This is a genomic window from Kitasatospora sp. NPDC028961 (assembly GCF_055564815.1).
Genome location: NZ_JBVHVO010000018.1, coordinates 39337 through 95711 on the forward strand (window position 1 = coordinate 39337; position 56375 = coordinate 95711).

The following is a 56375-nucleotide window of genomic DNA, read 5'->3' on the forward strand; positions in this document are numbered from 1 at the left end:
CCGGCCACTCCACCACGCCGCCTCACACTACCCCCCCCCCCCCCCCCCCACCCCCCCCCACCCCCCCTCCCCCCCCCCCCCCCCCCCCCCCCCCCCCCCCCCGGGCCGGCCTTTTTCGTGCCCTTCTGACCGGCCATGAGCCCCCCCGCGCTCAGGGTTTCCCTCCGGCGTTTCCGAGGGGTCGGTTCCGTCGTGCGGAAGGCCTTTCCGGGAGGCCTTCCTGAGGGGCCTTCCGGGATATGCCGACGGCCCGTCCGCGGTCGGACGGGCCGTCAATCCTCGGTCGGCGGTCGCGGTGAAAAGAATGGGCTGCCCCGGCGGGGGTTCAGGGCCGGTGGGCGGGCAGGTCGCTGTCGGCGGAGGTCAGCAACTGGTGCACGCGGTGGCCGAACTCGTCCGCGTCGCGGGCCGGCTCGGGGAAGACCAGGCGGACGTCGCGGTGGCCCCAGGGGTGGTCCAGGCGGAGCACCAGGCCGTGCCGGTCGAGGGCCAGCGGGCGGACGTCGGGGTGTCCGACGAGCAACTCGCGGTCCAGCAGCCGGGTGAGCAGGGCGAGGGCGTCCGGGTGGTCGTCGGCGAGGTGGGTGAGCATCGCCGCCTCGAAGCGCGCGAGCGGGTCGGGCGCGGCCAGGGCGAGGTCGGCGCCGGTGAGGGCGGTGGTGCCGTACGGGGTGGAGAGGACGGCGTGTGTGACGTCCAGCCGCAGGTGGACGCTGAGGCCGTCGTCGGCGAGGTGGGCGAGGTGCAGCCGGCCGGCCAGGGTGAGACGGCCGCGGACGCGGTCGCGGACGGCGACCGGGGCGATGTCGGTGAGGTCCAGGACGACGGCCAGGCCGTCCTGCTCGCGGGTCACGGCGAGGGTGAGCGGCGAGTCGAGCGGTGCGTCCAGGCGCAGCCGGGAGCCGCGCACCGAGACCGGGGTGTCCAGGTCGTGGTACTCGCCGCAGGCCCGGATCACCACGGAGGAGGTGGCGCTGAGCAGGCTGCGGACCCGTTCGGCGGCGGTGGGTTCGGGCGCCTCGACGTCGACGGGGCTGGGGCTCATGACGACCTCCGTTAGTTAGGTGAGGCTAACCTAATCACTTCGCCAGGGGAGGGCAAGGTGGCGGGGGTGGTTCGCGGGTCGCGATGGAGGGTGCGCGGATCCAAGGGATTGCAGATGGAGATAGCGAGCGCTTGCAAGTATCCGCCGATCGGTCGTATTGTCGACGCTGGTAGTTGCACACGCAATCTTCTGTACGCTTCTGTACGCTCTGGAAAGCGGTCCCCTCATGCCCCTCGCGCTCCTGGCGCTGGCGATCAGCGCCTTCGGCATCGGCACCACCGAGTTCGTGATCATGGGCCTGCTGCCCGAGGTCGCCGGCGACTTCTCGGTGTCCATCCCCACCGCCGGCCTGCTCATCTCCGGCTACGCACTCGGTGTCGTGATCGGCGGCCCGCTGCTCACCGTCCTCGGCACCCGGATCCCCCGCAAGGGGATGCTGCTGATGCTGATGGGCCTGTTCATCGCCGGCAACCTGGTCTCCGCCGTCGCGCCCGCCTTCGGTCTGCTGCTGGTCGGCCGGGTGCTGGCGGCCTTCGCGCACGGCGCCTTCTTCGGCATCGGCTCGGTGGTCGCCGCCGACCTCGTCGCCCCGCACAAGCGGGCCGGTGCCATCGCCCTGATGTTCACCGGGCTCACCGCCGCCAACGTGCTCGGCGTGCCGATGGGCACCCTGCTCGGCCAGCACTTCGGCTGGCGCTCCACCTTCTACGTGGTCGCGGCGCTCGGCGCGATCGGCTTCGCCGGCATCGCGGCCCTGGTGCCCGTCCAGCCGCGCGCCGAGGACACCCGGCTCGGCCCGGAGCTGGCCGTCTTCCGCAAGCCGCAGATCTGGCTCGCGCTGAGCATGACGGTGCTCGGCTGGGGCGGCATCTTCGCGATGTTCACCTACATCACGCCGATGATGACCGAGATGGCGGGCTTCGCCCCCTCCAGCGTGACCTGGCTGCTCTTCCTGTTCGGCGTCGGCCTGTTCGTCGGCAACCTGCTCGGCGGCTGGTTCGCCGACCGCGCGCTGATGCGGAGCCTGTACGTGATCCTGGCGGTGCTGGCGGTGCTGCTCTTCGCCTTCACCCTCGCCTCGCACAGCAGGGTCGGTGCGATCGTCGCCATCCCGCTGATCGGCGTGTTCGGCTTCGCGACCGTCGCACCGCTGCAGAAGCGGGTGATGGACCAGGCGGCCGGCGCGCCCACGCTGGCCTCGGCCGCCAACATCGCGGCCTTCAACCTGGGCAACGCGCTCGCCGCCTGGCTCGGCGGGCTGGTCATCTCGTCCGGGCTCGGCTACGACGCGCCGAACTGGGTGGGCGGGCTGATGGCCGCCGCCGCCCTGGGGGTCGCGCTGCTCTCCGGCGCGCTGGAGCGGCGGGGGGCCGGCGCGGGTGGCAGGGTCGTGGCGCGCGGTGGCGCGGCCGCCGAGGAGGCGGTCACCGCCGGGCGGTGAGCGCGGAACGCGCGGGGCCCGGACACTCGTCCGGGCCCCGCGCGTCCTGTCGCGGCGGGTCAGCCGACGGCTTGCGCGTCTCGGTGGCCGGTCAGCCGATCACGGCCTGTGCGTCGATCTCGACCAGCATCGGCTCCTGCGGCAGCTCGACGAAGATCGTGGTGCGGCAGGGCTTCACGCCGCCCGGCGCGATGTTCTCCTCGATGAACGCGGCGTAGACCTCGTTCATCAGCGGGAAGTCGGCCCGCTTGGTCAGGTAGACGCGGAACATCACCACGTCCTCGATGGTGGCGCCGCCGGCCTCCACGATCGCCTTGACGTTCTCCAGCGTGCGGCGGGTCTGCGCCTTCACGTCGCCGTGGTGCAGGTACTCGCCGGTGGCCGGGTCCTGCGGGCCCTGGCCGGAGACCTGGAGGATGGGGCCCTTGCGGACGCCCTGGGAGAACATCCAGGCCGGGGCGGGGGCGCCGTCGGTGCGGATCTCGGTCTTGTCGCTCTGGTCGCTCATGGGCTTCCTCGGTTGGTGGTGGCGGGTCGGCTGGTCCGGGGCCGGCGGGGCCGGCTGATCAGCCGGTGTGGGGAGCCTGGGGGTTCTGCCCGCAGTCGGCGGAGACGGCGCGGGCGGTGGCGAGCAGCTGGGGCAGTAGCTCCAGCACCTGTTCGTAGGGGAGGACGACGTCGGGGACGGAGATCGAGGCGGCGGCGACGACGCGTCCGCTGGCGTCCCGGATCGGCGCCGCCACGCAGTTGATGAAGGCCTCGTGCTCGGCGTGGTCCTGCGCCCAGCCCTGGGCCGCGACCTTCTCCAGCTCGGCGAGCAGCGCCTCGGGAGTGGTCAGGGTGCGGGCGGTGTGCGGGGTGAAGTCGATGCCGGCCACCACCCGGCGCCGCTCGGGCACCGGCAGGTCGGCGAGCAGCACCTTGGAGACGGCGGCACTGTGCAGGGCCGCCCGCAGGCCGATCCGCGAGTACATCCTGACCGGGTGGCGCGAGTCGTACTTGTCGATGTAGACGACCTCCCCGCCCTCGTACGCGGCCAGGTGCACGGTCTGGCCGGTGGCAGCGTTCAGCTCGGCCAGGTGCGGCGCGGCGATCCGGCGGACGCCGCGCTGCTCCAGGGCGAGGCCGGAGAGGGCGAAGAGGCCGGCGCCGAGGTGGTAGCGGTAGGCCGGGTCGCGGTAGACGAATCGTTCCTCTTCGAGGCTCTGGAGCAGCCGCAGCACCGTGGTCTTGTGCACGCCGAGCACCTCGGCGAGCTGGTCCAGCGAGCGCTCGCCCTCGCCGAGCTCGGCGAGGATGCGCAGGGCGCGGGTGACGGTCTGGCTCATCGTGCTCCAAGGGCCGGGGAGGCGGCCGGTCGAGGGTCGGTGACACCGCCCCCGGTCACCGGCGCCGCCGTCGCGGACGGGACCGGCCGGGGCGGCGCCGCCGCGGGCAGTACGGGGGACACGATGCCATCCGCGGAGACCCGGGTGGCGGCCCACTCCCGGGGGGAGGCGTTCAGCAGTGCGGCGACCACCGGCTCGGGCGGCAGTTCGGCCTGGTCCCCGTGGGCGGTCAGCGCGCAGGCGGCGCTGAGGTGGCCGAGCCGCAGCCGGCGGCGCTGGTCCAGGCCGCGGACGGTGGCCGCGAGGTAGCCGGCCGCGAAGGCGTCGCCCGCGCCGGTGGCCTCGACCACCTCGACGGCGAGGGCCGGTTCGGTGACGGCCGCGCCGTCCCGCTCCAGCGCGGTGACCGTCCGGGCGGCGTCCTTGACCACCACGGTGGCGGGGGAGGGGAACCGGCGGCGCAGCGCCAGCGGGTCGCCGGTGCCGAAGGCGGCCTCGCCCTCGTCGGCGCCGAGCAGCAGCAGATCGGCCGCGTCCAGCAACGGGGGCAGGACGGCCGGGTCACGGTCCAGCCAGAGCGCGGGGCGCCAGTTCAGGTCGAAGCTGGTCAGCCGGCCGGGGCGGCGGTCGGCGAGCAGGGCGCGCAGCAGGGCCAGGCAGTCGTCGGACAGGGCCGCGGTGATGCCGGACAGGTGCAGCAACCGGGCACCGGCGAGCAGGCGGACGGCGGCCGGGTCGTCCAACAGGGCGGCCGAGAGCGCGGCGGCGGCCGAGCCGCGCCGGTGGTAGTGCAGCCGGCTGCGCCCGGGACCGAGGTCGTGCCGGGCACCGGTGGAGCCGCCGACCTCCTTGAGGTAGAGGCCGGTCGGGCGGTGCGGGTCGACGGCGACCGCCGAGACGTCCACCCCGCGGGCGGCGACCTCGCCGACCAGGCGGCGGCCGAAGCCGTCGTCGCCCACCCGGCTGATCCAGGCGCTCGACACGCCGAGCGCCGCCAGGGCGCCCGCCACGTTGGACTCGGCGCCGCCGACCGAGAGGTGGAAGTTCTCCACCGCCTCCAGCGGGCCCGGCCGGTCCGGCAGCAGGACAGCCATCGACTCGCCCACGCAGACCGCCGTCGGGGTCCCGGGCGTCGGGCGCGTCGCCGCTCCGCCGTGGGCCACCGGGCCGTCGTGCGCCGAAGGTCCGCCCGGTACCGCCGTCGGGCCCGGCTCCGCCCGGCCGGCCGCCGTCGGGCTGTCGAGCGGCGGGGTGCCCGAGCTCACGGCGGCGTCCTGTCGGGGCATCTGGTGGGCTCCTCGTGTGCTGCGGCTGACCGTTTCCGTTGACCTTCGTCCGGCGCCGATGCTAGAACCGTGATGCCAGCATGTGCAACCCTCGTTGCACATGTTGCAACACGTAAGGAGAACACGGTGGACCAGACCTTCGTAAGCAGCGGCACCGGACCGGGCATCGACACCGGCGCGGTCGCGGCCCTCGCCGACGAGGTGCTCGACTGGCGCTTCAAGGCGCTGCCGTCCGCCGCGTGGGGGTCGACCGTGCGGGACTACCTCGCCACCGGGCCCACCCTCGCCGGCTTCGGAACCCCGCTGCTCACCCTGGACGCCGCCGCGCTCGACCACAATGTGCGGACGATGGCCGACTGGTGCGCCAAGGCGGGCGTCGCCCTCGCCCCGCACGGCAAGACCACGATGGCGCCCGCGCTCTGGCAGGCCCAGCTGGACGCCGGAAGCCACGGCATCACCCTGGCCAACCTCCCGCAGGTCCGGGTGGCGCGGGCGTTCGGCGTCCGGCGGATCCTGCTCGCCAACACCCTGCTCGACCCGGCCGGGCTCGGCTGGCTCGCCGGTGAGCTGGCCGCCGACCCGTCGTTCGCCTTCGTCTCCTGGGTGGACTCCACCGAGAGCGTCCGGCTGATGGACGAGGCGCTGCGCGCGGCCGGTGCCGAACGACCGGTCGAGGTCCTGGTCGAGCTCGGCGGCCCCGGCGGGCGGACCGGCGCCCGCGGGGTCGACGCGGCCGTCGAGGTCGCCGCCGCGGTGCTGCGCGCGCCGACGTTGCGACTGGCGGGGATCGGCGGCTACGAGGGCGCACTGGCCCACGACGCCGGCGCCGACGGCCTGGCCACCGTCCGCGGCTACCTGCGCGCCCTCGCCGACCTGCACGGACGGCTGGCCGGCGGCTACGCCGACGGTGCCCCGCCGATCGTCACGGCCGGTGGCAGCGCCTACTTCGACCTGGTGGTCGAGGAGCTGGCCGCACTGCCGGAGGCCTCTGTGGTGCTGCGCTCGGGCGCCTACATCGCCCACGACGACGGCTTCTACCGGGGGATCTCCCCGCTGGCCCGGGGGGCCGGTCCGACGCCCTTCCGGGGCGCTCTGCACGGCTGGGCCCGGGTGGTCTCCCGGCCGGAGCCGCAGCTGGCCCTGCTCGACGCGGGCAAGCGCGACCTGCCCTTCGACGAGGGCCTGCCGGAGCCCCAACTCGTCCGGGGCGGCCCGGTGCTGACCGGCACGGCGGCCCGGATCACCGCGCTCAACGACCAGCACGCCTTCCTGCGGGACGCCGGCGACCTCGCGCCGGTCGGCGCGGTACTGCGGCTCGGGGTGTCCCACCCGTGCACCGCCTTCGACAAGTGGACGATGATCCCGGTGCTGGACGACGCCTCCGCAGTCGATCCGAAGGTCACCGGACTGATCAGGACGTACTTCTGATGGAGCCTCAGTCTCCGGTCGATGACCTCGTCTTCAAGGGGGCCACCGTCGTCGACGGCACCGGCGCCGACCGGTACCGGGCCGACGTCCGGATCGGGCAGGGACGGATCGCCGAGCTCGGGCACGGGCTCGGCGGCGCCCGCGAAGTGGACGCCGACGGCCTGGTACTGGCCCCCGGCTTCATCGACATGCACGCCCACTCCGACCTGGCCCTGCTGCTCGAACCCGACCACCCGGCCAAGGTCACCCAGGGCGTCACCTGCGAAGTCCTCGGCCAGGACGGCCTCTCCTACGCCCCGGTCGACGACGGCACGCTGCCCGCGCTGCGCCGCCAGATCGCCGGGTGGAACGGCGATCCGGAGGGCTTCGACTGGGACTGGCGCACCGTCGGCGAGTACCTGGACCGGCTGGACCGGACCGGGCCGGCCGTCAACGCCTGCTACCTCGTCCCGCACGGCTCGCTGCGGATGCTGGCCATGGGGTGGGAGAACCGGGCCCCGAGCGCCGGGGAACTCGACCGGATGCGCGAACTGCTGGCCCAGGGCCTGGCCCAAGGCGCCGTCGGCCTCTCCAGCGGCCTGACCTACACGCCCGGGATGTACGCCGACACCGCCGAACTGGTCGCCCTCTGCCGGGTCGTCGCCGAGTACGGCGGATTCCACGCACCGCACCAACGGTCCTACGGAGCAGGGGCGTTGGAGGGCTACGCCGAGATGGTGGAGATCGCCCGCCGGTCCGGCTGCCCGCTGCACCTGACCCACGCCACGATGAACTTCGGCGTCAACCAGGGGCGGGCGGGCGAACTGCTCGACCTCGTCGACCGGGCGCTCGCCGACGGCATCGACCTCACCCTGGACAGCTACCCCTACCTGCCCGGCTCCACCACACTGGCCGCCCTGCTGCCCGGCTGGGCCGCCGAGGGCGGCCCGCAGGCCACCCTGGCCCGGCTCGGTGAGGCGGACGCGTGCGAGCGGATCCGGTACGAGGTGGAGGTGAAGGGCAGCGACGGCTGCCACGGGGTGGTCACCGACTGGGCGACCATCCAGCTCTCCGGTGTCCGGAACCAGGAGCTGGCGGGGGCCGTCGGCCGGACCGTCGCCGAGCTGGCCGCCGAGCAGGGCCGCAGCGGGACGGAGGTCTTCCTCGACCTGCTGCGCCGGGACGAGCTGGCCACCACCATCCTCCAGCACGTCGGCCACGAGGAGAACGTCCGGGCGATCATGCGGCATCGCGCGCACACCGTCGGCAGCGACGGCCTGTTGGTAGGGGCCCGGCCGCACCCGCGGGCCTGGGGCACCTTCCCCCGCTATCTCGCGCACTACAGCAGGGAGTTGGGCGTGCTGACCCTGGAGCAGGCGATCGCCCGGATGACCGGCCGGCCCGCCGCCCGGCTGCGGCTGGACCGGCGCGGCCGGATCGCCCCCGGATTCCACGCCGACCTGGTGCTCCTCGACCCCGAACGCGTCCAGGACACCGCCACCTTCGACCAGCCCCGGCGGCCCGCCGCCGGTATCGAGCACGTCTACGTCAACGGCACCGCCGTCGTCCAGCAGGGCCGCACCACGGGCGCCCGGCCCGGGCGCGCCCTGCGCCGAACCGATCGAGGAACCCGAGCCGCATGAGCCCTTCGCCCTTCGTCTCCGATGCCGTTTCCGTGACGGCGGCCGCGGCCGCGGCCGCTTCCGTTCCCGCGGCCGCCTCCGTCCTCGCGGACGCGCGTGCCGCGCTGGCCGCCGATCCGGTGATCGCCGTCGTCCGTGCCCCCCGGATACCCGACGCCGCCGCGCTCTGCGCCGCGCTCGCCGAGGGCGGCATCACCTGGGCCGAATTCACCTACACCACACCCGGTGTGACGGATCATCTGCTCAGGGCGGCGCAGGCCGGCCACCGGGTGGGGGTCGGTACGGTGCTGACCGCCGAGCAGGCCGAGCGCGGCATCGCCGCCGGCGCGTCCTTCCTGGTCACGCCCGGCTGCCGGCCCGAGGTGGCCCGGGTCGCGCACGCCGCCGGGGTACCGGTCGTGCTGGGCGCGCTCACCCCCACCGAGGTCGCGCAGGCCGTCGACCTCGGCGCCGCGGCCGTCAAGATCTTCCCGGCCCGGACCTTCGGGCCCGGCTACTTCAAGGACCTCCGCGGTCCCTACCCGGACGTCCCGCTGGTCGCCTCCGGCGGCGTCAACGCGGGCAACGCGGCGGAGTTCCTGGCACAGGGCGCGCTCGCGGTCTGCGCGGGGACGGACGTGGTGGCGCCGGAGGCCGTCGCGGCCGGGGACTGGGCCGAGATCGCCCGGCGGGCGCTGGTGTTCACCCGGGCCTGCGCCGTGGGCGGCCGGTAGGCGCGGCGGGGCCGGGTCGCCGGGGAAGGCCCGGGCCCCGGGGGAGCGGTGCCGGAGGGGGGCTGTCGGGACGGCCGGGATTGGACGAGAATCGGTGGTTCCGGACCCCGGCACCCGGTAGGAGGATCCACCCCATGACCTCGACCCGCCCCGGCCCCGACTGGCTGGCCGACGCCGTCCTGTACCAGATCTACCCGCAGACCTTCGCCGACTCCGACGGCGACGGCATCGGGGACTTCGCGGGCATCGCCGCCCGCCTGGACCACCTGGCCTGGCTCGGGGTCGACACGGTCTGGCTGAACCCGTGCTTCGCCTCGCCGTTCCGGGACGCCGGGTACGACGTGAGCGACTACCTCACGCCCGCGCCCCGGTACGGCTCCACCGAGGACCTGGCCGCGCTGGTCGAGGCGGCGCGCGGCCGGGGCATCCGGATCCTGCTCGACCTGGTCGCCGGTCACACCTCCGACCGGCACCCCTGGTTCCTGGCCGCCGCCGAGGACCGGGACGACGACCGCTACATCTGGTCGGACCGGCCGGTCGACGGTTTCGTCGCCTCGCCCGGTAGCCGCCCCGGCTGGTACCGGCCGAACTTCTTCGACTGCCAGCCGGCGCTCAACTTCGGCTACGCGCAGAGCCGTTCCGACCAGCCCTGGCGACAGCCGGTGGACGCCGACGGTCCGCGCGCGAACCGCGCCGCGCTGCGCGGGATCATGGCGCACTGGCTGGACCTCGGCCTGGCCGGGTTCCGCGTCGACATGGCCTCCTCGCTGGTCAAGGACGACCCCGGGTTCGTCGAGACCTCCAAGCTCTGGACCGAGCTGCGCGACTGGCTCGACCGCGCCCACCCGCAGGCCGCGCTGCTCGCCGAGTGGGGCGACCCGGCCGCCGCCGTCGCGGCCGGTTTCCACGCCGACTTCTTCCTCCAGTTCGGCGGCGCCGACCACGGCCTGCCGCTCCGCTCGCTGTGGAACAACGGCACCGGCACGGTCGAGGAGTACTGGAAGCAGGGCCCCTGCTACTTCGAGGCCGAGGGCCGCGGCACCCCGCGGGTCTTCCTCGACGCCTGGCGCAGCGCCGCCCAACTCACCGAGGGTGCCGGGTACATCGCGCTGCCCACCGCGAACCACGACTTCTCCCGGCTCGCCACCGGCCCGCGGACCGCCGAACAGCTCGCCCCCGCCTTCGCCTTCCAGCTCACCTGGCCCACCCTGCCGGCGGTGTACTACGGCGACGAGATCGGCATGCGCTATCTTCCCGGCCTGCCCGACGTGGAGGGCAGCACGCTCGGTCCGCGGTACAACCGGGCCGGCTCGCGCACGCCGATGCAGTGGGAGCCCGGGGCGAACGCCGGCTTCTCCACCGCTCCCGCCGAGCGGCTCTACCTGCCGGTCGACCCCGACCCGCACCGCGCGGACGTGGCCACGCAGCGGGCCGACCCGACCTCGCTGTTGCACACCGTCCGGCGCCTGATCGCGCTTCGGCGGGCTCATCCGGGCCTGGGGGCGGGTGGTGCGGTCGAGGTCCGCAGCGACGGCTACCCGCTGGTGTACACCCGGGCGGGGCGGTACCTGGTGGCGGTCAATCCGCGGCGGGAGCCGGCCGTGGTGCCGCTCGGGTCGGCGTTGCCGGGCGGTCCGGGCGGTGCGGTCCGGTCGGGTGGCGCGGCTGGTCCGGTCGCGGTGCGGCCGCTGGACGTGCAGGGGGTGCGGGTGGTCGACGGAGAGCTCCGGGCGGACGGGTTCTCGTACGGGGTGTTCGAGCTGGTCTGAGCCCGGCGGGCCGCGCGGGGGTGGGTCCGGGCTTTCGCTCGTCCTCGAAATGGTTGTACACTGCATCCAGATGGTTGCATTTACCATCTTCTATGCCCGGCAACGGAGGATGAGACGAACGCCATGAGTGCACCCCAGACCACCGCCGCGGCGCCCACCCCGGGGCACGCGCTCAAGCACCTCGCCGTCCACCTGCTCACCCCGCTGCTGATGTGCCTGGGCATGGCGCTCGCCTACCAGGGGGCTTTCCACCAGCCCGAGCCGCACCACCTGAAGGTCGCCGTCGTCGGCACCTCCCCGCAGGCGCAGGGCCTGGCGGACGCCGTCCGGGCCAAGGCCGGCCCGGCGCTCGACGTCAGCACCCTGGCGACCAGGGACGCCGCCGAGCAGCAGCTGCGCGACCGCGACCTGGTCGGCGCGTTCCTCCCGGACGCCCGGAGCCCCGAACTGATCGTCGCCAAGGGCGGGTCCGACACCTCCGCGATGGCGGCGGAGGCGGTGTTCCGGAACGTCACCGACCAGCAGGGCGTGCCGCTGGCCGTCACCGACCTCGCCACGCCCGGCAAGGGCGACCCGACCGGCCAGGGCCTGTTCTTCCTGCTGGTCGCGCTCAGCATCGGCTCCTACGCGAGCGTCGCGGTGATCGGTGCGGCCGGCGCCGCCCTCGGCATGCGGACCCGGGCCCTGGTCGGCCTCGCCGTCTCGCTGGCGGTGAGCGTGATCGGCATCGGCACCGCCGGGCCGGTCTTCCACGTCGTGGACCACGACCTGGCGGCCGTCTGGGCGCTCGGCTGGCTGTACTCGGCGGGTGTCCTCGCGATCGGCATCGGCCTGCACAGCTTCCTGAAGCGGTGGACCACGCTGACGATGATGGTGCTGTTCGTGATGCTGAACTTCACCACCTCGGGCGGTATCTACCGGCCCGAGCTGCAGAACGGCTTCTTCGGTGCCCTGCACGCCTTCTGGACCGGCGCCGGATTCCTGGAGGGCGCCCGCAGCGTCCTGTACTTCGACGGCGGCGCCGGGCTCGGCGGGCACGTGCTGACCCTGGCGCTCTGGCTGGCGCTGGGCGGTGCGGTGATGGTCGGCGCGGCGGCGTACGAGAAGCGCGGCCGGTCGGCGGTCGAGGCGGAGGCGGAGGCCGAGGAGGAGATGGCGGAGGCGGTCGCGGTCTGACCGTGACACCGGAAGGCTTCACCCGCCGCCACGGGCATCGGCGCCGGGTGGGGATAGGCGGCCCGCGCCCGGCCCCGGACAGGCCGCACGCGGGCCGCAGCGCTGCGCCTCGGGCGGGGGGTGCGTGGTTCGGGGCGGCGTGGCTCGGGGCGGCGTGGGGTCAGGGGCGGCGTGGTTCGGGGTGGCGTGGTCAGGAGCGGCGTGGTTCGCGGCGGCGTGGTTCGGGCGGGCTGGTGAAGCAGCAGTCGCCGCAGACGCCGGTGCCCGGGCCGACCCGGTAGTAGAGGCAGCAACTGGTGCGCCGGAAGCCGGTGCCGCGCAGCTCCCCGGTGTCGGCCAGCGGTGGCCGGCGGAGTACCGCCGCGACGAGGGCGCGGGCCCGGCCGGGGGCCGCGTGGGCGTCGAGCATGCGCAGGGCCCCCGCCAGGGCGGAGGCGGCATTGCCGTCGAGCAGTCTGCCGGAGAGCGGTACGGCGGCCCGGACGGCGGCCGCGAGCAGCGTCAACTGGCCCTGGACGAGCACGTGGTGGAGCCGGTCGGCCAGCTGCTCGTCGCTGGCGCGGGGGCCGGTCGGAGCCGGGGTGGGCGGCTGCAGGGGGTGGGGGGCGTCGTGGTACGCCGCTCGGTGGTCCGGTGTCCCGCCGTGGGGCGTTCCGTCGTGGGGTGTCGCTTCATGCGGTGTCGCTTCGTGGGGTGTGGCCTCGTGCGGTGTCCAGAGGTCGATCGGGCCCTGCTCCGGGATGCGCACGTAGGCGCGGTCGGGGTCCAGCGCGGGGACGGTGCCCAGCAGGACGGCGGCGCCGAGGCCCACCGAGCAGAACCGGGCGGCGAGCCCGAGGTGCAGGATCGAGGCCGCCACCCGGGGTTCGGCGGTGCCGAGCCGGTGGGCCACCACCCGGACCCGATCGGCCAGCGGCGAGCGGGGCCCGTGCGCGTACAGCTCGCGCAGCGGGCGGAATCCCGGAGGGGCGGCCTCGGCGGGCGAGGCGCCGGAGTCCAGGGCGAAGTACGGGCCGACGGTGGAGAGTCGGCGGTAGTCGGGCGTGCTGGTGGTCATCGGCCGACCGCCCGGGCGACCGGCGGGCACGGGGTCGGCCGGCGGAGCCCCGGGCTGCCTGCGGGCGGGCGGTCGTCGGTCATCGGGTGGTCCTCCGGGGCGGGCCGTGGGGGCGTCGGCCCCGGGACGGTCGAGTGGCCGGTGTCGGCGGTGATGAACGCTACCGCGCCACGGGCGCCCGAGTCCTGGCCCCCGAACCGTGGCCCCCGCCGCCGGGCGTGCGGAACCTGCGAGGAGGGGGATGGCCTCCGGACGTCGCGTCCTCCGGCCTCATAGTTCGATCGTCGACCGAGGTACCAGCGGCAGACCCTGATCCGTCTCGATCTGTCGCCACTGCCTCCTGCGGTCGAACTCCCACAGCTCCTCGCAGGTCCACCTCCATGATGCGCCTCCCACGCCCCGGGCACCAGGGCTTTTCCCCATGAATCGGGGCAATTTACCTGGCTCCGGGACGGGTCGGGCGCACCCGCGCCGACGTGGCGGGCACCTGGGGGTGGCTGCCGTGCGCTACCGCAGCGCGTCCTTGCGCAGGAACCGCTTCAGGCGTTGCCACGGCCAGGTGTTGATCACGTCCTCGGCGGTCAGCCAGGCCCGCTGCGCGGTGCCGACGCCGTACCTCGGGTACGCCAGCTGCGGGGTGGAGTGGGCGTCGCTGTCGATCGAGAAGCGGACCCCGTGGCGCTTCGCCCGCAGCACGTCCTCGTCGCGCAGGTCGAGGCGGTTCGGTGAGCTGTTGATCTCGATCGCGGTGCCGGTCCGGGCGGCGGCCCGGAACACGGCGTCGAGGTCGACGTCGATCGGCCCGCGCCGGCCGATCCGCCGGGTGGTGAGGTGGCCGATGACGTGCACGTGCGGGTTCTCGCAGGCGCGGATCAGCCGGCGGGTCTGGGCGGCGCGGTCGGCCCCGAAGTGCGAGTGGACGGAGGCGACGCAGACGTCGAAACCGGCCAGGAACTCGGCGGGCCAGTCCACGCCGCCGTCCGGGCCGATGTTCAGCTCGGTGCCGTGCAGCAGACGCATCCGCCGGTGCCGGCCCGCCAGTTCGCGCAGTCGCTCGCGCTGGGCGAGCATCTTCTCGTCCGTCATCCGCTGCATCACCAGGTCCGGGGCGTGGTCGGTGACGGCGTAGTACGCGTAACCGCGGGCGGCCGCCGTGTCGATCATCTCCTCCAGGCTCGCCAGCCCGTCGGTGAGATCGGTGTGGGTGTGCAGGTCGCCGCGCAGGTCCGCCTCGGTGACCAGCACCGGGAGTTCGCCCTCCAGGGCTGCCTCGATCTCGCCGCGGTCCTCGCGCATCGGCGGCGCGATCCAGGGCAGCCCGAGCGCCGCGTAGACCTCCTCCTCGGTCGCCGAGACCACCTTGTCGCCGCTCTCCGCGTCGAACAGGCCGTACTCGGAGAGCTTGAGCCCGGCCCGGACGGCCATCGTGCGGAGCCTGATGTTGTGCGCCTTGGAGCCGGTGAAGTACACCAGCGCCGCTCCCCAGTCCTCCTCCGGCACCACCCGCAGGTCGACCTGGAGCCCCTTGGCGGTGCGGACCGAGGTCTTGGTCGGCCCGCGGGCGATCACCTCGGCCACCGAGGGGAGGCCGGCGAGCGCGGCCATCAGCGGCGCGGAGTCCTCGGCGGTGGCGAGCACGTCGATGTCGCCGACCGTCTCGCGCATCCGGCGCAGCGAACCCGCGTACGCGCAGCGGGTGCAGCCCGGGACGGCCGCGATCGCGGCGACGATCTGCTCGGCCTGTTCGGTGGCCGCGTCGAGCAGCGTCCGCCCGCCGGCCTGCCGCATCAGCTCGATGCCGCGCAGGATCTGCTCGCCGCTGCGCTCGCCGAACCCGGCCACGGCGCTCAGCCGGTCCGCGCGGATGGCCTCGGCGAGCTGGTCGACGGAGGCGATGTCGAGGTCGCGGTAGAGGGCGAGCGCGCGTTTGGGCCCGACACCGGGAACGGCCGTCATGGCGCGGACCCCGGCCGGGATGGCCGCGCGCAGCGTCTCCAGCGCGTCCATCCGGCCGGTGGCGAGGTACTGGGCGATCTTGTCGGCGGTGGACTTCCCGACGCCGGGGATCTTCTGGAGGCCCTTGGCGTCCAGCCCGGCGATGTCCTCCGGGTGGCCGCCCACCGCACGGGCGGCCTTCTCGTAGGCGCGGGCCCGGAAGGCGTCCCCGCCGGTGATCGAGATCAGGTCGGCGTACTCCTGGAGCAGCTCCTGGACCTGGTCGTTGAGCCGGGTCATGGGGTCAGTCTAGGTTCGGCGGCCCGATCGGGCAGGGGGTGCGGCTCGGTGGCCTCGGGGCGTGCGGGCGCACGTCGGGGCGTGCGGGCCGGGCCGGTGCGCTCGGGCGGCGCTGTGCGGGCGGTGGCGACCGGACCCCCGTCGGTCGACGGGTTCGTTCCCGGTCGGTCGGCGGGGTACTGTGCCCGGTTCGTGCCCGGGAGCCGGATTGTCACCCGTGCGGCCCGGGCGCAGGCTTGGCGGAGGACCCGGAGCGCGGCCGACTCCGGTCCGCCGTGCGGCCGGCGGCGACGATCGGTGAGGTACGAGGGGCAGGGCGATGGCACGCGGAAAGCTCTGGGGCTATGTCGCGTCGGGCGCCCGGGCGCTCGGCGGGTTCGGTGCGTTCGGCGCCGCCGCCGGGGGTGGCCGGGGCGGTGGTCCGGGCGCGGGCGAGGATGGTACCGGGGAGAAGGCGGGGTTCGGACCCGCGGACGGCTTCGGGCGGCCGCCGGCCGGGGTGATGGCCGGGCCCCGCGAACTCAGCCGCCCGGAGCTGGAGCGGGTGCGGTGGACGGACCGGGCGGAGGGGTGCGGTCCGCGGGCGCCGCACGTCCAGGTGGCCGAGGTGGTCCAGCGGGTCCTGCGCGGGGGCGGCCGCGCGGGGCAGGTGGCGGTCCGAATACCGGCCGGCCTGCCGGTGGTGGTCGCGGACGCCAGGCGGCTGGAGTCGGCGCTGGCGGGGCTGGTCGATCACGCGATCAGGCGCAGCCCGTGGGGGGCCAGGGTGCTGGTGCGCGCCGATGTGGTGGACGCCGGTGCGGTGGACCCCGGTGTGCGGGACTCCGATGTGCGGGACGCCCTGCGGGCGCGGGCGGCGGCGGGGGGTGCGGCGGGGCTCGCGGGCGCGGCGGGTGCCGGCGCCGGCCGGGCCCGGGTGGAGCTCAGGGTGGTGGACCGCGGGCAGAGCGAGCTGCCGGAGGCCCGGCAGTGGCTGCTCGCCGGCCTGCGCTCCGCCGGTGCGGCCGGTCCGGCGGTGGACGGCCTGGTCCGTGCGGCGGGCGGGCGGCTGGCGGTGGAGCAGACTCCGGGCGGCGGCCTCACCGTGGTGCTGGTCCTGTCGGTCGCCCGGGAGTGAGCCGGGGCGCCGCGGACGTGCCGTGACGGTCGGGCGGGGGCGCGGAAAGCCGTCCGGGAGGACCGCAAAGACTTCTTCGCAAAAACCCTTTGCGAAGAAGTCTTTGCGGTCCTAGGCTGCTGCCATGACCGAAGAGAAGCGGTGGCCGCACAGTCCCGACCCGCAGCGGGACGTCGTGCTCGATGCCAAGGGCCTGCGGGCGCTGGCCCACCCTGTCCGCGTGCAGCTGATCGGGCTGCTGCGCCGCGGCGGGCCGTCCACCGCGACCCGGCTGGCCGAGCAGATGGGGTTGACGTCGGGCGCGACGAGCTACCACCTGCGGCAGCTGGCGGCCGCGGGGTTCGTCGAGGAGGACTCCGAGCGCGGCAACGCCCGCGAGCGGTGGTGGCGGGCGGTCCACCAGCTCACCGTGTGGTCGGACATGGAGCTGGCGGACGAGGAGCCGGAGGCGGCCCTCGGCTACCTGCGGTCCATCGTCGCCGCGCACACGCTGCTCGCCCAGCGCGCGCTGAACGGGTACGAGACCATGCCGCGGGCCTGGCGCCACATCCTCAACCTCAGCGACATGGCGGTCCTGCTCACTCCCGAGGAGGCCCGTGCCATGACGGAGGAGCTGGCCGCCGTCGTCGGCCGCTACCGGCAGTTCGACGCGGCGGACGCTCCGGCCGGCGCCGAGCGGATCGGGGTGGTCCTCCAGGTGCTGCCCGAGCCCCGAGGGGGCGCCGACCAGGACGACGCCGGACAGGACGGCGCCGATCAGGGCGGGCCCGGGCGCGGCGGCGGGGAGACGGCGCCTGCGGCGGGCGGGCCCGGGGGTTCGGTCGAGGACTCCGGGGGGCGGCCATGACCGGGTCCACCGCCGTCGAGGCGGTCGCCGCCCCGCGCAGCCTCCGGCCCCTGGTCGGCGTGCTGTCGGCGATGGCCGTCTCGCTCACCGGTACCCGGGTCTCGGCCATCGCCCTGCCCTGGTTCGTCCTCGCCACCACCGGCAGCGCCACCATGACCGGCGTGGTGGCCTTCGTCGAGATGACGCCGTACGTGCTGGTCAAGGCGTTCACGGGCCCGGTGATCGACCGGCTCGGCCCGCGCGTCGTCTCCTGGACGACGGACACGGTGAGTGCCGTCGCGGCGGCCCTGGTGCCGCTGCTGCACGGGCTGGGCCTGCTGCCGTTCTGGCTGCTGCTGGTCCTGGTCGCGACGGTCGGTGCGGTGCGCGGCCCGGGGGACTTGGCCAAGGAGGTGATGGTCCCCGAGGCGGCCGACCACGCCCGGGTGCCGCTGGAGCGCGCCACCGGGCTGTCCGGGGTCACCGAGCGGCTGGCCTCGACGATCGGCCCGGCGGTGGGCGGCGGGCTGGTGGCGCTGCTCGGTCCGATGGCCGGTCTGACGCTGAACGCGGTCGCCTTCGGGCTGGGTGCGCTGGTCGTGCTGGTGGTGCTGCCCCGGGGGATGGGCCGGGGTGCCATCGCACCGGCCACCGCGAAGTCCGCGCGGGCCGCCGAGTCCGCGCAGCCGACGCGGGCCGACGAGCCGGCCGGCTACTGGCAGATGTTCCGGGAGGGCTTCACCTTCCTGCGCGGCGAGCCGCTGCTGCTCACCGTCATCGTCATGATCGCGGTGACCAACCTGCTGGACGCGGGCTTCATGACCGTCCTGGTGCCGCTCTGGGCGCAGCAGTCCGGGGGTGGCCCCGCGGCCATCGGGCTGACCGGCAGCGCCTGGGGGATCGCGGCGGTGACGGGGAGCCTGATAGCGGCGGCCGTCGCCCATCGGCTTCCGCGCCGGGTGGTGTTCTTCGCGGGCTTCCTGCTCTGCGGAGCACCGAGGTTCCTGGTCCTCGCCCTGGACGCGCCGATCGGTGTGGTGCTGGCGGTCTTCGCGGTGGGCGGCTTCGGTTCCGGCTTCCTCAACCCGATCCTCGGTGCGGTGACGTTCGAGCGGGTGCCGCGCCACCTGCTGGGCCGCGTCGGAGCCCTCGGCGACTCGCTGGCCTGGGCCGGCATCCCCCTCGGCGGTCTCCTCGCCGGCGCGGCCGTCGCCCTGTCCGGGCTGATACCGGTGCTGCTGGTGGGCGGCGGGCTGTACTTCGCCACCACCTCGCTGGCGGCCCTGCGGCCCGAGTGGCGGGAGATGGACCGCCTGCGGGGTCGCGGGCCGGCGGCCGACCCCCGTGAGCCCGAACGGTCGGCGCCGCCGGTGCCGTCGCCGTCCGGTACGGCGGAGTCGGGCGCCGGGGCGGACCGGCACCTCCTCTCGGTGGCCGGGGCCAAGGCCGACGGCTGAGTCGGTCGTGCCCGACGGCAGGCCGGCCGAGCGGTTCCGGCGGCCGCCGCCGGTCGTGCCGTGCGGTCGTGCCCTTGGTTTGCGTCACCGGCTCGTGCCACGGGCTCGTGCTACCGGTTCGTGATGCCCGCTCGTGCCACCGGCTCGTGCCTCCAGCCGGTGACGGCAGGTGCCAGTCGGTCGGGGCGACGGCCCGCGGTGTGCGCCCTCCACGCTCGAAGCGCGCCCTTCGTGCTCCGTTCCGGCAGTGAACTGTCTGGGCGTCAACTGGACTGCTGACCTACCATGTTGGTGGGCGAAGGACGGGGGTGCGGGGTGGCGAACGGGGGCTCGGGGTCCGGACGGCGGCTGGAGGGCGCCATCGCCTGGGCGCTCAGGAACTCGGACGGTGTCGTCGCCTTCTGCGGCGCGCTGACCGTCGGGTTGCTCGACATGTTCGGGGGAGTGCTCGGTGACAACGTCGTGTCGGGTGCCACGCTCCTGGTGCTCGCCGCGGTGGTCTACGGGTCGCTGGCCGAGCGCAAGCGCCGGATCGCCGACATCCGGGAGGCCACGGCCGGCGCGCGGCAGGCGCTGGACAGTCTGACCTCGGTGCGCGAGCTGGCCGGTATGGATCTCGAACGGGCCCTGGAGGGAGCCCGGCAGGACACCGACCGGTGGGTCTTCAAGGGCGGCACCGGTACCTATCTGCGGGCCGTGACCCTGCCCGAGTGCGTGCGGGAGGCGCAGCGCAGGCGCCGTTCGCTCACCGTCAAGATCGATATCGTGCACCCGGGGGACGAGCGGGCCTGTGCCGCCTATTCGCGGTTCCGCGAGACGTTCAGCAGCCGGCGGGACTCCGTCGCGCAGGACGGCTGGAGCGTCGAGCGCACCCGCAAGGAGTCGTACGCCACCGTGCTCGCCGCCTCGTGGTACCGGCAGCGGCTCGACACCCTGGAGATCGACGTCCACCTGTCGTCCGTCGTCCCGACGCTGCGCTTCGACCTCTCCGCGTCCTGCCTGATCATCACTCAGGACGATCCGCGGCGGGTCAGCCTCTACGTCGAGCGCGGGCGTCCGCTCTACGACTACTACGTCACCGAGCTGCACCACTACCGGGAGCAGGCGCTCAAGCTCGACCTGCGGGACACCGAGCCGCTCAGCGAGGACCCCACCGTCGACGAGGCACGGCGGCTCTTCGAGCAGCTCGGCATCCCCTTGCCGGCGGCCCTCTCGGACCGCGACGTCGGCGACATCATCGACAGGGCGCTGCACGCGGAGAACCCCTACCGCAGGTAGCCGCCGGAGGCGGGAGACGATGGACCTCTTCACGAGACTCGACCGGGCCGCCGGGCGGACCGGGGCGGCGGCCGAACCGGGTGAGGCGGACAGACCGGCAGGCCAGGACGGCTGGGCAGGCCGGGGCAGCCGGGCAGATCAGCACAGCCGGGGTGGCCCGGGCGCGCCGTCCGGACCAGGCCTGCCCGACGAACCGGGCGGGCTCGACGGGCTGGTCGGCGGGATCCTGGCGGAGATCGCCTCGGGCAGCAGACCCCTGCGCGCGGTGGCCCACCCGCTCGGCTTCTACTGCCTGCCGGTGCTGCGGGAGGGCGCGTGCGGGGTCTGCGTGCACGTCTTCGGGCCGGTCGCGCCCGGTCTGCGCCGGGCGGCGCACCCGCCCCCGCAACCGGCGGCGCACCCGCCCGCGCCTTCGCCGGAGATCCACTGCCACAGCTGGGAGTTGAAGAGCAGCGTGCTCTACGGGCGGGTCGGCAACCTGAGGGTCCGGGTGCTGGACGAGCCGCGGCGGCCGACGCACCGCGCCTTCGAGGTGTACAGCCGCGCCGGTGCGGACGAGATCCGGCCGACCCCGCGACTGGTGCGCTGGGAGCCGGTGGTGGAGCAGCGCAGCGCGCGCGGAGAGACGTACACCCTGGCGGCCGGCGAGTTCCACACCACCCTCCTCACCGGGGCCGCGTCGGCGGCGACGGTGGTGCTGGGGCGGTCCGTGCCCGGATCGGTGGACGTCGTGCTGGGGCCCGTCGACGGTCCGGCCCGCCGGGTGGTGCGCCGGCTCTGCGACGCCGACCAGACGGCTCGGATCGCCGGAGAGGCAGCGAGGAGGATCAGTGGACCCGATCAGGCAGCGTGACGGCGCCCCGGCGTTCCCGTTCGCCCTCGAGTGCCGTGTGGCGGTGCGGGCCGCCGAGGAGGCGGGGGCGCTGCTGAGCGCCCGGTTCCAGGACGCCTTCGGGGTCTGCGCGAAGGGCGAGGACGGCGATGTGGTCACCGAACTCGACCTCCAGGCCGAGGCCCTGGTGACCAGCCGGCTCGCGGAATCCTTCCCGGGCGATCGGATCGTCGCCGAGGAGGGCGGTGCGACAGCGGGCGGTGCCGGCGGTGCGGCGTCGGGCCGCACCTGGCTGGTGGATCCGCTCGACGGCAGCAACAACGTGGTGATCGGGCTGCCGGCCTATGTGGTCGGCATCGCGCTCTGCGTGGACGAGGAGCCGGTCGTCGGGGTCGTGCACGACCCCGTGATCGGCCGGACGTGGTGGGCCGTCCACGGCGCCGGTGCCTTCGGCCCGCAGGGACGGCTCTGCGGGACGGCGGGTGCGGCCCGTTCGGCGCGTGCGGTCGCCGCGGCCCGGCCGGTGGTCGCCTGGACCCAGGGGCACGGCATCGCGACCGACGACCGGCTGCTCCGGGCGCTGAAGTCGGAGCTGGAGGCCGGCTCCCAGCGGCTGCTGCAGCTGTGGGCGCCGCTGCTGGCCTGGTCGATGCTGGCCCGGGGCGACATCGACGGCTTCGTCGGCTATCTGCCGGAGGAGATCGACCTGCCCGCCGGGTACCTGCTCGCGGCGGAGGCGGGTGTGGTGGTCCGCGGGTTGGACGGCGGCCGGTTCAGCGGGCGGATCGGCCGGCCGGACACCGCGCGGAGCTTCGTCGCGGGCCGACCGGAGGCGCTGCCCTATCTGCTGGACCTGGTGGCCCGGGCCGCCTCGGCCGCCGGGCACGGCTGAGGCAACGGGCGGCGGAGTCGAGCCTCCGCGCCCCGTGCACCTCCGGCCACCTCCAGCCACCCCCGGCCACCGTCGTCACGCCGCCACGCCGCCACGCCGCCACGCCGCCACGCCGCTACGCCGCTACGCCGTCACGACGTCAGGGTCAGGGCCGCGGTGGCCAGCGCCACCCCGCTGACGGCCAGGACGGCGCTGGTCGCCGCGACGCTGCGCAGCGGTACCCGCAGCCCGGCCGACCGGCACCGCTCGTACCAGAGCAGGGTGGCGAGCGAGGCCCAGGGTGTGATCAGCGGGCCGATGTTGGTGCCGATCAGCAGGGAGAGCAGCTGCTGGTGGTTGCCGGCCGGTACGGCGGCCTCCCCGGCCAGGTACACGGGCAGGTTGTTGAGCAGGTTCGACAGCCCCGCGCCCACCGCCGAGGCACGGAACATCCCGAGCACCCCGCCGTCCGTCCCGATCGCCGCGGCGAGCACCCGGTGCAGCCCGTGCGCGTCGAAGGTCTGCACCACCAGGAACATCCCCGGCACCATCACCAGCAGCCGCCACGGGATCAGCGAGGCCCGCAGCGCCTCGGGCCGCCGCACGGCGAACGCCACGACCACCACCAGGGCCGCCGCCCCCGAGGCGACCCAGAGCGGGAGGTCGGCCAGCAGGCTGGTCAGCAGGAACCCGGCGCAGGTCAGTGCGCAGATCCTGAACAGCACCCGGTCGGCCGGCCGGTGGGCCGGCGGCGGGTCGTAGTCGTTCGCGCCGCGCCGGTCGCGCCGCCAGTAGAACCACCACAGGCAGGCCATGGTCATCAGGCCGGCGGCCAGTTGCGGCGCCCACATCACCCGGGCCAGGCCGGTCGGCGAGAGCGCGACCCGCTCGGCGGCCAGCAGGTTGGTCAGGTTGGACACCGGGAGCAGCAGGCTCGCGGTGTTGGCCAGCCAGACCGTGGTCATCGCCAGCGGGAGCGGCGCGATGCCCACCCGCGAGGCGAGCGCCAGCATCACCGGGGTCAGCAGGACGGCCGTGGTGTCCAGGTTGAGGGTGATCGTGGTGACGGCGGCCAGCGCCACGCAGAGCACGAACAGCGCCGCGTAGCTGCCCCGGGCGGTCCGGGCCACCCCGGCCGCCAGCACGTCGAACACCTCTGCGGTGCTGGTGAGTTCGGCGAGCACGATGACGGTCCCGAGGAAGGCGAGCAGGGGTGCGATCCGGGAGAGCGCGGCCCCGGCGGAGTCCGTCGGTAGCAGTCCGGTGGCGAGGAGGAGCAGCCCGCAGGCGAGCAGCGCAGCAGCCACCCAGTCGAGTGGATGGAGCCGCTTGACGTTGGGCCAGTAGGCAAGCACGGTGGTCAGGGTCGCATACGAGCGGTGGTTGGTCGAGTGTGGGTCCGAACCGGGGTCGCTCGTCGGCGATCGGCCATAAGCTGGCCCCATGGGGGCTTATGACGTGAACCCGGGCGGCCCCGGGCCGATCGACTTCTTCATCAGCTACTCGCCCGCCGACGAACGGTGGGCGGCCTGGATCGCCTGGACGCTGGAGGACGCGGGCTACCGGGCCTTCCTCCAGGCGTGGGACTTCGTCCCGGGGACCAACTTCGTCGACTTCATGGACCGGGGTGTCACCGAGTCCGCCGCGGTCATCGCGCTGCTCTCGCGCCACTACGAGCGTTCGCGCTACGGCCGGATGGAGTGGCAGGCGGCCCTGCGCGCCGACCCCGACGCCCCGGAGCGCAGGCTGCTGACCGTCCGGATCGAGGACATCCCGGTGGACGGCCTGCTCGCCACCCTGACCTACATCGACCTGGCCACCGTCACCGACCCCGCGCTGGCCCGCCACCTGCTGCTCGCCAGGGTCGCCCAGGCGATGGACGGCCGGGCCCGGCCGGAGCTGCGGCCGGGCTATCCGGGCGGCGCCGCGGGCGCGCCGCCCGCCGCCCGGGCGCGGGAGGACGGGGAGCCGGCCCCGCAAGCGCTGCGGCCGGTCGGCGGCACCGGGCGGTCCGGCCGGCGCAGGCCCTCCGTGCGGCCGGAGTACCCGCCGGCGGCGGGCCACCCGTGCGGGCGGGAGTCGGTCACGGTGCTGCACCTGGCGGGCCCGTCCTTCGGCCGGGGCACCGATCCCGCGGAGCTCCAGGCCGCCGTCTGGGGGGACCTCGTCGAGCTCGCCGACGCCGGGGCCCCGGCACCCGAACTGGTCGTCGTCACCGGGGACCTCACCGCGTCCGGCAGCCCCCGGGAGTGCGAGCAGGCCCTCGCCTTCCTGACCGGCATGCGCTCCCTGCTCGGGCTGGAGCCGCACCGGGTGGCGATCGTCCCCGGCGGTCAGGACGTCAGCCAGGCGGCCTCCCGCGCCTACTTCGCCACCTGCGAGGCGGACGAACTGCGGCCCACCCCGCCGTACTGGCCCAAGTGGCGCCACTACGCCCGGCTGTTCCAGGAGTTCTACCAGGGGCTGGACGTGGTCTTCGACAGCGACCAGCCCTGGACGCTGTTCCCGGTGCCCGAGCTCGGGACGGTCGTCGCGGGCCTGAACTCCTCGATGGCCCACAGCCACCGGCCCGACGACCGGTACGGCTGGCTCGGCCCCGAGCAGGCCGCCTGGTTCGCCCAGGCGCTGCGCCCGTACGAGAACGACGGCTGGCTGCGGATCGGCGGTGTCCGGCACCCCGTCACGCCCCGGCCGGCGGCCGCCCGGTCGGCCCGGGCCGGCCAGGACGCCGAGCCGCTCCGGGACGTCGACCGCTTCACCCGGCTGACCGCGCCCCGGCTGCACCTGCTGCTGCACGGGCCGGCCGACGGCCGCGCGGCGCTCCAGGACCTGCCCACCTCCGCCGGCGAGCTCAGGGTCCTCGGTGCCACCGCCCCGGGCGCGCACCAGCTGCTGCAGCTCACCCGCGAGGGGCTCACCCACTGGCCCGGCCCGAGCCCCGGCGCCGCCCCGGGGGCGGGCACAGCCCCGGGCGCCGAGCCCCGGCGGACGGCGGTCGGCTGGCACCGGGCGCACCGCGCGTTCCCGCCGCCGCCCGACCGGGCCGCCCCCGACGCCCCGCCCGCGGCGGGCCCCGCCCCGCTGCCCGCCGCCGAGCGGGAGACCAGGGAACTGCCCTCCCCGCTCGACACCCTGCTGGCCCGGGTCGCCGAGGTCTGCCGCACCCGGCACCAGGGCGCCCAGATCCGCTCGGTCGCCGGCTCGCCGCCCCAGCTCTTCGTCACCTGGAACGAGTCGGGATTCGTCCGCCAGCAGCGGGTCGCGGTCTGCGTGCACACCCCGACCGCCGAGGAGGTCGACCGCTTCGTCGACGAGGTGCACGCCGCCGGCAGTGCCCCGGACGCCGAGCTGGTCCACGACGGCCCGCCCCCGCCGCGCGAGTTGCGCGACCGGGCCCGGCGGCGCGGCGTCCGGCTGCGCAGTTTCATCGAGTTCCAGGGCCTGCTCGACCTCCGCGACCACGTCGCCGCGCAGAGCGAGCGGCTGGCCGCCGACAGCCAGTACCAGCCCGGCCTCTACCTGCCGCAGCGCTACCGGGACGCCGAGCGCCCCGGCGGGGAGGAACGCGAGGGCCTGGTCGACGAGATGCTCCGGCTGCTGGACTCCGACCACGGCCGGTTCCTGCTGCTGCTGGGCGACTTCGGGCACGGCAAGACCTTCGCCCTGCGCGAGCTGGCCCGCCGCATCCCGGTCGAACTCCCGCACCTGACGCCGCTGTTCATCGACCTCAGCGCACTGGACAAGGCGCACTCCTTCGACGGCCTGGTGGCGGCCCACCTGACCGCCCACGGCGTCGACACCCTCGACCTGCGGGCCTTTCGCTACATGCTCCGGCAGGGGCGCGTGGTCCTCCTGTTCGACGGCTTCGACGAACTGCTGAACCGGGTCAGCTACGAGCGCGCCGCCGACCACCTCCAGGTGCTGCTGGACGCCGCCGTGGACAACGCCAAGATCGTCGTGAGCAGCCGCACCCAGCACTTCAGCTCCCAGGAACAGGTGCTCACCGCCCTCGGCGAGCGGGTCGGCCTGCTCCCGCAGCGGCGGCTGATCGCCGTCCAGGACTTCACCACCGCCCAGATCCGCGGCTACCTGGCCAACCGCTACGGCGACGAGGCCGCCGCCGACCGCCGGATGCGGCTGCTGGAGGCCATCCCCGACCTGCTCGCGCTCTGCCGCAACCCCCGGCTGCTGAGCTTCGTCGCCGACCTCGACCACGACCGGCTGCGGGCCGTCGCCGGAGCCGGCCGGGCGCTCAGCGCCGCCGGCCTCTACCACGAGGTCTTCACCGCCTGGCTGGAGTTCGAGGAGCGGCGCGGCCAGGGCGGCCCGGGCGCCGCTCCCGGCCTCGGCCTGGACCAGCTCTGGGAGGCCGTGACCGCGCTCGCGGTCCGGCTCTGGGAGACCAGCCGCACCGCCCTGCCGTACGACGAACTGCTCGACCTCTCCGGTGCGCTGACCGGCCTGGCCGGGAGCCACCTGCCCGCGCCGCAGCTCGCGCACGCGGTGGGATCGGGCAGTCTGCTCGTCCGGTCCGACGAGGGCGTGTTCCAGTTCATCCACGGTTCCGTGGTCGAGTGGCTGGTCGCCCGGGCCGCGGCGGCCGCGCTCGGGAACGGCGAGTCGGAGCTGCTCACCCGGCGCCCGCTCAGCCGGCTGGCGGTCGAGTTCCTCTGCGACCTCGCCGACCACCAGCTCTGCCAGCAGTGGGCCCACGACGTCCTGGACGGGGCCGGCGAGGCGGACGAGACCGCCCGGCTCAACGCCGTCAAGGTGCTGGCCCGGCTGCGGGTGCCCGCCCACACCGACCTGCGCGGCGCCGCGCTGGCCGGCGAGGACCTCTCCCACCGGGACCTCTCCGGCGTCGACCTCGGCCAGGCCGACCTCACCGACGCCCGGCTGCTCGGCGCCAACCTGGCCGGGGCCTCGCTGCGCGGCGCCCGGCTGGCCGGTGCCCGGCTCGACGCGGCCGACCTCTCCGGCGCCGACCTCTCCGGCGCGGACCTCCGCGGTGCCCGGCTGATCGGCACCGATCTGCGCGGCGCCCGGCTGCGGGGCAGCCGCTGGCAGCGGGCCGCCCTGATCTCCGCCGTCACCGACGACGAGGTGCTGGCCGCCCCCGAACTGCGCGCCGCGGCCATCGCGCCGGGCCTTCCCGTCGAGGCCGGCTTCCGGCCCTCGGAGGTCGGCGTGCCGTACGGGTTCGGCGTGCGCACCGCCCGGCTGCCCGAACCGGTCGCCTTCAGCGCCGACGGCCAACTGCTCGCGGTGGGCAGCGCCGACGGCAGCGTGCTGGTCTGCGACGCGGTCACCGGGGTCGCCCTGCGCACCCTCAAGGACCACATCGACCGGGTCTACGCGGTGAAGTTCGCCGGGAACGTGCTGGCCACCGGCAGCGCCGACGGCACCGTCCGGCTCTGGGACCAGGTCTCCGGGGAGTGCCTGCACCGCCTCGACGTCCACCCGGGCGGGGTCTGGCCGGTCTCGCTGGAGTCGACGGGGGCCCTGCTCGCCACCGGTGACGCCGACGGGACGGTCACCCTCTGGGACACCGCGACGGGCGGGCTGCTGCGCCGGCTGACCGGCCACGCCGCACCCGTCTACACCGCGGTCTTCAGCCCGGACGGCGCCCTGTTGGTGACCGGTGACCGGCTCGGTGGGGCCCGGCTGTGGGACACCGCGACCGGCCAGCGGGTCGCCGAGCTCCCGGGACACCGCGGGACGGTCTTCCGGGCCCGGTTCAGCCCGGACGGGACGCTGCTGGCCACCGGCGACGCCGGTGCGGACGGCGCGGCCGTCCGGGGCGCCTCGGACGCGGGCCCGGACGCCCCGGGCGGCGCCGTCCGGGTCTGGGACGTCGCGGGGCGACGCCTGCTGCACACCTTCGAGGGGCACGGCGGCCGGGTCTACACGCTGGCCTTCCACCCCGACGGGGACCTGCTCGCCAGCGGCGACACGGCCGGTCAGATCCGGCTCTGGAACCCGCTGGACGGGACGGCGGCCGGCCGACTGGAGGGCTGCACCGGCTCGGTCTACCAGGTCGACTTCGACGACGGCGGCGGCCGGCTCGCCGCCGGGGACAGCGACGGTGTGGTCCGGGTGTGGCGGGTCGGGCCGCCCGCCCCGGGCGGGCGTGAGGTGGTGGCCCCGCGCCGCCAGCCGCCCGAGCACCGGGGCTCGGTCTGGGCCTGCCGGTTCCGCCCCGGCGCCGGACCGGGCGGGGCGGAGGCCGACACGCTGCTGGTGACTGGCGGCAACGACGGCGCCGTCCGGCTCTGGGACCCGGCCTCCGGCCGCAGCCGCCAACTGCTGCGCGGCCACGGGCGCCGGATCGGCTCGCTCTCCTTCAGCGGGGACGCCGGCGTGCTGGCGGCCGGTGGCAACGACGGCGTGGTCCGGCTCTGGGAGCCCGCCACGGGCCGCCGGATCAGGGAGCTCTCGGGGCGCAGCAGCCGGCTGGTCTCGGCGCAGTTCAGCCCGCGGGGGCCGGTGCTGGCCACCGCCAGCAACGACGGCGACCTCTACCTGTGGAACGCCCTGACCGGTGAGTACCTGCGGGAGATGGACGTCGAGACGGAGCACGTCTGGGCGGAGGCGTTCAGCGCCGACGGCGTCTTCGTGGCCACCGCCAACGACGACGACACCGTCCGCATCTGGTACCGCAGCACCGGCGCCCACGTCGCCACGCTGCGCGAGCACCGGGGCCGGGTCCGCTCGATCGCGTTCAGCGCGGACGGGCGCCGGCTGGCCACCGGCTGCGACGACAGCAGCGTCCGGATCTGGGACATCGAGGCCGGCCGGATCGAGGCCCGGCACGACGGGCACGGTGACCGGGTGTACGGCGTCGCGTTCGGCGCCGACGGCTCCTGGCTGGCCAGCGCCTCGTGGGACGGCGACGCCGTGGTCTGGGCGGACGGCGGGATCAGGCACCGGCTGACCGGCCACGCCGGCCGGCTCTGGACGGCGTCGGTGCACCCCCGGCGGTCGCTGCTCGCCACGGCGGGGGACGACCGGGTGGTCCGGCTCTGGGACCCGCGCACCGGGCAGGACCTCGGACGGCTGCGCGGGCACACCGGCCGGATCCTGGCGGTGACCTTCAGCCCGGACGGATCGCTGCTGGCCAGTGGCGGCGAGGACGGTACGGTGCGGCTCTGGGACGTCCCCGCCGACGGCGCGCCCACGGCCCGGGCGACCCTGCTCGGGGCACCGGACGGCTGGGCGGCGCTGCTGCCGTCCGGCGCGTACAAGTACGAGGGCGACGTCGTGGGCGAGTTCTGGCACGCGGTCGGGATGTGCCGCTTCGAGCCCGGCGAGCTCGACACCCGGCTCCCGGGCGTCCACCGGATGCCGCCGGAGGCGCTGCTGTGAGTCCCGGGGCGGGCGGGCCCGGGGCCACGGCCGACGGGTGGTGTCAGAACGCCGCCGGGTCGCCGGCCGGGGCCGCGTCCCGGGGCGGCCGGGCCGTCCAGTGCAGGAGCAGCAGGCTGGCCAGGGCCGCCAGGGCGCACCAGGTGGAGACGAAGGCCAGCCGCCAGAGCAGCGCGCAGAGGACGGCGCCCGCCCCGGTGAGCAGGCCGAGCCGGCGCAGCAGGCGGTCGCCGCTGAGGAGCAGCGGGCCGACGGTCGCCACCAGGTAGCCGGTCAGCAGGAGCGCCGCGTGCGGGATGCCGACGGCGTAGCCGAGGGTGTGGCCGTGCGCGGTGGCCGTCACCGGGCGGGTCGCGACGGCGAGCGCGAGCGGGACCGCGACCAGCAGGCCGAGCAGGACGAAGCCCAGCAGCGGGCGCCGGCGGGCCCGGTCGCGGGTGGCGGTCCACACCCCCACCGGGACCAGGACGGGCAGCAGCGGTAACGCGATCACGGCCCACGCGGTCCGGGCCCACCCGGCCGGACCGGCGGGGAGGCCGCCCTCGGCGCCGTGCCAGACCGCGGCCTCGATCAGCTGGTGCACGCCGAGGACGAGCGGGAGGGCCGCGAGTGGCAGTCGCTCGGGGCGTCCGGCGCGGTGGGTCCGGACCAGGCAGAGGACGCCGATGCCCGACACCACCCCGCCGGCGACGAGGTCCGCCTGCGCGCTCCAGCACATGGGTCGCCGCCCTTCCTTGGCCGGGCCGGCTACCGGGAGCCGGTGGGGTCGGTGGGGCCCGCGCCGTCCGGGCCGTCCGGGCCGTCCGGGGAGTCCGCGCCGTCCGGGCCGTCCGGCGAGCCGCCGCCGCCCGGGCGGTCGGCGGTTTCGGCGGCGCGCGGGACCGCCCGGTGGCCGCTGCCGGGCATGGCCGGGTGGCGCCCGATCACGATCACCCCGATGACGACCGCCACCAGTCCCGCGGCCTGCCAGGCCAGCGCGCCGGGGGTGACCCGCAGGCGGTCGCCGAGGAAGCCCACCGCGCAGGCGATCCCGGTGATCGGCTGGGCCGCCGTCAGCGCGGGCAGCGACATCCGCAGCGGGGCGGCCTCGAACGCGCTCTGCACCAGCAGCAGTCCGACCACGCCCGCCGCCACCACCGCGTACGGCTGCCAGCTGCGCAGCACCGCGCCCAGCCCGTCGTGGTCCAGCCGCAGGGTCGTGGTACGGGTGAGCGCGTCCTGGAGGCCGTAGAGCAGGCCGGCGGCGAGGGCGAGCAGGGTGGCCTCCTCGAACAGCGGCATCCGGCGGGCCGTGGAGACCAGCAGCAGCGTCAGGCCGACCACGGTGCCGACCACCACCCAGTGACGCAGCTCCCCGGCCGGTTCGCCGCCCCCGGTGGGGCGGCCGGCCACGATGAACGCCGTCACACCGAGGGCGAGCAGCAGCACGCCGGCCCAGCCGGACCGGCCGAGGCTCTGCCGGGTCAGCACCCGGGACAGCGCCATCGCGAACAGGAGATTGGTGGCGAGCAGCGGCTCGACCAGCGAGACCTCGCCCTGGTTGAGGGCGAGTGCGGAGAGGATCAGACCGCTGACCATGAACCCGGTGCCGAGCAGCCACTCGGGCATCCGCAGCAGGTCCAGCAGCAGCCGCCAGCGCAGCAGGTCGGCACGCGGGGCACGCTGTGCCGCGTGCTGCTGGAGGACGAATCCGAGCCCCAGGCAGCAGGCGGCGCTCAGTGCGAGGAGGAAGACCACCACGAAGGGACCACCCGAACGTCGCTGCCCGCGCCGGACCGGCGATCCGTGGTTCGACGGTGGCCGCGGCACGTTTCCGCCAGCGTACCGCCGGGGCGTTGACCCGACCGCCGGGACGCGGGCCGCCCTGGGCCGGACGGCTGCTTCCGCTGCCGCCCCCCGGCGTCCGGGGCCGCGCTTGCCGCCCCGGGCGCCGGGGGCGCACGCTGGTGTGAGCAGCCGCCACGGGTCCGCAACCGTGCCGGCCCGAGTGGGCGCGACGGGGGCAGGCGCCAGGAGGTGTGGCATGCACAACCAGTGGGATGTGGAGCTGAGCTTCGAGGAAGACGGCGTGCACACGGGATGCGACGCGAGGCTGACCGGTGCCAGGGCACCGGGCCTCAGCGCCCACGGAGAGTCGCTCAAGAGCGCGGAGGACCGCCCGCTCGCCCGGATCGGTGAGGAGGTCGCCGCCTCCCGCGCCCTGGAGGCGCTGTCCCGCAAGCTACGGGCCCAGGCGACCGGCGAGATCGAGGACGAGGGCCACCGGCCGGGCTACCTGATCTACTGAACCGTCCGCTGACCCGCCGTCCGGCCGGTCGACCTGACCCGCGCACCCGGGCCGGCCGGTGCGCGCCGCCCGGGACCCCCGGGTGGCGGTGGGGTCGGCGCCGCGCCCGTTCCGCTCGGACGGCCCATGACCTACTGGGCCCCGCCGCCCTCCGGTTCGAAGCCGGTCACGCGGCGCCGGACAGGAATGCCGTGAGCCGGTCGGTGAGTTCGGTGGGCCGGGCCGTGAGCAGGGTGTGGTGGGAGACCTCGGGCAGCACGGCGACCGTGGCGCCGGGCAGGGCCTCGCGGGCCGACGCGGCCACGCGGCGCGCGTCGTGGGCACGGCTGCGCTCGGCGAGCAGGACCAGGGCCGGCGCCCCGAGGGCGGCCAGTCGTTCACGCGTCGGGCGCGGTCCGGTGACCACCCGGGAGGCCGGGAACCCGGCGTGGCCGAGGGCGTAGAGTTCGCGCCAGCCGGCGTCCAGGCCGCTGCCGCCGCTCTCCCAGTCCAGGTAGGCGCGGGCGCGGCCGGCCGAGCGGGGCGGCAGGAAGAGCGGCAACGCGCGCAGCAGGTAGCCGGCGCGGAAGCCGGCGAAGCACTGGGTCGGATCCAGCAGGGCGAGCCGGCCGACCCGGACGGGGGCGTGCAGGGCGTACTCCAGGGCGATCCACCCGCCGTACGAGTGACCGCAGAAGTCGGCCTCGGGCACGCCGAGCCGGTCGAGCACGGCGTCCAGCCAGCCCAGCAGGCCGGGCACACCGCCGAGCGGGGCGCCGTCGTGGACGCTGCGCCCCGGGTCGCCGATCAGGTCGACGGCGAGGACGCGGTGCCCGGCGCAGGTGAGCGCCTCCACCGCGGCGAGCCAGCCGGTGGAGGTCGCGCCGCCGCCGTGGAGCAGGACCAGCGGCCGCCCGTCGCGGGGGCCGCAGGCGTTGACGCGGGTGGTGCCGTGCGGCGTCCGGACGGTGAGCGGCTCGACGGGGACGGGCCAGCGGGCCAGCACGGCGTCGTAGGCGGCGAGGAACGCATCGAGCGGATCGTCGGCGCCGCCCACGTCGGCGGTTCGGGTGTCCTGCGGGGTTCGTGAGGCGCGTGAGGTGCTTGAGTCGCGTGCTGACATTCTGCTGTCCTCCGGCGGGTGGCAAAATTACTCGCTGAACAATAATCTCGCTGAGCGAGAGAATAGTGCCACCGCACCTGGAGCGGAAGGAGAACGAGGTGGACGAACCCGAGGAGCCGATGCGGCTGGTCCATCTGCTGCGCGGCCTGACCGTCGAACTGGACCTGTTCGGAGCGGAGTTCGCCGGCCGCCACGGCCTGCACCCGACCGACCTGCGCGCGTTGATCCACCTGCTGGACGCCGCCCGGGCCGGGACGGTGGTGACGCCGGGCCGGCTCGGCGAGGCGCTGCGGCTGAACTCGGCGGGCACCACCGGCCTGGTCGACCGGCTGGAGCGGCTCGGCCTGATCCGCCGCGAGCGCGACCCCGGGGACCGCCGACGCGTCCGGCTGGTGGTCGAGGAGCGGGCGGTGGAGCTCGGGCAGGGCTTCTTCGGCGGGCTGATCACCGATCTGGTGGCCGCCATGGGCCGGTTCGACCCCGCGGAGCTGGCGACGGCCCGGCGGTTCCTGCTGGCCATGACCGAGGTGGTGGCCACGGCCCGGGAGGAGTGACCGGACCGCGGACGCGAGGCGGTCGTCGTCCGGGGCCGGTGACGCGGGGCACCCCCGGGGGCGCCGGGGGATCAGAACCAGGTCTCGCCGAAGTGGTCCCCGGGGTGGCCCTCGCGGAGCAGGCAGAAGTCGGGTTCCCTGACGTGCTCCGGCCCCTTCAGCCCGGCCTCGGCCGGGCAGCGCGGCGCCAACTCGACCGTGTACACCGGCCAGGAGGCCCAGTGCAGGTCGTTGCCGACGCCCTGGACGAGGGCGCAGTGGGTGCTCTCGTGCCCGGCGACGAGCTCGCAGCGGAGGTGTTGCTCCATCATGAAGGCGGCGTGCGGCAGGCTGTTGAAGTGATCCACATCGGACTGCGGGAGCGTGACGACGGCGGGGCACTGACGCTTGACCATGGGTGGACGGTTGGCTTCAGTCATGCTCGCCAGCATTCCACCGCGCCGCCCGGGAGGCGATGCTTTCCGCCCGGTCGCACGCGTCTTGTACAGGTCGGACGGGCTCTTGACGGCTCCCCACCGGCGGCGTACCGGCGGGCACCGGATCCCGCCCCCGTCGGGCTCCACGAGTTCCCCACGCTTCACCCACGTCGCCCACTTCGACGCCCGCTTCGTCGGCCGGGCCGACCCGCCGTCGCGGCGCCGGTCCGACGGCGCCGCCGGGCCGTACGGCTCAGCCGGGTCCGAGCGTCCAGCTGACGAGTGACAGCGTCGCCATCGAGACCACGGTGGAGCAGAGGATCGAGCGCCGCGCGAGCGCGGTGCTGTGCCCGTACTGAGCGGCGTAGACGAACACGTTCTGCGCGGTCGGCAGGGCGGAGAACAGCACCACGGTGAGCAGTTGGTGGGGCGGCAGGTGGAGCAGGCCGGCCCCGACGACGAACGCCGCCAGTGGCTGGATCAGCGTCTTGAGCACCACCGTCACCCCGACCTCCGCGTACCGGCGGTTGCCGGGGCCCGCGCCGTTGTCAGCACCGGCACCGGGAACGGTGCCGGTACCGGTGTCCGCGGCGGTCGCCGGGCGGCCGTGCAGCGACATGCCGAGGGCCACCAGCGCGGCCGGTACGCCGGCGCCGCCGAGCAGTTCGCAGGAGCGGGCCAGCTCGGCGGGCGGGTGCCAGCCGGTCGCCGAGACCGCGGCGCCGAGCGCGACCGCCAGCAGGATGGGGTTGCGCACCGGCAGGGTGAGCGCGGCCCGGCGGCCGGCGCGGCCGGTGTCCAGCACGGTCAGCACGATCGGGGTGACCAGGAGGGTCTGGAACAGCACCACCGGTCCGACGAAGGACGCGTCGCCGAGCACCTGGAGGGCCACCGGAATGCCGAGGTTGGCGGAGTTGACGTAGCCGGAGGCCATCCCGCCGATCGTGCCCGAGGCGAGCCCCCGGCCGAAGAACCGGTGGGCGGCCAGCAGGCCGAGACCGGCGGCGAGCGCCGTCCCGGCGGCGAAGGCCAGCATCGACGGGTTGGCGAACCGGTTCAGCGGCGTCCGGGCGATCATCAGGAACAGGGCCGCGGGCATGGCCAGATGGAAGCTGAACCGGCTCAGCACCGCGTCGGCGTGCGGCCCGAGCAGTCCGCTGCGGCCGACCAGGTAGCCGATCCCGATGAGGGCCCAGATCGGGGCGAAGCCGGAGAGCAACGGATGCAGACTGGGCATGGCTCCTCGGGGTGGTCCGGGGTGTCCGGCGGTGTCCGGTGGGCGGGGCGCGGGGGTCTCCCGGCACCGCCGCAGTCAACCAGACGCCCTCCCGGCCGAGTCGGCCGGGCATCCCGCGGGGGGTCCCGGCCTACCATGGCCCGGTGGAGAACCTGAGCCTGGCCGAGGTCGAGACGATCGCGCGGCGTGCCCATGACGGGCAGGTCGACAAGAACGGTCACCCCTACAGCGAGCACCTTGCCGCGGTGGCGCACGGTGTGGCGGAACGCGGCGGCAGCGAGGAGCAGATCGCGGCGGGCTGGCTGCACGACGCGATCGAGGACGAGGTGCTGACCCGCGAGTGGCTGGCCGCCGCGGCCCTGTCCGAGGACACCAAGACGATCGTGGACGCCCTCACCAAGCGCCCCGGCGAGCCGGTGGAGGAGTACACGGCCCGCATCCTGGCGACCCCCGGCGCGCTCCTGGTCAAGCGGGCCGACCTGGCCCACAACTCCAGTCCGGCCCGGCTGGCCACCCTGGACGCGCCGACGGCCGAGCGGCTGGCCGCCAAGTACCGCCGGATGCGCGAACTGCTCGGCCTGGTGGGCGTGGACGGCGACTGACATCCTTCGCCGCCCGGCACCGGTCCGGTCCGCCCGGCGTCCGGCCCGGTCGGGTCCGGGGGAGCGCGCCGGCCCGGGCCCGGAGACGGGCGAGAGGGCCCGCGCACGCGGATCGCGCGTGCACGGGCCCTCTCGGTCACCCCGGTGATCCCTGTCCGATCCCCGGGGTGAGGGGGGACAGTGGTCTGGCTGCGGCAGCCGGAGCCCCGGCGGAGCACCGGCGATCGATCGATCGGCCGGCCGGCCCGGTGGCTCGGAAGAGTTCGGCTTAGTACCAGTGGTGGGTCTGCCAGAACGACCAGGCGGCGTTCGGGCTGCCGTAGCGGGAGTTCATGTAGTCCAGCGCCCACTTGATCTGGGTCTTCGGGTTGGTCTTCCAGTCCGCACCGGCGGAGGCCATCTTCGAGCCCGGCAGCGCCTGGGCCAGGCCGTACGCGCCCGAGCTGGGGTTGGTCGCGGTCACGTTCCAGCTGGACTCGTGGCTGATGATCTGGCTGAACGACGCGAGCTGGCCGGCCGGCACGATCTGGGCGGCGAGGGCCTGCGGGGACGCGGTCGCGGCCGAGGCGGTGGCGGGCACCAGGCCGGCGCCCAGGGCGGTCAGACCGGCGGCGCCGGCGAGAAGAGCGGCGGAAGTACGCATACGGAGCTTGAAAGCGGGCATGAAGGAGAAGACCTCAATCGGGTTGGGCCGGTGTCACGCCCCGCCTCGACCGTTGGCCGGACAGGGGCCGATACGGTCGCGGGGCGTGACTCGGCAGTAAGCCGTGCTCCGGCGGGACAGGTGCCGGAGCGGCTGGCGACTGAGCCATTGTTGCCAGACGGGATCGGCCGTCGCCAAGACCCCCTCGCTACGACCGGGCGTCGTAGCCGGGGTCGTGCCGTGGATTCGAAGGGTCCTCCGGAGCCGCCTGCGGCGTGCCCGCGGGCCTGGGCGGATCCGCGATCGGCGGCCGACCAGAGTGGCTGTCCCGAGAACGACTACCGCCCGTCGTGGCGGCCTTTCGTGTGTGAGCGCACTCACCGGCGGGCCACCGGGGCCCGTCACGGACCGGTCCGGGGGAACCACTACGGGTACAGACGATCTGAGAGCGGCGCCACACAGGTGCGCCCCTCGGTGGCCGCCCCGACGGCCCGGACCGGGTCCCGCCGCCCGGGCTCCTCAGCCGCGCGGGCGGACGTGCAGGTCCAATCCGCCTGTCCCCGGCGCCTCCACACCCGGCATCAGCCGCATGTCGCGGCCGTAGTCACCCCCGACGAGCGACCGGAACGGGACCGGCTCGTCGGTGAAGAGCCCGTCGAGCCGTCGGCCGTACGCCTCCTTCGCCGCCTCGAAGCGCTCCTCGGACAGCTCGTTCGCGTCGTACACCGCGAACGGCTCCAGCGGTGCCATACCGGTGAACCAGAAGAGGCCGTGCTGGACCGGGTGGAGCACGTCCGCCAGCCGGCCGTGGATGCCCCGGTCGAGGAGCGACGTCTCCCGGGCGCCCGCCGTCACGGACATCAGCGCGCGCCGGCCCGCCAGGGCGGAGTCCCGGGTGTAGGGGGGAGGCAGGGCCGGGCCGTAGCCGAATCCGGCGGTGAACACCCGCTCGATCCAGCCCTTCATGATCGCGGGGGTCGAGAACCACCAGAGCGGGAACTGCAGGATCACCGCGTCCGACCAGCGCACCTTCTCCTGCTCCGCGGCGATGTCCGGCGACAGCCGCCCGGCCAGCGTGGCCCGCTCCGAGGCGGCCATCACGTGCAGCCGCTCGTCCGGCGCGTGTGCGGGGAAGTCGTCGGCGTCCAGCCCGGCCTTCCACTTCATCGCGTAGAGGTCGGACTGCCGGACTTCGTGCCCCGCGCCGCGCAGGCGGTCGACCGCGAAGGCGGTGAGGGCGGTGTTGAGCGAGCGGGGGTCCGGGTGGGCGCTGACGACGAGGATCTTCTGCTGCTGCGGCGTGGCTGCGGTCATGTCGTACACGCTCTCCCGGGCGCGGCCGGGCAGCCAGAACCCTGGTCAACCGGAGGACCGGTGATCCTGGTACCGGGAGGGCCACCCATACTGGACGCCAGGAAACGGGGGGCGGGATGAGGCACACGGACACGACGACGGACGGCACGGGCGGGGGCGGCGGCGGGGTGGAGGCGGCCGGGGCGGTCGGGGCGGTCGACGGGGTCGGCGACACCCGGCGGGCGCTCGGCGGTTTCCTGCGGGCCCGGCGCGGCCGCGTCGCTCCGGAGGACGTCGGCATCGCCGGCGGCCGTCACCGGCGGGTCCGCGGGCTGCGCCGCGAGGAGCTGGCCCAGCTCGCCGGGATCAGCGTCGACTACTACGTCCGCCTCGAACAGGGCCGGGCCACCCAGCCGTCCACCGAGGTGCTCGACGCGCTCGCGCGGGCGCTCGGCCTCGACGCCGCCGAGCGTCGGCACCTCGCCACCCTGGCCGGAGCCCGGCGCGGCACCGCGCCCGCGGCGCGGGTCAGCCCGCAGCTGCGGCGGCTCCTGGACGCCGTCGTCCACTTCCCCGCCTTCGCGACGACCCCCCACCTCGACGTGGTGGCCTGGAACGCGCTGGGCGCCGAACTGATGGGCGGGCTCGGCACACCCGGCGGCCGGGACGGCAACAACGCCAGGTACCTGTTCTGCGACCCCGCCTCCCGGGACGTCCACCCCGAGTGGGAGGACCGGGCCCGCGAGGCCGTCGGCCAGCTGCGGGTCTCCGCCGGGAGCTACCCGGACGACACGGAGCTGGCCGCGCTGATCACCGAACTGTCGGCGCGCAGCGCGGACTTCCGGCGGATCTGGGCCACCGGCGAGATCGTGGTGTGCGGCGCGGGCCGCAAACGGCTGCGGCACCCGGTGGCGGGGCTGCTCACCCTGGACTACGAGACGCTGCACGTGCCCGCCGCACCGGGCGAGACGGGCCTGGTCGTGCACGTGTTCAGCGCCGCGGAGAACAGCCCGGAGGCCGCCGCGCTGGCCCGGCTGGCCGAGGCCGTGGCGGCGTCGCAGCAGGAGCGGGCCGCCGGGCCGGTGCGGTACTCCGACGCCTGAGGCGTCCACGGCAGGGCGCCGGGAGCGCCCCCCGGAGCCTCGCACCCGGCGCCTTCCCACCTCCCCTACCGCACCGCCCGGTGCCCCGGGCGCGAACGCGGACCGCACCGGATTCGCCGCGGAGGAAGCGGTTCCGGCCCGGTCCGGGCTCAGGAGGGGTGAGGAGGTGCTCATGGGAGAAACGAAGACCGACCGGGACGACGAGTTCCAGGCGTTCATCGTCGGGGCCTGGCCACGGCTGCTGCGTACGGCGTACCTGCTGGCCGGGGAGCAGTACGCGGCCGAGGACCTGGTGCAGTCCGCGGCGGAGAAGGCCTGCGCGGCCTGGGGGAAGGTCCGCCGGGCCGAGGACCCCTACGCCTACGTGCGGCGGATCCTGGTGAACCAGCACGCCCGCCGCTTCCGGCGCCGCCCGCCGGAACTGCTGGTCCACGCCGTGCCGGAGACGGCGGGCGAGGAGGACGGCTACGCGCGGTCCGACCAGCGCTCGGCGTTGCTGGCCGCGCTCGCCACCCTGCCGCCCCGCCAGCGCGAGGCCGTCGTGCTGCGCCACTGGGAGGACCTGAGCGACAGCCAGGCCGCCGTGGCGATGGGCTGCTCGGTGGGAGCGGTGCGCAGCCAGGCGGCGAAGGGGATAGCGAGGCTCCGAGAGGTCTCGGTGCTGAAGGAACTCAAGGGCATGACACACGTCGGAGGTGCGGTATGAGCATGCGTGGCAACGACCGGACGGGCGCCGCGGGCGCGACGGACGACGGCGACTCGGCGGTGTGGGTCGGGCTCGGGCTGGCGGAGGCCGCGGCCGGGGCGCGGGTCGGAGCGGTGCCGCTGCCGGAGATCATGGCGGGCGGTCGCCGGTTGCGGCGGCGGCGCCGGACCCTGGTGGGGGCGGTCGCGCTGGGCACCGTGGTGGTGCTGGCCGGCGGCACGACGATGGGTCTGCACGGAGCCGCCGCCGGCGGCACGTCGGTGGGGGCGCTCGCCCCGGCCGGGTCCGGGACCGGCGGCGGCACCGGTGGCGGCCCGGCGGCCGACACCTCCACCACCACGGCCCCGCCGACGGCGGCGGTCCGCGACCCCTTCACCCCGGCCCGGGCGGTGGTCGCCCAGGGCACCGCCGACGGCAAGGAGTGGAAGCTCTGGATCGCGCTCTGGCCGCTCGCCCGGCAGGACCAGGCCTACCAGCAGGCCCAGGCGATCTGGCAGGAGCGGCACGCCGTGGACCCGGAGCTCACCGCGCCGACGGAGGAGTTCGTCAAGCAGTACTGGCAGCCCCGGGACGACGTCACGAACACCTACTTCACGGTGGACGGCGTGCGCCTCGGTCATGACTCCCAGGGCAGCGTCCCGGCGCCGTCCGCGCCCGCGACGCCCGTCGACACGGTGGGTTCGCTCAGCGGGGGCCTGGTCGGCCACCGGGGCAAGGGCGACACCGTGGCCCCGCTCGACGTGGTGTCGGCGCGGCTCGACCCGAACGTCGGCCGGGTGACGGTGACCTGGACGGACGGCACGACGTACGAGCCGCAGCCGGTCACCGTGGGGGACTCCCCGGTGCGCTGGATCGCGGTGGCCCGGCCGGCGGGCAAGGCCGCGCAGTCGTGGCAGCTCTTCGACCGCGACGGCGTGCCGATGAAGGGCGGTGACCACGTCGACTTCCTGAAGTGAGGCCGGACCCGCCTCCCGGGTGAGCCACGGCCTGTCCGACCGTTCCCGCCGCGCGCCGATGCGGCGCGACTGGTCAGTGAGTCCTAGGCGGAGCCGCCGCGGGCCGGGTCGACGAGCAGGTCCCCGAGCCGGCGGTGGCGCCGGGCGCGGGCGGTGAGCCGCTCGGCCTCCGGTACTCCGACGAGTGCGGTGAGCGCCGCGCCGACCGCCCGGCCGAGCCGGTCGCAGAACGCGGCCGGCTCGTCGGCGGCGTCCGGCCGTTCGGGCACCACGGCGTCGACCAGGCCGACCGCCGCCAGGTCGGCCGCGCCGATTCCCTGCGAGCGGGCGAGGTCGGCGGCGTGCGCGCCGTCCCGGTGGACGATCGCGGAGGCGCCCTCGGGCGGCAGCGGCGCGAGCCACGCGTGGCCGGCGGCGAGCACCCGGTCGGCGGGCAGCAGGGCGAGGGCGCCGCCGCCCGAGCCCTGGCCGAGCAGCACTGCCAGCACCGGCGTGCGCAGGGCGAGCAGGGTGGTCAGGCAGTGCGCGATCTCGACGGCGATGCCGTCCAGTTCGGCCGCCGCGGACAGCTCGGCGCCCGCCGTGTCGACGACGGTGACCAGCGGCAGGCCGAGCTGCTCGGCCAGCCGGGCGCTGCGCCGCACGGCCCGCAGGTCGGCGGCGGTGAACGGGCGTTCGTGGTCCGGACCCTGCCGTTGCTGCCCGACGATCAGGGCGGGCCGTCCGTGCAGGACGGCGAGGGCCCGGACCAGGGCGCCGCCGCGGCCGCCGGGCGCGTCCAGCAGGACCAGCTCGTCGGCCGTCCGGCGCAGCAGCTCGCGCGCCCCCGGCCGGTCGGGGCGGCGGGTGCGCCGCACGGAGTCCCAGGCGTCCGGCTCTCGGGCGGTCGCGGTGTCGGGCGCGTTCGCGGTGTCCGGTGCGGTCACGGTATCCGGTGCGGGTGCGGCCTCCGGTACGGGTGCGGACGCGGACGCGCCGTCCGGCGCCGTCGTGGCCGGGGCCAGGACGGCCAGCGACCGTCGCAGCACCTCCCGCAGGTCCTCCGGCGCCACCACGGCGTCCACCAGGCCGCGCCCGGCCAGGGTCTCCGCGAGCTGCACGTCCGCGGGCAGCTCCACGCCCCGCAACTCCTGGTACACCCGGGGCCCGAGGAACCCGAGCCGGGCCCGCGGCTCGGCGAACACCAGCTGTCCCAGCGTCCCCCAGGAGGCGAAGACCCCGCCCATGGTGGGGTTGCGCAGGTAGCTGAGGTACGGCAGGCCGGCCGCGCGGTGGGCCTGGACGGCGGCGGTGATGCGCAGCATGCAGAGGAAGGCCGCCGACCCCTCCTGCATCCGCGTCCCGCCCGAGACCGGCAGGGCGACCAGCGGGAGCCGCTCGGCCGTCGCCCGTTCCACGGCCCGGGTGATCCGTTCCGCGGTGGCCACCCCGATCGAGCCGCCGAGGAAGCCGAACTCGGAGGCGACCAGCGCCACCGGCCGGCCGGCGAGCAGCCCGACCCCGGTGATCACCGCTTCGTCCACCCCGGTGCGTTCGCGCGCCCGGGCCAGTGCGGCCAGGTAGTCGGCGTCGGCCGACTGCGCCCCGACCGGCTCGTCCCAGCTCCGGAACGAGCCCGGGTCCACCAGCAGGCCGATGAGTTGACGTGCCGTCAGTGAACTTCCGGTCCCCACAACCCACCCCGCCGTCCGAGCCGTCCGCATCGACAAGATCCACCCTACGCAGCGGCCGACCAGCCGTCCCGGACCGACGGGCGGGTGTGACCGGGTCGACAGCTTCGGGGGCGGGGGTTGCGCGCGCCGACCGCGTCGACCGCCGTGCGCCGGCTCAGCGGAGCGCGGCGGCCTCCTCCCGCCGGGGCACGGCGGCGTGGTCGGCGTGGTCGGCGCGGCCGGCGCGGGCCGGGCGGCAGGCCCGGTCGTAGCGGTCGGCGACCAGGCGGGCGAGCGCGTCGTGCGTGCCGAGCGGGGCGCTGGTCCACCGGGCGGCGGTGCCGGCCGCCCGGTCGGCGAAGAACCCCGGGCCGAGCAGGTAGGTGGCGACGGCGACCTCGCGGTGGCCGGCCGCGTGCAGGGCCTCGACCGCCTCCTGCGGAGTCGGCCGGGCCGCCGAGAGGTAGGCGGGGACGACCGGCCGGCCCTCGCCGAGCCGGCGGGCGAGCAGCCGCGCTGTCCGGGCGGTGTCCGCGGCGGCGGCCGGGTCGGAGGAGCCGGCCGCCGCGAGCACCACCGGTCCGGCGCCGGCCGGGCGGCCGCTCTCGGCGAGCCGGTCCGCCAGGGCGGCGGCCAGCAGCGGGCTCGGGCCCAGCGCGGGGGCGAGCCGGACGTGCGGCAGACCGGCATCGGCCAGCGCGCCGGGGATGTCCACCCGCAGGTGGTAGCCGGTACCGAGGAGCAGCGGCACCAGGACGGCGGGCTCGCCGGCGGTCAGCCCGTCCAGCGCGGTGGGCAGGGAGGGCGCGGCGAGGTCCAGGAAGCAGCAGCGGACGTCGAGTTCGGGGCGCAGCGCGCGGACCCGGGCGAGCAGCGCGCTGGTCGCGGCCGTTCCGGCCGGATCGCGGCTGCCGTGTGCGACGGCCAGCAGCACCGGGCGGCCACCGCCCGGCGCCGGCCGGACCGCCGGCCCCCGCACCGGGCTCATCACCGGCCGGGCCCGGGGACCGTCGCCGGGCACCCGGTCCGTCAGGTTCCGCGGGGCCGCGTCGGTCGTCCGCTCCGGCCCGTTCCGCCGCGCGGCTGTCCGGCGCATCAGGCCGCCGCCAGCCGGTAGCCGCGCTTCGGGACCGTCCGGATCAGCCCGCCGTGCGGCCCGAGCGCGGCCCGCAGCCGGCCGATCGCCGCCTCGACCGCGTGCTCGTCCGCCACCGCGTCCACCCAGACGGTGCGCAGCAGTTCGGCCCGGCTGAGCACCCGGCCCGGCTGTTCGGCGAGCGCCCGCAGCACGGCCGCGCCGCGCGGGCTCAGCCAGTGGCTCTCGCCGTCGACCAGTACGGCGTTGCCCTGGAGGGTCAGCAGCCTTCCGGCGAGGGCGAGTTCGCGCCGGTTCCGGCCGGGCAGTGTCTCGCCGAGGTAGCGGACCAGGGAGCCCAGCCGGCCGCGCTCGGGGAACAGCACGGGCAGGCCGAGGTCGGCGAACGGCCGGGCGCAGAGCGCGCCGACGCAGACCGGCAGGACGTCGCCGCGCAGGGCGTCCAGCAGCGGCTCCCGCAGTCCTTCGGCGGTGGCCGTCTCCACGAAGGCGCTGACGGCCGGGGCGCTGGTGAAGGTGAGCGCGTGGACCTGCCGCCGGACGGTCTGCTCGACCAGCCGCCGTACCGGCGTCGGGTCGTCCGGGGCCTCCCAGCGGTAGACCGGTACGGAGATCACCTCGGCGCCGCGCTCGCGCAGCGCCGCCGCGAAGGCGTCCAGCCGGATGCCGTGCTCCTGGATGGCGACCCGACGGCCGGCCAGCGGGCGGGCGAGCAGCCAGGTGAGCAGCTCGTCGGTGGCCTCGGAGCCGGGGGAGAAGGCCTCGTCGAGGCCGCTCGCCCGGACGGCGCCGGTCGCCTTGGGGCCGCGGCTGAGCACCACGGCGCTGCGGCAGGCGTCGGCCAGGGCGGCACCCCGGCCCCACCCCTCGGCGGCGCTCATCCAGCCGCGCCAGCCGACGCCGGTGGTGGCCACCACGTAGTCCAGCGGGGCGGCCAGGCAGAGTTCGGTGGCCCGGCGCAGGGCGAGGTCGTCGGCCAGCGGGGTGATCCGCAGCACGGGGGCCTCGACCACCTGGGCGCCGCGCCGGCTGAGCAGGGCGACCAGCTCGTCGCGGCGGCGGGCCGCGGTCACCCCGATCGTGAAGCCGGTCAGTGGGCCGGGGGGTGTGCCGGGACGCGGGCCGGTGGGGGTGGGGGAGGTTGCCATGGGCGCAAGGGTGCTTTCTCCGCGTTACGGCGGGGTTGCCCGCCGGTCACCCGGGCGTAAGCGAAACCGGCCCCCCGGTTACGGCTGATGTCCTGCCGCGCACCCCGTCCCCCGGAGGCCGTGAGCGAGGCGTACCGCGCGCGCAACACGGGGGACCCGACCGCGAAACGACCACCGGTCAGATTCTTCGGCATGAGGACGGCGCCCGACGGGCCGCTCGCCGGACACCCGCCCCGCTCGCCGTACCCGGCCCACTCGCCGTACCCGCCCCACCCGCCGTACCCGCTCGCCCGAGCAGCCCCCCGCAGACCCCGCCACCCCGCACCCCCCGTACGACCCGAGGAGTACCGCGATGACGTCGCACTCGCCCGACCGACCAGGGGAGCTCGTCCTGGTCGGCCACGGCATGGTTGGCCAGCGCTTCCTGGAGGCCTGGACTGAGCAGCCCGGCGCCGATCGCTGGCGGGTCACCGTCCTCGCCGAGGAGCCGCGCCCGGCCTACGACCGCGTCCACCTCAGCTCGCTGTTCGACGGCCGGACGCCCGAGGACCTCGCGCTCTGCCCGCCCGGCTTCCTCGCCGAGTACGGCATCGACCTGCGCCTCGGCGACCCGGTCACCGCCATCGACCGCGCCGCCCGTACGGTCACCACCCGGGCCGGCCGGCAGGTGCGTTACGACGCCCTGGTGCTGGCCACCGGGTCCGCGCCCTTCGTGCCGCCCGTCCCCGGCCGGGACGCGGCCGGCTGCCACGTCTACCGGACCATCGAGGACCTGGACGCGATCCGGGCCGACGCCGAGCGGGCGACGATCGGCGTGGTGGTCGGCGGCGGCCTGCTCGGCCTGGAGGCCGCCGGCGCGCTGCGGGCGACGGGCCTGTCCACCCACGTGGTCGAGTTCGCGCCCCGGCTGATGGCCGTCCAGGTGGACGACGGTGGCGGGGCCCTGCTCCGCCGCAAGATCGAGGACCTCGGCGTGACCGTGCACACCAGTGCCGCCGCCGACGCCGTGGCGACCGGCCCGGAGGGCCGGGTGCGGGCGCTGAGCCTCTCCGACGGTCGCGAACTCGCCGCCGACCTGGTGGTGTTCTCCGCCGGCATCCGCCCGCGCGACCAGCTGGCCCGCGACTGCGGCCTGCCGGTCGGCGCCCGCGGCGGCATCGTGGTCGACGAGCGCTGCCGCACCGCCGACCCGGCCGTGCTGGCCATCGGCGAGTGTGCCCAGGCCGCCGACGGCCGGGTCTACGGCCTGGTCGCCCCCGGGTACCAGATGGCCGAGACCGCCGCCCGCGAACTGGCCGACCGCCCCGGCGACGGCTTCGTGGGCGCGGACATCTCCACCAAGCTCAAGCTGCTCGGCGTGGACGTGGCCAGCTTCGGCGACCCGCACGGCGCCGCCGAGGGCGCCGTCGACGTGCTCTACAGCGACAGCCGGCTCGGCGTCTACCGCAAGCTGGTGATCGGCGCCGACGGCGCGCTGCTGGGCGGCGTCCTGGTCGGCGACACCGACTCCTACGGCACCCTGCGCCCGCTCGCGGTGGCCGGCCGGCCGCTGACCGTCCCGCCCGAGCAGCTGGTGCTGCCCGCCGGGCTCTCCACCGCCGGACCGGTCGCGCTGCCCGACGAGGCGGTGCTCTGCTCCTGCCACAACGTCACCCAGGGGGCGGTCCGCGCCGCCGTCCGTGAGCAGGGCTGCGACAGCGTCGCCGCGGTCAAGAAGTGCACCCGGGCCGGCACCGGCTGCGGCAGCTGCGTCAAGCAGCTCGGCACCGTGGTCGGCGAGGAGCTGGCGGCCGCCGGGTTCGCCCCGCAGACCGGCCTGTGCGAGCACTTCGCGCAGACCCGCGCGGAGCTGTACGAGATCGTCCGGGTCACCGGCATCACCGGCTTCTCCGACCTGCTCGACCGGTACGGGCAGGGCGAGGGCTGCGAGGTCTGCAAGCCGACCGTCGCCTCGATCCTGGCCAGCCTCGGCGGCGGCCACATCCTGGACGGCGAGCAGGCCGCGCTGCAGGACTCCAACGACCACTTCCTCGCCAACCTGCAGCGCAACGGCTCCTACTCGGTGGTGCCACGGGTGCCCGGCGGTGAGATCACCCCCGAGGGCCTGATCACGATCGGTGAGATCGCCCGCGACTACGGCCTCTACACCAAGATCACCGGTGGCCAGCGGATCGACCTCTTCGGTGCCAGCGTGGACCAACTCCCGAGCATCTGGGCCAGGTTGGTGGACGCCGGCTTCGAGTCCGGCCACGCCTACGGCAAGGCGCTGCGCACCGTGAAGTCCTGTGTCGGCGAGACCTGGTGCCGCTACGGCGTCCAGGACTCCGTCGCCCTCGCGATCGAGCTCGAACTGCGCTACCGGGGCCTGCGCTCCCCGCACAAGCTCAAGTCGGCGGTCTCGGGCTGCGCCCGCGAGTGCGCCGAGGCGCAGAGCAAGGACTTCGGCGTGATCGCCACCTCGGCCGGCTGGAACCTCTACGTCGGCGGCAACGGCGGTATGACGCCCCGTCATGCCGACTTGCTGGCGGCCGATCTGGACCGCGAGACGCTGATCCGCACCATCGACCGCTACCTGATGTTCTACATCCGCACCGCCGACCGCCTGGAGCGCACCTCGGTCTGGCTGGACCGCCTGGAGGGCGGTCTGGACCACCTGCGCGCGGTGGTCATCGACGACTCGCTCGGCATCGCCGCCGAGCTGGACGAGCTGATGGCCCGTCACATCGGCTGCTACCAGGACGAATGGGCGGCCACCCTGGCCGACCCCGACCGGCTCCGGCGCTTCTCCTCCTTTGTCAACGCCCCCGGTACCCCGGACCCGGCCGTCACCTTCGTCCCCGAACGCGGCCAGATCCGCCCCGCCCGCCCCGGCGAGGTCGGGCGCGTCCTCACCACCCCCGCTCCGGTCCTGGTGGCCGGGCCCCGACTGGAGGTGCTCACCCCGTGACCGTGGAAATCCACGACGGCACCCGCTGGCGTACCGTCTGCACCCTCGACGACCTGCAACCCGGACGCGGAGTGGCGGTGCTGCTCGACGGCGAGCAGGTGGCCGTCTTCCGGGACCGCTCCGGCGGCCTGCACGCCCTCGACAACCGGGACCCGTTCAGCGGCGCGCACGTCCTCTCGCGCGGCCTGCTCGGCAGCCGCGGCGAGCGGCCCACCCTGGCGTCCCCGATGTACAAGCAGGTCTTCGACCTGACGGACGGCCGCTGCCTCGACGAGGAGACCGCCCCCGACGGCACCCCCGCCGTCCTCAGGCTCTGGCCGGTCCGCAGCGCGGTGGAGCCGGCGCCCGCCGCGGCCCGCCCCGCCGTGCCCGCCCGCCCCGCCGTGCCCGCCCGCCCCGCCGTGTCCGCCCGCGCCACCGCGCAGGCCCCCGCATGAGCGCCGTCGTCGAGACCGGACGCCCCGGCAGCAGACCCGCCCCGACCGTGCTCGCCGGCTGGGACCCGGAGGACACCGCGTTCTGGGACCGGACCGGAGCCCGGATCGCCCGGCGCAACCTGGTCTTCTCGGTGCTCTCCGAACACATCGGCTTCTCGGTCTGGAGCCTCTGGTCGGTGCTCGTGCTCTTCCTCGGCCCCGAGTACCACATCGACACGGCCGGCAAGTTCACCCTGACCGCCCTGCCCACCGCCCTCGGCGCGACGCTGCGCCTGCCGTACACCTTCGCGGTGGCCCGGTTCGGCGGCCGCAACTGGACGGTGATCAGCGCACTGCTGCTGCTCGTCCCCACCGCGCTGGCGGCGCTGGTGCTGACCCCGGGCGTGCACTACGGCACCCTGCTCGCGGTGGCCTGCGTCGCCGGGGTCGGCGGCGGCAACTTCGCCTCCTCGATGGCCAACATCAACGCCTTCTACCCGCACCGCCTCAAGGGCTGGGCGCTCGGCATCAACGCCGGCGGCGGCAACCTCGGCGTCCCGGCGGTGCAGCTGCTCGGCCTGCTGGTGCTCGCCACCGCCGGCGCGGCCCACCCCCGGCTGCTGCCGCTGCTCTACCTGCCGCTGATCGTGCTGGCCGCGGCCGGGGCCTGGTGGCGGATGGACAACCTCGCCGTCCCGCCGCGGGGCGAGGGCCGGGCGCTGCGCGAGGTCGCCCGCGACCCCTACGGCTGGGCGGTCTCCACCCTGTACATCGGCACCTTCGGCTCGTTCATCGGCTTCGGCTTCGCCTTCGGGCAGGTCCTGCAGGTGCAGTTCCACGACCGCTTCGACACCCCGGTCAAGGCTGCCGCGCTGACCTTCCTCGGGCCGCTGCTCGGCTCGCTGCTGCGGCCGGTCGGCGGGCGGCTGGCCGACCGCTGGGGCGGTCCGCGGGTCACCCTGGCCACCTTCGTGGGGATGGGCGCCGGCACGGCCGTCGTGCTGGCCGCCTCCCGGGCCGGTTCGCTGCCGCTGTTCCTCGCCGGCTTCGTCGCGCTGTTCGTGCTGAGCGGCATCGGCAACGGCTCGACCTACAAGATGATCCCGGCGCACTACCAGGACCGGGCCCGGGCGGAGGTCGCGGCCGGCGCCGATCCGGCCGGGGCCGAGGCCGACTCGCGCCGCCGGTCGTCCGCGCTGATCGGACTGGCCGGGGCGGTGGGGGCGTTCGGCGGGGTGCTGGTCAACCTGGCCTTCCGGCAGTCCTTCCTCAGCACCCACAACGGCGACGCCGCGTACCTCGGCTTCCTCGCGGCCTACCTGTTCTGCTCGGCGCTGACCTGGGCGGTCTGGCTGCGGCCCCGCGCGTCACGCTGACCGCGGTCGCACGGACCGGCCCCGGGGTGTCGCCCACCCCGGGGCCGGTCCGGTGCCCGGGCCCGGGCGGACGCGATTGCTAGGGTCGTCGCATGGCATCGAGCAGTGCGACGACCCCCGGCCGGCTGCGACGCGACGCCCAGCGCAACCGCGACCTGCTGCTGGCCGCCGCCCGCGAGCTGTTCTCCCGGCACGGCCTGGACGTCCCGCTGGACCAGATCGCCAAGGAGGCCGGCGTCGGCAACGCGACGCTGTACCGGCACTTCCCGACCCGCGAGGCACTGATCGCCGAGGTCTTCGCCGACGCCGCCGCACTGCTCGACGGCGCGGCCCGGGAGGCACTGGCCGCCGAGGACGCCTGGAGCGCGATCGAGCGCTACTTCGAGCGGATCTTCGAGCTGGTCGCCGCCGACCGGGGCATCAACGACCTGGTCACCCAGGCCATCCCCACCACCCCCGCGATGATCGCGATCAGCCGGCAGAACGCGGTGACGGTCGGCACCCTGGTCGCCCGGGCGCAGCAGCAGGGCACCATGCGCCCCGACGTCGCCACCATGGACCTGCTCTTCATGCTCGGCCCGCTCTGCCGGGCCCTGCCCGCCACCACCGAGCTGCGCCCCGACCTCTGGCGCCGCTACCTCGCCCTCCTGCTCGACGGCTTCCGCACCCGGGCCGCCCACCCGCTCCCCGTCCCGCCGATCGGCGAGGAGCACCTGGACAAGATGTTCGCCGACCTCTGGGAGGCGGACGGCCCCGGCGCATGACCCGGCCGCGCACCTCGCTGCCGTCGGGGGAGCGCCGTCAGGACCGCGTACGGATCGGCCCGCCGCGCGTCAGGGCTCCGTCAACGGACGGCCGCTCCGGCCGCGGCCCGGCTTTGCTGAGTCCGACAGCGAGACAGCGCGAGAGCGCGACAGCGCGGCAGGACAGGCCGGAAGGACGGGCAGGGCGATGGCGGACAACGGCGCCGGAATCCACGGGGACGAGCCGACGGACGAGTTGACGGACGAGTCGACGGTCGGCCCGGGTGGCGGGCCGGGGGGCGGACCGGACGGGCGCGGCCGCCTCGTGGTCGGGGTCAGCGGGTCACTCGGCAGCCTGGCCGCCCTGCACCACGCGGTCGCCGAGGCCCGCCGCACCGACGCCGAGGTCCTCGCGGTGCTCTGCTGGACGCCGGCCGGCGGCGAGTTCGGCTACCGCCGGTCCCCCTGCCCGCCGCTGCTCAGCGCTTGCTGCGACGCGGCCGTCGCCCGGTTGCGGCAGGCCCTGGACGAGGCCTTCGGCGGCGGCCCGGCGGGCGTCCGGCTGCGCTGCCAGGCCGTGCGCGGGGAGACCGGCCGGGCCCTGGTCAGCGCCGCCGACCGCCCCGGGGACCAGCTCGTCCTCGGCGCCGGCGGCCGCGGGGCGCTCGCCCGCGCCCTGCGCCCGTCCGTGACGGCCTACTGCGTGCGGCACGCCGCCTGCCCCGTCCTGGCGGTGCCCAAGCCACCGCTCCAGCGCGACCTCGAAGCCCTCGAACGCCACCACGTCCGCGCGCTGCCCCTCACCGTCGGCAGCTGACCGGGGCCCGCTTCGCTCGGTCAGCGGGCCGGGTCGGCCGCCCGGGCCGGTGCGCCGACGGCCGCCGCCTCGGCCAGGACCCGGGCGGTCGCGCGGCCGGCCCGCACGGCGTGGTCCGCCCGGGCTGGGCGGCAGCGCTCCACGGCCGGGTCGTACTCGGTCAGCACCACGCCGGCGTGGTCGGAGTCCAGCTCCAGCAGCCGTACCGGTGAGCGCCGCTCGGTCAGCGCGGCGTGCAGCTCCCGGCTCAGCGCCGCGGGCACCAGGTCGTCGGCGGTGCCGTGCACGAGCCAGACCGGGACGGGGGAGGGCCGCTCGGCGAGGAGCGGCAGGGGGGCCTCGCCCGTGGTCACGGCCGGGCGGCCGTAGGCGGAGGCGATCCCGACGGCCGCCGTCGGGCGGACCTCCTCGGGGGTGTCCGGGTGGGTGGCCAGCGCGACGGCCTCGCGCCCGCCCAGCGACCAGCCGGCGAGTACGAACCGGGCCGGATCGCCGCCGAACGAGGCCGCCTCCCGGCGGGCGTACTCGAACGACGCCAGCAGCCGCGCACGGCCGCCGTCCTCCTGGTCCGAGCGCCAGTCGGGGACGAGCACCAGCAGCCCCAGCCCCGCCGCCTCCTGAGCCAGCGGCCGCAGCACGTCCCGCTCGTCCGAGCCACGCCCGTGCCAGAGCAGGACGACGGCCGCCGGACCTTCGGCACCCACCGGGCGGTGGACGTCCATCAGGTGGCCGGGGGTGTACTCGACGACCTCGGGCGGGGTGGGGCGCTGACCGGTCATCCGGGATTCTCCTCGGGTTCGGGACGGGGTCTCCGAGCTGGTACTGTACTTCCTGTCGCGAGGGAGATGATCTCTCGTCAGGCGTCAGTGGTGCTACCGGAGCACGTCCTACTTTCAGTAGGGAGAGTCCGTTCAACCCGGGCCTGGCGCTCCAATTCGGACGAGGTCCGGTGCCTTTCCAGGCACCGGACCTCTTCTGTTTTCCCGGATTCGGCCGATGCCCGGGCCGGTTCGGAGCACGGCTCCTGACCTGCTAGTCTTCTTCCTGTCGCGAGGGAGATGATTCCTCGTCAGGCGTCAGTGGTGCTACCGGAGCACGTCCTACTTTCAGTAGGGAGAGTCCGTTCAACCCGGGCCTGGCGCTCCAATTCGAATGAGGTCCGGTGCCTTTCCAGGCACCGGACCTCATTCGTTCTCCGGGTACCGACGGTCCCGTCGCCGGGGCCTGGCCGCCGGAATCGCGCCGGCCGGAAATGCGGCCGGCCGGACGGAATGCGGCCGGCCGGCCGGAACGCGGTCAGCCGGGCTGGCGGTCGGAGCCGAGCTCGCGCGAGATCCGCAGGCCGACCTGGGCGACCACCGGGCCGAGCGAGCGGACCCGCGCGGCGGTCATCCGCGAGGTGAGGCCGGAGACGGACAGCGCGGCGGTCACCTCGCCGGTGTGGTCGAAGATCGGGGCGGCGACGCAGCGGACCTCGGGCTCGTTCTCCCGGTCGTCGATCGAGTAGCCGCGGGCGCGGATCCGGGCGAGGTCGGCCCGCAGGTGCGTCTCGTCGGAGATGGTCCAGGCGGTGACCGGGCGCAGCCCGGCGGCGACCACCTCGGTGACGGCCTCGTCGGGCAGCCAGGCGAGGATCGCCTTTCCGGTCGCGGTGCAGTACGCGGGCGCCCGGCTGCCGACCCGGGAGGCCATCCGGACGTTGGTCTCGTCCTCGACCTTGTCGAGGTACACGATGCCGGGGGCCTGCCAGACCGTCAGGTGCACGGTCTCGCCGGCCTCGCGCTGCAGCCGCCGCAGGTGCTCGGCGGCGACGCTGCGCAGGTCGAGGGTGGACAGGTAGGCCTGGCCGAGGCGGAGCGAGCCGTGGCCGAGGCGGAACCAGCCGGTCTCCCGGTCGCGGTCGAGCAGGTGCTCGTCCAGCAGCGGTCCGGCCAGTCGCAGCACGGTGCTCTTGTTGAGGCCCAGCGCCTCGGCGAGCTGGGCGAGCGGTACGCCCCGCCCGTTGCCGTGGTCGCGTACGTGGCCGAGGACGGCCAGCGCGCGGCGCAGCGAGGACGACTGGTTGCGCTCGGAACCCGCCGCCTTCTTCGCGGCCGTCTTCGCCGGCTCCGCGCCGTCCTTCGCCGGCTCCCCGGAGTCGCTCCCGTCGACCGCGCCGGCCGCCGGCGCGGGCTCCGGCGCGGGTCTCGGTCCGGGTTCCGATCCGGTCTGTGGCCGGGCCTGCGACCCGGTCCCCGTCTCCGTCATCGGTCCGTTCCCCTCTCGTTCCACCGCCGGTCTGCGGCGGTGGTCAGACGGTACCCCCTCGCGCCGGGTTAGCCGATTCTTCGATACAGCGTTGTGCACTGCAAAACTTCCCGAACGGCCTCTTGTTGCCCCCGAGCGCCCCCGCCTAACGTCCGTGGCATCGAGCAGGCGCCGCGGCCCACCCGAGCGGTCGCTCTGCCGTACCCCCACATCAAGGCGTTCACGCACCCACCATCGGCCCCGGTCAGGGCCTGCTTCGACGTGCCCGTCCCCAGCGGCGCACGTCTCGGCGGCAGCTGTCGGGAGGGGAGGTCTCCACCCATGCGACTCATCAGACGGACCGCCGCGGCCACCGTCCTCGCCGCCAGCTGCCTCGCGGCCGCCGCCTGTTCGCCCGGCACCGCGCTGCCGGCCGGCGACCGGGCCGGCGACGACCGGACGGGCACCCTTCAGGTCTGGCTGTACAACGAGGCCGGCAACGCGGCGAAGGAGGCGGTGATCAGCAAGGCGATCACCGAGTTCCAGGCCTCGCACCAGGGCGTCACCGTCGACATCAGCTACATCGACACCGATGCCTCGGCCCGCGCCGCCAAGATGAAGGGCGCGTTCAACGACCCGAACAGCGCCCCGGACCTGGTCGAGTTCGGCAACACCGACCTCCCCGGCTACGTCGCCGCCGGCGGCCTCGCCGAGATCGGCGCCGACCTCGACAAGTGGAAGGACAAGGGCGACCTCGACCCGGCGATCGCCAAGACCGCCGTGCTGGACGGCAAGACCTACGGCCTGCCGTGGTGGGTCGGCGTCCGTGCGCTGTACTACCGCACCGACCTCTTCACCGAGGCCGGGCTGAGCGCGCCGAAGTCGTACCAGGAGCTGGTGGCCGCCAACCAGAAGATCCACGCCGCGCACCCGGACACCTTCGGCATCGCGGTCGGCGGCAAGTACACCTTCGGTGCGCTGCCGTTCGTCTGGGACGCCGGTGGCGACATCGCCACCAAGGACGGCGCCGCGTTCAAGGCCGGGATCAACTCGCCCGCCGCGCAGGCCGGGATCAAGCGCTACACGGACCTCTTCGGCGCCGACGGCTGCCCGGCCCAGCAGTGCGCCGACCTCACCGGCGGCAAGACCGTCGACCTCTTCGCGGCCGGCAAGTCCGCGATGGCGATCCTGCCCAACTCCAGTCGCAGCAAGGTCGACGCGGGCCCGGTCAACGGCAAGTACGGCGTCGTCCCGCTGCCCGGCGAGAAGTCCGGGTCGATCGCCCCGGCGTTCGGCGGCGGCAACAACCTCGGGGTGATGAAGGCGGCCAAGCACCGCACCCTCGCGGTCGAGTTCGCCGAGCTGCTGGCGAGCCCCGGCTACCAGGAGCAGATGTACGACGCGATGGGGAACCTGCCGACCCTCAAGTCCGTCAACGACAAGGTCGCGGCGAAGGACGCCTTCCTGAAGCCGTTCACCGACACCATCGCGGCCGGCACCAAGTTCGTTCCGCTGGACCAGGCGTGGGCGCAGATCGACGCGCAGGCCGTCATCCCGACGATGCTCCAGCAGATCGTCACCGGAAAGTCGGACGTGGCCAAGGCCTCGGGCGACGCCGCCACGCAGATCACCTCGGCCTTCGCGGCCGGTCACTGATCGCACGCCCGAGAGAGCAGGCCCCGAGAGAGGTCCCGTACGTGTCCGCACCCACCACGACTGCCCCGGCGGCGTCGACTTCCCCGAGCGGGCGTCGTCGGGGCACCGGCCCGGCCGCGCCCCCGCGCGGCCGGCGCCGCCCACCGCTGCTGCTCCTCCTGCCGGCCGCGATCATCATGATCCCGCTGGTGGCCTACCCGATCTACCAGCTCGGACTGCTGTCGGTGCTGGACTTCGGGCAGGCCCAGGCGTCCGGGGGAGTGCCCACCAGCTTCGTCGGCCTCGGCAACTACGAGAAGATCCTGAGCGACACCCAGTTCTGGTCGGTGCTCACCCAGACGATCGGCTTCGCCGCGTTCTGCGTGATCGCCACCCTGGCCGTCGGCGCCACCCTCGCGGTGCTGCTGACCAGGGTCGGCCGGGTGGCCCGGCTGGTGCTGACCACCGCCGCGATGGCGGCCTGGGCGGCGCCGGCGATGACCGGATCGACGGTGTGGAGCTTCCTGTTCGACACCAACCTCGGTCTGGTCAACAAGACCCTGGTCGACCTCGGACTGAGCGGCTTCCACGAGTACAACTGGTTCTACGACAAGTGGTCGGCGTTCCTCATCGTCGGTGCCGTGGTGGTCTGGCACTCCTTCCCGTTCGTGATGGTGACGCTCTACGCGGGCATCCGGGCGATCCCCGAGGAGATCCTGGAGGCCGCCGCCCTGGACGGCGCCAACACCTGGACCACCTTCCGCCGGATCACCGCCCCGATGCTCCGGCCGATCCTGACCGTCGTGGTGATCCAGTCGGTCATCTGGGACTTCAAGGTCTTCACCCAGATCTACGTGATGACCGAGGGCGGCGGCATCGCCGGGCAGAACCTCGTGCTCAACGTGTACGCGTACCAGAAGGCGTTCGCCTCCTCCCAGTACGGGCTCGGCGCGGCGATCGGCGTGATCATGCTGCTGATCCTGGTGATCCCGACGGTCCTCTACATCCGCACCCTGCGACGGACGGGGAATGAACTGTGAACGCCCGTAGCCGCTGGCGGCTCGCCGCCAACACCACCGCGATCCTGGTGGCCGTCGTCACCGCCTTCCCGATCTTCTGGATGGTGCTGTCGGCCTTCAAGCCCAAGGGCGAGGTGCAGTCGCTGGATCCCAGGCCGTGGACCGCCCACCCCACGCTGGAGAGCTTCCGGCAGGTGCTGAGCGTCGACGGGTTCGGCCGCTACTTCCTCAACAGCCTGGTCATCGCGCTCTCGGTGGTGGTGCTGTCGGCACTGGTGGTCTTCCTGGCGGCGGTGGCGGTGACCCGCTTCCGCTTCCGGTTCCGCACCACGATCATGGTGATGTTCCTGATCGCCCAGATGATCCCGGTCGAGGCGCTGACCATTCCGCTGTTCTTCATGTTCCGCGACGCCGGCCGGGTCGCGCCGGGCATCGGCCTCAACACCCTGGCCTCGCTGATCCTGGTGCAGCTGGCGTTCTCACTGCCGTTCGGCATCTGGATGATGCGCGGTTTCGTCGCCGCCGTCCCGGTCTCCATCGAGGAGGCCGCCCAGATCGACGGTGCCAGCCGGACCCGCATCCTGTGGCGGATCCTGCTGCCGCTGGTGGCCCCCGGTCTGGCCGCGACCAGCGTGTTCTCCTTCATCGCGGCGTGGAACGACTTCGTCTTCGCCAAGACCTTCATCATCAGCGCCACCGAGAACCAGACGCTCCCCTCGGCGCTGCTGGTGTTCTTCAAGCCGGACGAGAACGACTGGGGCGGCATCATGGCGGCGTCCACCCTGATGACCGTGCCGGTACTGATCTTCTTCATCGCGGTGCAGCGCAAGCTGGTCTCCGGGCTGGCGGGCGCCGTGAAGGACTGACCCGCGAGGAAGGGGCCGAGGCGGGTGACAGCGGTCCGGTCACGGGAGTGGGGTCCCAGGCCGGGCACGTGCCGACGGGCGACCCGCCCGGACCGCGGGGGCGGTGGGCCGCGCCCACCCCCCCCGCGGTGCGGAGCGGGCAGGAGCTCAGATCGTCGTCCGGCCGGTCGGGTTCGGGTTCGGGTCCGGGTTCTGGTCCGGGCCCGGGTTCGGGTCCGGGCCCGGATCAGCCGGTTCGCCCGGAGGGACGGAGATCAGGGTGAAGACCGCCCCGCCGTCGTCCCGCACCACCGCGAGCCGCCCGTACGGGGTCGGCTCGGGCCCGTCCAGCACGCTCCCGCCGAGCCGGACCGCCCGCTCCACCGTCCGGTCGGTGTCCGCCGCCCCGAAGTACACCGCCCAGAAGGCCGGTCGGCCGTCCGGGTCGATGCCCGGGTCCCCGCCGATCCCGCCGACCGGCTGCCCGCCGACCCGGAAGACCGTGTGGTCGGCGGCGGCGGCGTCGTACCCGTAGCCGAAGACCCGGCCGTAGAAGTCCCGGGCGGTGTCCGGCGCCGGCGAGAGCTGATCGTTCCAGGCGACCGTGCCGGGTTCGTTCACCAGGCCGGCCCCCGGGTTGAGCGACCCCTGCCAGAGCCCGAAGACCGCACCGAGCGGGTCCACCGCGAGCACCCCGCGCGCCTGGTCGG

46 protein-coding genes and 1 pseudogene (1 of these 47 running past the window's edge) are annotated in these 56375 nt (G+C 75.1%); 27 read left to right on the plus strand and 20 right to left on the minus strand.

Annotated elements, in window-relative coordinates; genetic code table 11:
- Positions 1-325 precede the first annotated feature (325 nt).
- Complete coding sequence (locus ACZ4UX_RS25925) at positions 326-1045, minus strand: DUF2470 domain-containing protein (protein ID WP_465708419.1); 720 nt, start codon at positions 1043-1045, stop codon at positions 326-328.
- Positions 1046-1271: 226 nt separating this feature from the next.
- On the opposite strand from ACZ4UX_RS25925, the gene ACZ4UX_RS25930 reads away from it, so the two are divergent.
- Complete coding sequence (locus ACZ4UX_RS25930; protein WP_465708420.1) at positions 1272-2486, plus strand: MFS transporter; 1215 nt, start codon at positions 1272-1274, stop codon at positions 2484-2486.
- Positions 2487-2577: 91 nt separating this feature from the next.
- Here the strand turns inward: ACZ4UX_RS25930 and ACZ4UX_RS25935 are convergent, their stop codons facing one another.
- The 3 genes from ACZ4UX_RS25935 to ACZ4UX_RS25945 are packed head-to-tail and all read right to left on the minus strand — an operon-like array spanning position 2578 to position 5100.
- Positions 2578-2994 carry a RidA family protein gene (locus ACZ4UX_RS25935; RefSeq protein ID WP_329490901.1) on the minus strand — a complete coding sequence of 139 codons (417 nt, stop codon included), beginning with the start codon at positions 2992-2994 and terminating at the stop codon, positions 2578-2580.
- 58 nt (positions 2995-3052) lie between these two features.
- A complete protein-coding gene (locus ACZ4UX_RS25940; RefSeq protein ID WP_465708421.1) occupies positions 3053-3814 on the minus strand; it encodes an IclR family transcriptional regulator in 762 nt (253 codons plus the stop codon).
- Complete coding sequence (locus ACZ4UX_RS25945; protein ID WP_465708422.1) at positions 3811-5100, minus strand: sugar kinase; 1290 nt, start codon at positions 5098-5100, stop codon at positions 3811-3813. The genes ACZ4UX_RS25940 and ACZ4UX_RS25945 overlap by 4 nt, the downstream gene beginning before the upstream one ends.
- A gap of 126 nt (positions 5101-5226) precedes the next feature.
- On the opposite strand from ACZ4UX_RS25945, the gene ACZ4UX_RS25950 reads away from it, so the two are divergent.
- From ACZ4UX_RS25950 to ACZ4UX_RS25970, 5 genes are all read left to right on the plus strand, one after another.
- Positions 5227-6528, plus strand: coding sequence for an alanine racemase (locus ACZ4UX_RS25950; RefSeq protein WP_465708423.1), 1302 nt, complete (start codon positions 5227-5229; stop codon positions 6526-6528).
- The gene (locus tag ACZ4UX_RS25955; protein ID WP_465708424.1) at positions 6528-8150 is read left to right on the plus strand and encodes an N-acyl-D-amino-acid deacylase family protein; all 1623 of its coding nucleotides are present in this window, start codon (positions 6528-6530) and stop codon (positions 8148-8150) included. Before ACZ4UX_RS25950 ends, ACZ4UX_RS25955 begins: the two co-directional genes overlap by 1 nt.
- Positions 8147-8863 (plus strand): bifunctional 4-hydroxy-2-oxoglutarate aldolase/2-dehydro-3-deoxy-phosphogluconate aldolase, encoded by a 717-nt coding sequence (locus ACZ4UX_RS25960; protein ID WP_465708425.1) that lies wholly within the window; start codon positions 8147-8149, stop codon positions 8861-8863. Before ACZ4UX_RS25955 ends, ACZ4UX_RS25960 begins: the two co-directional genes overlap by 4 nt.
- A gap of 134 nt (positions 8864-8997) precedes the next feature.
- Positions 8998-10632: an alpha-amylase family glycosyl hydrolase gene (locus ACZ4UX_RS25965; protein WP_465708426.1), complete on the plus strand. Its 1635-nt coding sequence runs from the start codon at positions 8998-9000 to the stop codon at positions 10630-10632.
- Between the two features lie 123 nt (positions 10633-10755).
- Positions 10756-11808, plus strand: coding sequence for an ABC transporter permease (locus ACZ4UX_RS25970; protein ID WP_465708427.1), 1053 nt, complete (start codon positions 10756-10758; stop codon positions 11806-11808).
- Positions 11809-11998: 190 nt separating this feature from the next.
- On the opposite strand, the gene ACZ4UX_RS25975 is transcribed toward ACZ4UX_RS25970, so the two are convergent.
- Together ACZ4UX_RS25975 and polX are read right to left on the minus strand one after the other, a co-directional pair.
- Positions 11999-12865 carry a (2Fe-2S)-binding protein gene (locus tag ACZ4UX_RS25975; protein WP_465708428.1) on the minus strand — a complete coding sequence of 289 codons (867 nt, stop codon included), beginning with the start codon at positions 12863-12865 and terminating at the stop codon, positions 11999-12001.
- 507 nt (positions 12866-13372) lie between these two features.
- Complete coding sequence (gene polX, locus ACZ4UX_RS25980) at positions 13373-15100, minus strand: DNA polymerase/3'-5' exonuclease PolX (RefSeq protein ID WP_465708429.1); 1728 nt, start codon at positions 15098-15100, stop codon at positions 13373-13375.
- A gap of 319 nt (positions 15101-15419) precedes the next feature.
- On the opposite strand from polX, the gene ACZ4UX_RS25985 reads away from it, so the two are divergent.
- The 6 genes from ACZ4UX_RS25985 (at position 15420) to ACZ4UX_RS26010 (ending at position 21502) form a co-directional block, all read left to right on the plus strand.
- Positions 15420-16217 (plus strand): histidine kinase, encoded by a 798-nt coding sequence (locus ACZ4UX_RS25985; RefSeq protein WP_465708430.1) that lies wholly within the window; start codon positions 15420-15422, stop codon positions 16215-16217.
- Positions 16218-16341: 124 nt separating this feature from the next.
- Positions 16342-17064, plus strand: coding sequence for an ArsR/SmtB family transcription factor (locus ACZ4UX_RS25990; RefSeq protein ID WP_465708431.1), 723 nt, complete (start codon positions 16342-16344; stop codon positions 17062-17064).
- Positions 17061-18500 carry an MFS transporter gene (locus ACZ4UX_RS25995; RefSeq protein ID WP_465708432.1) on the plus strand — a complete coding sequence of 480 codons (1440 nt, stop codon included), beginning with the start codon at positions 17061-17063 and terminating at the stop codon, positions 18498-18500. The genes ACZ4UX_RS25990 and ACZ4UX_RS25995 overlap by 4 nt, the downstream gene beginning before the upstream one ends.
- A 315-nt stretch (positions 18501-18815) precedes the next feature.
- Positions 18816-19778: a hypothetical protein gene (locus ACZ4UX_RS26000; protein WP_359835965.1), complete on the plus strand. Its 963-nt coding sequence runs from the start codon at positions 18816-18818 to the stop codon at positions 19776-19778.
- A gap of 19 nt (positions 19779-19797) precedes the next feature.
- Positions 19798-20631, plus strand: a complete 834-nt coding sequence (locus ACZ4UX_RS26005; protein WP_465708433.1) for a hypothetical protein — start codon at positions 19798-19800, stop codon at positions 20629-20631.
- Positions 20609-21502, plus strand: a complete 894-nt coding sequence (locus ACZ4UX_RS26010; protein ID WP_465708434.1) for an inositol monophosphatase family protein — start codon at positions 20609-20611, stop codon at positions 21500-21502. Before ACZ4UX_RS26005 ends, ACZ4UX_RS26010 begins: the two co-directional genes overlap by 23 nt.
- A gap of 131 nt (positions 21503-21633) precedes the next feature.
- Here the strand turns inward: ACZ4UX_RS26010 and ACZ4UX_RS26015 are convergent, their stop codons facing one another.
- Complete coding sequence (locus ACZ4UX_RS26015) at positions 21634-22836, minus strand: ArsB/NhaD family transporter (protein WP_465708435.1); 1203 nt, start codon at positions 22834-22836, stop codon at positions 21634-21636.
- A gap of 88 nt (positions 22837-22924) precedes the next feature.
- On the opposite strand from ACZ4UX_RS26015, the gene ACZ4UX_RS26020 reads away from it, so the two are divergent.
- Positions 22925-28846, plus strand: coding sequence for a WD40 domain-containing protein (locus ACZ4UX_RS26020; RefSeq protein ID WP_465708436.1), 5922 nt, complete (start codon positions 22925-22927; stop codon positions 28844-28846).
- A gap of 43 nt (positions 28847-28889) precedes the next feature.
- Here the strand turns inward: ACZ4UX_RS26020 and ACZ4UX_RS26025 are convergent, their stop codons facing one another.
- On the minus strand, positions 28890-29564 hold the full coding sequence (locus tag ACZ4UX_RS26025) for a DUF6629 family protein (protein WP_329490918.1): 675 nt from the start codon (positions 29562-29564) through the stop codon (positions 28890-28892).
- A 29-nt stretch (positions 29565-29593) separates the two neighbouring features.
- The gene (locus ACZ4UX_RS26030; RefSeq protein ID WP_465708437.1) at positions 29594-30586 is read right to left on the minus strand and encodes a DMT family transporter; all 993 of its coding nucleotides are present in this window, start codon (positions 30584-30586) and stop codon (positions 29594-29596) included.
- A 283-nt stretch (positions 30587-30869) separates the two neighbouring features.
- Between ACZ4UX_RS26030 and ACZ4UX_RS26035 the strand changes: the two genes are divergently transcribed.
- Entirely contained in the window at positions 30870-31133 is a 264-nt protein-coding gene (locus tag ACZ4UX_RS26035; protein WP_329490920.1) for a dsRBD fold-containing protein, read from the plus strand.
- A gap of 166 nt (positions 31134-31299) precedes the next feature.
- Here the strand turns inward: ACZ4UX_RS26035 and ACZ4UX_RS26040 are convergent, their stop codons facing one another.
- Positions 31300-32235 carry an alpha/beta fold hydrolase gene (locus tag ACZ4UX_RS26040; protein WP_465708438.1) on the minus strand — a complete coding sequence of 312 codons (936 nt, stop codon included), beginning with the start codon at positions 32233-32235 and terminating at the stop codon, positions 31300-31302.
- 119 nt (positions 32236-32354) lie between these two features.
- On the opposite strand from ACZ4UX_RS26040, the gene ACZ4UX_RS26045 reads away from it, so the two are divergent.
- Positions 32355-32789: a MarR family winged helix-turn-helix transcriptional regulator gene (locus ACZ4UX_RS26045; RefSeq protein ID WP_465708483.1), complete on the plus strand. Its 435-nt coding sequence runs from the start codon at positions 32355-32357 to the stop codon at positions 32787-32789.
- Between the two features lie 71 nt (positions 32790-32860).
- Here ACZ4UX_RS26045 and ACZ4UX_RS26050 read toward each other — a convergent pair whose 3' ends face one another.
- Together ACZ4UX_RS26050 and ACZ4UX_RS26055 are read right to left on the minus strand one after the other, a co-directional pair.
- Positions 32861-33184 carry a hypothetical protein gene (locus tag ACZ4UX_RS26050; RefSeq protein WP_352291740.1) on the minus strand — a complete coding sequence of 108 codons (324 nt, stop codon included), beginning with the start codon at positions 33182-33184 and terminating at the stop codon, positions 32861-32863.
- 274 nt (positions 33185-33458) lie between these two features.
- Positions 33459-34442, minus strand: a complete 984-nt coding sequence (locus tag ACZ4UX_RS26055; protein WP_465708439.1) for an AEC family transporter — start codon at positions 34440-34442, stop codon at positions 33459-33461.
- Positions 34443-34585: 143 nt separating this feature from the next.
- Here ACZ4UX_RS26055 and ACZ4UX_RS26060 point away from each other — a divergent pair, with 143 nt between their 5' ends.
- On the plus strand, positions 34586-35044 hold the full coding sequence (locus tag ACZ4UX_RS26060; RefSeq protein ID WP_465708440.1) for an HD domain-containing protein: 459 nt from the start codon (positions 34586-34588) through the stop codon (positions 35042-35044).
- A 268-nt stretch (positions 35045-35312) separates the two neighbouring features.
- Here the strand turns inward: ACZ4UX_RS26060 and ACZ4UX_RS26065 are convergent, their stop codons facing one another.
- Positions 35313-35687, minus strand: a complete 375-nt coding sequence (locus ACZ4UX_RS26065; RefSeq protein ID WP_465708441.1) for an aggregation-promoting factor C-terminal-like domain-containing protein — start codon at positions 35685-35687, stop codon at positions 35313-35315.
- 519 nt (positions 35688-36206) lie between these two features.
- Complete coding sequence (locus tag ACZ4UX_RS26070; RefSeq protein WP_352291734.1) at positions 36207-37001, minus strand: NAD(P)H-dependent oxidoreductase; 795 nt, start codon at positions 36999-37001, stop codon at positions 36207-36209.
- Between the two features lie 116 nt (positions 37002-37117).
- On the opposite strand from ACZ4UX_RS26070, the gene ACZ4UX_RS26075 reads away from it, so the two are divergent.
- The 3 genes from ACZ4UX_RS26075 to ACZ4UX_RS26085 all read left to right on the plus strand — a co-directional run bounded on the left by ACZ4UX_RS26075 (position 37118) and on the right by ACZ4UX_RS26085 (position 39745).
- Positions 37118-38083 carry a helix-turn-helix domain-containing protein gene (locus ACZ4UX_RS26075; protein WP_465708442.1) on the plus strand — a complete coding sequence of 322 codons (966 nt, stop codon included), beginning with the start codon at positions 37118-37120 and terminating at the stop codon, positions 38081-38083.
- 172 nt (positions 38084-38255) lie between these two features.
- Positions 38256-38789 carry a SigE family RNA polymerase sigma factor gene (locus ACZ4UX_RS26080; protein ID WP_329490929.1) on the plus strand — a complete coding sequence of 178 codons (534 nt, stop codon included), beginning with the start codon at positions 38256-38258 and terminating at the stop codon, positions 38787-38789.
- Positions 38786-39745, plus strand: a complete 960-nt coding sequence (locus tag ACZ4UX_RS26085; protein ID WP_465708443.1) for a hypothetical protein — start codon at positions 38786-38788, stop codon at positions 39743-39745. The genes ACZ4UX_RS26080 and ACZ4UX_RS26085 overlap by 4 nt, the downstream gene beginning before the upstream one ends.
- A gap of 83 nt (positions 39746-39828) precedes the next feature.
- On the opposite strand, the gene ACZ4UX_RS26090 is transcribed toward ACZ4UX_RS26085, so the two are convergent.
- The 3 genes from ACZ4UX_RS26090 to ACZ4UX_RS26100 form a co-directional block, all read right to left on the minus strand.
- Entirely contained in the window at positions 39829-41418 is a 1590-nt protein-coding gene (locus tag ACZ4UX_RS26090) for a carboxyl transferase domain-containing protein (RefSeq protein WP_465708444.1), read from the minus strand.
- Positions 41419-41572: 154 nt separating this feature from the next.
- Positions 41573-42331, minus strand: coding sequence for a sirohydrochlorin chelatase (locus tag ACZ4UX_RS26095; protein ID WP_465708445.1), 759 nt, complete (start codon positions 42329-42331; stop codon positions 41573-41575).
- Positions 42332-42492: 161 nt separating this feature from the next.
- Positions 42493-43641: a uroporphyrinogen-III synthase gene (locus tag ACZ4UX_RS26100; RefSeq protein WP_465708446.1), complete on the minus strand. Its 1149-nt coding sequence runs from the start codon at positions 43639-43641 to the stop codon at positions 42493-42495.
- 352 nt (positions 43642-43993) lie between these two features.
- On the opposite strand from ACZ4UX_RS26100, the gene nirB reads away from it, so the two are divergent.
- From nirB to ACZ4UX_RS26125, 5 genes and pseudogenes are all read left to right on the plus strand, one after another.
- Entirely contained in the window at positions 43994-46588 is a 2595-nt protein-coding gene (nirB, locus tag ACZ4UX_RS26105) for a nitrite reductase large subunit NirB (protein WP_465708447.1), read from the plus strand.
- Positions 46585-46917 (plus strand): annotated as a pseudogene (gene nirD, locus ACZ4UX_RS26110) (nitrite reductase small subunit NirD); the annotation flags it as partial. The gene nirB and the pseudogene nirD, both read left to right, overlap by 4 nt.
- A gap of 104 nt (positions 46918-47021) precedes the next feature.
- The gene (locus ACZ4UX_RS26115; RefSeq protein ID WP_359835998.1) at positions 47022-48380 is read left to right on the plus strand and encodes a nitrate/nitrite transporter; all 1359 of its coding nucleotides are present in this window, start codon (positions 47022-47024) and stop codon (positions 48378-48380) included.
- 92 nt (positions 48381-48472) lie between these two features.
- Complete coding sequence (locus tag ACZ4UX_RS26120; protein ID WP_465708448.1) at positions 48473-49144, plus strand: TetR/AcrR family transcriptional regulator; 672 nt, start codon at positions 48473-48475, stop codon at positions 49142-49144.
- Between the two features lie 187 nt (positions 49145-49331).
- The gene (locus ACZ4UX_RS26125) at positions 49332-49940 is read left to right on the plus strand and encodes a universal stress protein (protein WP_465708449.1); all 609 of its coding nucleotides are present in this window, start codon (positions 49332-49334) and stop codon (positions 49938-49940) included.
- Between the two features lie 20 nt (positions 49941-49960).
- On the opposite strand, the gene ACZ4UX_RS26130 is transcribed toward ACZ4UX_RS26125, so the two are convergent.
- Positions 49961-50719, minus strand: coding sequence for an alpha/beta hydrolase (locus tag ACZ4UX_RS26130; protein ID WP_359836003.1), 759 nt, complete (start codon positions 50717-50719; stop codon positions 49961-49963).
- A 517-nt stretch (positions 50720-51236) separates the two neighbouring features.
- Positions 51237-52187 (minus strand): IclR family transcriptional regulator, encoded by a 951-nt coding sequence (locus ACZ4UX_RS26135; RefSeq protein ID WP_465708450.1) that lies wholly within the window; start codon positions 52185-52187, stop codon positions 51237-51239.
- Positions 52188-52508: 321 nt separating this feature from the next.
- Here ACZ4UX_RS26135 and ACZ4UX_RS26140 point away from each other — a divergent pair, with 321 nt between their 5' ends.
- Genes ACZ4UX_RS26140 through ACZ4UX_RS26150 form a run of 3 tightly spaced genes read left to right on the plus strand, consistent with a single transcriptional unit; the run spans position 52509 to position 55686 of the window.
- Positions 52509-53822: an extracellular solute-binding protein gene (locus tag ACZ4UX_RS26140; protein ID WP_352291708.1), complete on the plus strand. Its 1314-nt coding sequence runs from the start codon at positions 52509-52511 to the stop codon at positions 53820-53822.
- A gap of 41 nt (positions 53823-53863) precedes the next feature.
- Positions 53864-54841, plus strand: a complete 978-nt coding sequence (locus ACZ4UX_RS26145; RefSeq protein ID WP_465708451.1) for a carbohydrate ABC transporter permease — start codon at positions 53864-53866, stop codon at positions 54839-54841.
- On the plus strand, positions 54838-55686 hold the full coding sequence (locus ACZ4UX_RS26150) for a carbohydrate ABC transporter permease (protein WP_359806242.1): 849 nt from the start codon (positions 54838-54840) through the stop codon (positions 55684-55686). Before ACZ4UX_RS26145 ends, ACZ4UX_RS26150 begins: the two co-directional genes overlap by 4 nt.
- Positions 55687-55833: 147 nt before the next feature.
- On the opposite strand, the gene ACZ4UX_RS26155 is transcribed toward ACZ4UX_RS26150, so the two are convergent.
- Positions 55834-56375, minus strand: the 3' portion of a protein-coding gene (locus tag ACZ4UX_RS26155; protein WP_465708452.1) for a VOC family protein. Its footprint extends 313 nt past the window's final position; only the last 542 of its 855 coding nucleotides appear in the window; its start codon lies off the right edge, out of view; it ends in the stop codon at positions 55834-55836.

Excerpts from the sequence above, each read along its gene's own strand:
- ACZ4UX_RS25925 (WP_465708419.1), bottom strand. The coding sequence starts at position 1,045 with ATGAGCCCCAGCCCCGTCGACGTCGAGGCGCCCGAACCCACCGCCGCC.
- ACZ4UX_RS25930 (WP_465708420.1), top strand. The coding sequence starts at position 1,272 with ATGCCCCTCGCGCTCCTGGCGCTGGCGATCAGCGCCTTCGGCATCGGC.
- ACZ4UX_RS25935 (WP_329490901.1), bottom strand. The coding sequence starts at position 2,994 with ATGAGCGACCAGAGCGACAAGACCGAGATCCGCACCGACGGCGCCCCC.
- ACZ4UX_RS25940 (WP_465708421.1), bottom strand. The coding sequence starts at position 3,814 with ATGAGCCAGACCGTCACCCGCGCCCTGCGCATCCTCGCCGAGCTCGGC.
- ACZ4UX_RS25945 (WP_465708422.1), bottom strand. The coding sequence starts at position 5,100 with ATGCCCCGACAGGACGCCGCCGTGAGCTCGGGCACCCCGCCGCTCGAC.
- ACZ4UX_RS25955 (WP_465708424.1), top strand. The coding sequence starts at position 6,528 with ATGGAGCCTCAGTCTCCGGTCGATGACCTCGTCTTCAAGGGGGCCACC.
- ACZ4UX_RS25960 (WP_465708425.1), top strand. The coding sequence starts at position 8,147 with ATGAGCCCTTCGCCCTTCGTCTCCGATGCCGTTTCCGTGACGGCGGCC.
- ACZ4UX_RS25965 (WP_465708426.1), top strand. The coding sequence starts at position 8,998 with ATGACCTCGACCCGCCCCGGCCCCGACTGGCTGGCCGACGCCGTCCTG.
- ACZ4UX_RS25970 (WP_465708427.1), top strand. The coding sequence starts at position 10,756 with ATGAGTGCACCCCAGACCACCGCCGCGGCGCCCACCCCGGGGCACGCG.
- ACZ4UX_RS25975 (WP_465708428.1), bottom strand. The coding sequence starts at position 12,865 with ATGACCACCAGCACGCCCGACTACCGCCGACTCTCCACCGTCGGCCCG.
- polX (WP_465708429.1), bottom strand. The coding sequence starts at position 15,100 with ATGACCCGGCTCAACGACCAGGTCCAGGAGCTGCTCCAGGAGTACGCC.
- ACZ4UX_RS25985 (WP_465708430.1), top strand. The coding sequence starts at position 15,420 with ATGGCACGCGGAAAGCTCTGGGGCTATGTCGCGTCGGGCGCCCGGGCG.
- ACZ4UX_RS25990 (WP_465708431.1), top strand. The coding sequence starts at position 16,342 with ATGACCGAAGAGAAGCGGTGGCCGCACAGTCCCGACCCGCAGCGGGAC.
- ACZ4UX_RS25995 (WP_465708432.1), top strand. The coding sequence starts at position 17,061 with ATGACCGGGTCCACCGCCGTCGAGGCGGTCGCCGCCCCGCGCAGCCTC.
- ACZ4UX_RS26005 (WP_465708433.1), top strand. The coding sequence starts at position 19,798 with ATGGACCTCTTCACGAGACTCGACCGGGCCGCCGGGCGGACCGGGGCG.
- ACZ4UX_RS26020 (WP_465708436.1), top strand. The coding sequence starts at position 22,925 with ATGGGGGCTTATGACGTGAACCCGGGCGGCCCCGGGCCGATCGACTTC.
- ACZ4UX_RS26025 (WP_329490918.1), bottom strand. The coding sequence starts at position 29,564 with ATGTGCTGGAGCGCGCAGGCGGACCTCGTCGCCGGCGGGGTGGTGTCG.
- ACZ4UX_RS26035 (WP_329490920.1), top strand. The coding sequence starts at position 30,870 with ATGCACAACCAGTGGGATGTGGAGCTGAGCTTCGAGGAAGACGGCGTG.
- ACZ4UX_RS26040 (WP_465708438.1), bottom strand. The coding sequence starts at position 32,235 with ATGTCAGCACGCGACTCAAGCACCTCACGCGCCTCACGAACCCCGCAG.
- ACZ4UX_RS26045 (WP_465708483.1), top strand. The coding sequence starts at position 32,355 with ATGCGGCTGGTCCATCTGCTGCGCGGCCTGACCGTCGAACTGGACCTG.
- ACZ4UX_RS26050 (WP_352291740.1), bottom strand. The coding sequence starts at position 33,184 with ATGGTCAAGCGTCAGTGCCCCGCCGTCGTCACGCTCCCGCAGTCCGAT.
- ACZ4UX_RS26055 (WP_465708439.1), bottom strand. The coding sequence starts at position 34,442 with ATGCCCAGTCTGCATCCGTTGCTCTCCGGCTTCGCCCCGATCTGGGCC.
- ACZ4UX_RS26065 (WP_465708441.1), bottom strand. The coding sequence starts at position 35,687 with ATGCGTACTTCCGCCGCTCTTCTCGCCGGCGCCGCCGGTCTGACCGCC.
- ACZ4UX_RS26070 (WP_352291734.1), bottom strand. The coding sequence starts at position 37,001 with ATGACCGCAGCCACGCCGCAGCAGCAGAAGATCCTCGTCGTCAGCGCC.
- ACZ4UX_RS26075 (WP_465708442.1), top strand. The coding sequence starts at position 37,118 with ATGAGGCACACGGACACGACGACGGACGGCACGGGCGGGGGCGGCGGC.
- ACZ4UX_RS26080 (WP_329490929.1), top strand. The coding sequence starts at position 38,256 with ATGGGAGAAACGAAGACCGACCGGGACGACGAGTTCCAGGCGTTCATC.
- ACZ4UX_RS26085 (WP_465708443.1), top strand. The coding sequence starts at position 38,786 with ATGAGCATGCGTGGCAACGACCGGACGGGCGCCGCGGGCGCGACGGAC.
- ACZ4UX_RS26100 (WP_465708446.1), bottom strand. The coding sequence starts at position 43,641 with ATGGCAACCTCCCCCACCCCCACCGGCCCGCGTCCCGGCACACCCCCC.
- nirB (WP_465708447.1), top strand. The coding sequence starts at position 43,994 with ATGACGTCGCACTCGCCCGACCGACCAGGGGAGCTCGTCCTGGTCGGC.
- ACZ4UX_RS26115 (WP_359835998.1), top strand. The coding sequence starts at position 47,022 with ATGAGCGCCGTCGTCGAGACCGGACGCCCCGGCAGCAGACCCGCCCCG.
- ACZ4UX_RS26120 (WP_465708448.1), top strand. The coding sequence starts at position 48,473 with ATGGCATCGAGCAGTGCGACGACCCCCGGCCGGCTGCGACGCGACGCC.
- ACZ4UX_RS26125 (WP_465708449.1), top strand. The coding sequence starts at position 49,332 with ATGGCGGACAACGGCGCCGGAATCCACGGGGACGAGCCGACGGACGAG.
- ACZ4UX_RS26130 (WP_359836003.1), bottom strand. The coding sequence starts at position 50,719 with ATGACCGGTCAGCGCCCCACCCCGCCCGAGGTCGTCGAGTACACCCCC.
- ACZ4UX_RS26135 (WP_465708450.1), bottom strand. The coding sequence starts at position 52,187 with ATGACGGAGACGGGGACCGGGTCGCAGGCCCGGCCACAGACCGGATCG.
- ACZ4UX_RS26140 (WP_352291708.1), top strand. The coding sequence starts at position 52,509 with ATGCGACTCATCAGACGGACCGCCGCGGCCACCGTCCTCGCCGCCAGC.